Origin of the sequence: Empedobacter sp. GD03861, assembly GCF_029840885.1 — a bacterium.
Lineage (GTDB): Bacteria > Bacteroidota > Bacteroidia > Flavobacteriales > Weeksellaceae > Empedobacter > Empedobacter falsenii_B.
The window spans coordinates 1-57671 of the sequence record NZ_JAOCDJ010000003.1; the positions used below are offsets into that span (position 1 = coordinate 1).

Sequence of the window (57671 nt, forward strand, 5' to 3'; positions counted from 1 at the left end):
TATAGTTTAATTAATTTTTAAATTTTAAAAAAAGAAAAAAATGTTACTATTATTAGCACTGTTAATATGTGGATAACTAAAGTGAGATAAATTTTATTTAATAGCAATTAACAAGCTATTATTTGTAATTTTGTTTTGTAATGAAAGAGTTAGATATTCTATCAACAATTTATCATTTTGGTTGATAAACAACTTTTGTTAAAAAGAAGTTTTGTGAAAACTATTCATAACGGTGTGTAAATCTTTTATGCCAAAATGAAAACTTTTACTTGACTTGTATTGATTTATTTCTAATTGATTTTTTGAATCAGATTTCCAAATTTTTCTCTCGAAAAGTTATTAGTTTTATTCAATCATCTTTTAACAAGTTGTTACTTTTACTTAACATTTGATTTACAATTATTTAAACAAAAACAACAAAAACACCTGTTAATTAAATGAAAATTGCAATCGGAGCGGACCATGCTGGGTTCGATTATAAGGAGAAATTAGTACCCTTTTTAACAAGTCAAGGATTTGAGGTTGAGGATTTTGGTACGTTCTCAACAGCGAGTGTTGATTACCCTGATTTTGCACACCCAACGGCACAAGCTGTGGAAGATGGAAAAGCAGATTTCGGAATTTTGATTTGTGGTAGTGCGCAAGGCGTTACAATGACTGCAAATAAACACCAAGGAATTCGTGCTGCATTATGTTGGATGATGGATATTGCCAAGTTAGCTCGTCAACACAATAATGCAAATGTGTTAACTTTACCTGCACGCTTTATTGCGTATGAATATGCAGAAGAAATTGTGAATACATTTTTAGCAACAGAATTTGAAGGTGGTCGTCACCAAGGACGCGTAGATAAAATTGCTTGTTCATACAACGGATAATTTTATACATCTATTATAAGATATAAAATCGGTCAATTCGTTAGAGTTTACCGATTTTTATTTTAAAAATTAAATTTAAAACTATTATAAAGTTTAAATAGTTAAGTATAAACAATATTTTATATTTAAAATTAAATATTTTTAAACCAATTTAAGTCAATAGTATATTTATTGATTTTAGCTGTTCTACTTTTACATCAGTTAAAAAAACAAATCATTTAAAGATTAAAAAGATGAGCAGAGCATTATTACGTAGAGAACAAGCAATCTCTTTTGTAAAAGAAGAATTTTCGAAAGGATTACAAAAAGAATTAAACATTATTCCAGTTTCTGGACCATTGGTAGTTTTGGATGGAACAGGTATTAATGATGATTTGAATAGTATCGAAAGACCTGTAAAATTCCCTATAAAATCTTTGAATGATAAAAATGCGGTAGTTGTACATTCTTTGGCAAAATGGAAACGTATTCGCTTGAAAGAATTAGAAATTGAACCAGGCGAAGGAATTATAACAGATATGCGCGCTTTGCGTCCAGACGAAGATTATTCGCCAATTCACTCTATTTATGTGGATCAATGGGATTGGGAAAAAGTAATTGTGCCGCAAGATCGCCAATTGGATTATCTTTTTTCGACAGTAAAATCGATTTATGAAGTTATTAAAAAAACGGAGCAAAATGTAGAAGCAAAATATCCACAATTGAAAGCTGTTTTACCAGAACAAATTACATTTATTTCGTCTGAAGATTTATTACAGAAATATCCAACTCTTACGCCGAAAGAAAGAGAAAATGCAATTTGTAAAGAATTTGGAGCTGTTTTTATTTACGGAATTGGAGGAGAATTGAGTAATGGAGAATTACACGATGCACGTGCTGCTGATTATGACGATTGGAGTACAGAAAACAGTGCTGGTTTTAGAGGTCTTAATGGTGATATTTTAGTTTGGAACCCTGTTTTAGAATCTGCTTTCGAGTTATCCTCGATGGGAATTCGTGTAGATAAAGAAGCTTTGACCAAACAATTAGAAATTAGAGATTTTTCGGATCGTAAAAATTTATTATTTCACTCGATGTTGTTAGATGACAAGTTAACAGAATCTATTGGAGGTGGAATTGGACAATCTCGTATGTGTATGTTTATGTTGAAATCTCGACATATTGGTGAAGTACAAGCAAGTATTTGGGACGGAAAAGTAAAAGAAAAATTAAAAGAAGAAAGCATCGAATTATTATAAATAAAAAAGCAGTTTCAAAATTTTGAAACTGCTTTTTTTGTATTTTATATCGAAATTAACAATGTTTATAACTGTTGATAAAGGCTGTTAATTTGTTTTAATTCAGATATTTAATATGTTTTATAATTGTTGATTAAGAAATACGTTCGTTTTTCTTCGAAATAAAACTATCATAGAATTTTTTGAAACCATGATGATTAATCAAATAGAAATATTTAGGAAATAATCGATTCAATTCGTATTGAATTTGTCTTGGAAATTTAGACTTTCTTAAACTGCGATCAATCTGAATTTGCGTTTCTACTGGAGCTGGTTTAACAAGCGATGGAAGAAGATTATATATTCTTAAATCAAATTCCCAAGCATGCTGTAAATCACAATCAATAGGACGTTGAATTGTAGGAAGTGGAGTTTTAATTTTATTCAAAAATTTTTCTGCGGCCTTTCTTGTCCAAATGGCAGCAATTGTTGTGATTGGAATACTCGTTCCGCAAGCTGCAATTATATATTTTTGGTCAACATCAGCTATTTTGATATGTTTTCGTTTTCCATTAAACAACTTCAAAACATCCCAATGATCTTTTCTTTCTAAATCATCATATTGAATCATTGCTTTTTCTACAGCAGATTTGAAATCATTAACCAAAATAGCATCATCTTCTATAATCAAAGCAAAATAATTTTCAGAAGTCAAAAAAGTTTCTAGCGTTTTCACATGACTCAAATAACAACCAATTTCTCCAGGAACTAAATCGCGGTCATATTTATTTTTTACTTTATAGGTTGACGAATCCAAAGTTTTGGCATCTACAGCAGAAATTCTTTCGTAAGTAATCTCACATTTTTCGAATTCTTTTTGCATCAATTCAAGCCGATCCGTAGCTCGATCAAGGTTAATCAAGTAGGTTTGGTATAATGGTTTAGTTTTCATTCAATTAATTATCAATGCAAAAATAGTTTTTTTGGCTCAATTTTCGCAATAAATCAAAACGTTACAAGTAATCTTATCCTTTCCGTAACATAGAATTGGCTGTAAATTGTTATTTTAGAAAAAGGATATATTACCTTTGCAGTGGTTATGTTGTTTATTAACATCTTATCAATAGTTATTAAAAATAATTTGATAATCAAATAATTAAGATGTTTATTTATTAACTATTTTAAAATAAATCTCGAAAAAACAAGAAGAGATTTGACAGAAAACAAATTATGCCAAGAAGAAATTTTAAAAATACAAAGGCGAAAAAAGACAAAAACATAACAAAGTTTACGAAGTCTATCATCGAAGTTTTATTTCAAAATCCGAATAAACCTTTAAATTATAAACAAATTGCAGCAGCTTTAAACCTAACAAATCGAATTGATACAGAATTATTGATTAAGAATTTGAATGTTTTATTAGCTGACAAAAAGATTTCTGAAGTAGAAAGAGGAAAATACAAAATCAATGCAACCAATGATTATATGGTTGGGATTGCGGATTTGACTTCTTCGGGAAGTGCTTATATTATGATTGATGGTCTTGAACAAGATGTCTTTGTACAAAAAGGAAAAACGAGAAATGCCTTAATGGGCGATACGGTTCGCGTATATGTTTATCCAAAAAAACATGCCAATCAATCGAGAGCAGAAGGAGAAATTGTAGAAATTGTCGAGCGTAATAAAACTGAATTTACTGGGATTTTCGAGTTAGGAAAAAACGGAAATTTTGGTTTTGTAACGATGCAAAATGGTAATCACGATTTCTTTATTCCGAAAGAGAAAATTAAAAATGCTCAACCAGGAGAAAAAGTTGTGGTTCGATTAACAAATTGGCCGGAAGGATCTAATTCACCATTTGGAGAAATCACACAAGTTTTGGGTAGTCCAGACGATACGGATGTAGAAATTCATGCGATTTTGTTAGAATACGATTTGCCAGCTCAATTTCCAGATGACGTAGAAGAAGAAGCAAATCAGTTGGATACTTCGATAGATGAAGCCGAAGCAGCTCGCCGTAGAGATATGCGAAATGTAACGACGTTTACAATCGACCCGAAAGATGCAAAAGATTTTGATGATGCTTTATCAATCAGAAAATTAGAGAACGGAAACTGGGAAATCGGTGTTCATATTGCAGATGTTACGCATTATGTTCGTCCAGGTTCGTTGATTGAGCAAGAAGCTTACAAGCGTGCAACTTCCGTTTATTTGGTGGATAGAGTAGTGCCGATGTTGCCAGAAGTATTGTCGAATGTTGCGTGTTCTTTGCGTCCAAACGAAGATAAATATACGTTTTCGGGTGTATTCGAAATGGATGATAATGCAAAGATTGTAAAAACATGGTTTGGTCGTACAGTAACGCATTCGGACAGACGTTTTACATACGAGGAAGCACAAGAAATTATCGAAGGAAAAGATGGAGATTTTAAAGATGAAATCTTGACTTTAGATCGATTAGCAAAAACAATGCGTGGAAAACGTATGAAATATGGAGCGGTTAATTTTGATAAAGTTGAAGTAAAATTCGATTTAGATCAAGCGCATAATCCGCAAGGAATTTTCTTCAAAATTTCGAAAGATTCGAATAAATTGATTGAAGAATTCATGTTATTATGTAACAAAAAAGTTTCAGAATTCATCAGTTTAGATAAACACGGAAAAGAGAATGCGAACACTTATATTTATCGTGTTCACGATGATCCGAATCCAGATAAATTATTAGACTTAAAGAATTTTATTCGCCAATTTGGGTATGAATTAGAGATTGGAGATCGTAAAACAACTATCAATTCTATGAATAAGTTGTTAGCAGAAGTGAAAGGAAAACCAGAAGAAAATATGGTTGAAACTTTGGCAATGCGAACAATGGCGAAAGCAAAATATACAACAGAGAATATAGGACATTACGGTTTAGCGTTCGATTATTACACGCATTTTACATCGCCGATTCGTCGTTATCCAGATATGATTGCGCACCGTTTGTTGCAAGATTATTTAGATGGTAAAAAATCTCCTGCAGCGGCTGTTTACGAAGATAAAGCAAAACATTGTTCATCTCGCGAAAAAATTGCTGCAGAAGCAGAGCGAGAGTCAATAAAATATATGCAAGTAAAATACATGGAGCAATTTGTTGGCGAAACTTTTGATGCTTTTATTACAGGTGTACAAGATTATGGAATCTTCGTTGAAATTCCAGAAACGCGTTGCGAAGGTTTGATTCGTTCTCGTGCTATGAAAGGTGATCATTTTGTTTTTGACGAAAAAAATCATGCTTTAATAGGTAAACGCACACGTGTTAAATATCAGTTAGGAAGTCCGGTTAGAATCAAAGTTTTAAATGCTGATTTAATCAAGAAGCAATTAGATTTTGAATTAGTTGATGCTTAAGTTTCATATTTTAGACTTATCTTGCAGACCTTAATTATGTTATGGAAATAATATTTTCGGCCATACTAATAGGTTTTTTGTTAAGTACAATTCTTATTGGACCTGTATTTTTCTTACTTATTGAAACCAGTTTGCGTAGAAGTTGGAAAACCGCTGTAGTTCTAGATTTAGGAGTTATTGCAGCCGATATTTTGTGTATTGCAGCAGCCTATTATGGAAGTAAAGATTTTACAGATTATGTGACCAATCATCCAAAGTTTTACCGTATTTATATCATTGCAGGTTTCTTTGTATTGATTTACGGAATTTTCATGTATTTCTCTAAACCAAAGCTACATATAGAAGGCGAAGCAGGATTTGTAAGCAACAATTATTTGAGAACGTTTATCAATGGATTCATTATGAATTTGTTGAATATCGGTGTCATTGTTTTTTGGTTTGTAATTGTCTCTTCAATTATGATTCAATATCCAAATCCAAGCGATTTTATGCTTTACATGGGCGTTGTTTTGACCACCTATTTTGTAATAGATTTGGGAAAAATATTTTTGGCAGGAAAACTTCAAAAACGTTTTACCGATCAAAAAGTATTTATGGTACGAAAAGGAGTTGGAATTTGTCTTTTAATCTTTGGATTAATCATTATCCTAAAAGGTTTCGGATTCTTTAAAGAAATCGATCAAAAAATAGAGAATCAGCTCATTAATCAAGAACAAACAAGTTAGAAATATAAAAAGCTCATTCAATGAATGAGCTTTTTTTGTTTATAATATTTTTATTTGTATAATCCTCAATAGTAGAGAAATAAAAATAAATATTTTATCATTAATTCATAAAACCTGTTTTTTTTATTTCTTCTATTAATTTATTAGGATTAGAAACTCTGAAAATTATTTTTGAATCATATTTAGGGCTTTTATGAAGAATTTTAATTCCTTTTTCAAAAAAATCGTTAGATGCAATTATATCTATAATATCTTTTTTTAAAAGGATTATTTTAAAGAAAAACAAATAATTTATTATTAACCTGTCTTCATAAATATTTATTTGAGCAAGTAAACTTGAGATTCTAATAGAACCTATTATAAGTCCTCCTGATCTTGTGTAAAGATTGTTCATATATTTTTTTAGGTTAAATTATTGTGTTTGAAATAGTGCCGTTTTGAATAAGTAAAATCGAGTTTTAAAATGCTCTGTAAGTCGCATTTTGTTGTTAGAAGAGTATATCCAAATCTGCCAAATTTACTTCAAAAGAGATTTTCCAGAATCTTTATAATTCCATGTTTTTACTTTCATCAAATCAGCAATAGTAGAGGCAATTTGATTGAGATAAGTTTGGTTTTGTTTGAAATTTTTAGGATTAATTCTGTTTCCAATCAGCAAAATAAATCCTTCGTCCGATCCAGGAATTTCATCATAATGTTCTGTCCATTGTCTTCCATTTCCACGTCCGTGATCAGTTGTTACAATAATAGTTGTTTGATCTTTATAGAATGGATCGCTTTGTACATAATTCCATAATTCCTCAATCATTCTATCATTGCGGTTTATTGAAGTAATATATTGATCGTAATCTTCATCATGCCCGTAATCATCCGCTTCTCCATAACCTATAAAAAGTAATTTAGGTTTCTGATTTTTCATGGCTTCTAAGACAAATTCGTGCGTAAAAATATCAAATCTAGTTCCCCACCATTGTCTTGGTGTTTCTAACTGAAAACGTTCGATAAGCAATTCTCGTTCAGATTTGTTTTGATTAAAACTATCTTGATATCCAGCATTTACAAACAATTTAGAACGTTCTTGGTTGAAAATATTTGTATACATTCTCCAACTTCCAAAAGCCATTACTTTATTGTTTAAATTCTTTTGCTGATTTGCAATTTCAAAAACTGAAACATTAGGATTCGGAATATCTTTGTTATTTTTAATTCGCTCATCATCAGCTTTTCCTGTAATTATTTCGTTGTATCCAGGATAAGACCACAATCTTTTGTTGGTCAAATTAACAAAGTTTTGTTCGTCACGATTTCCTAAAATCACACCTTTTTCTTTAATCGTTTTCCATGTAAAAGGCATCAATAATTCGCGACGTTTGATTGAATCTTCAGTCCAATATTTTTCATTAGTTTGGACAATAAGTGAGTTGTATTTTTTATCATTTAAAATTGATTTTTCAACTCCACGGAAAACTTCTTTCCAACGAACACCATCCAACGTAACCAAAATAACTTTCGGTTCTTGTGCAAATAAAAAATTTGAGCATAAGGCAAGAATAAGAAATGTATACTTCATGTGATTTTAATTTCTTATAAAAATAGGAAAAGCATCGTTATGATGCTTTTAAAAGTATTATTTTTCGAGTTTATTGACGATTTGTTGATAAACATCCTCGGCACTCAAATTTTGAAAATAATCATAGTTTTTAAACTTTTTTGGATCTTTCCCAAAGATAGAAGTTGGACGAATTTTCATCGATTCGTCTTGTATCACATCATCCATAGATTGTCCATAACCTAAAAATCCAGCAAATGGATGAGTTGCACCCCAAATAGAAATTGTGCGTGTTCCCATCAACGAGGCTAAATGCATATTTGCGCTATCCATCGAAATCATTACTTCTAATTTGGCAATAGCTTGTAATTCTTCTTCAAAAGAGATTGTTCCAGCTAAAGATTTGATGTTTGGATTGAAATTTTCCCATGTTTTTAATTCATCAATTTCAGCTTTTCCACCGCCAAATAAATAAATTTTGTACCCATTTTTAGCTAATTTCGTCGCTACGATTTTCATCTTTTCGATTGGATACATTTTACTTGTGAAGGCTGCAAAAGGAGCAATTCCAATTGATTTTGGTTCCTTAATCGATTTTGGTTCGATTTTATGCTTTAAATTGACGTTAAAACCAAGTTGACGTAAAACATCAGCATAGCGTTCAGTTGTTAATTTTAATTGCTTAAAAACGCGATTTTCTTGATTGACTAAAGCTCTTTTCTCTGTACGACCTTTGTCTAAAGTGGCCGTTTTTGTTCCGTTAAGTTTGAATAAAGTTGTAATTACTTTTGATCGGATTACATTATGAAAATCAGCTACATAATCAAAATTATATTGTTTTAATTCTTTGTATAATTTGAACAAACTAAAAAAGCTTTTGTAGTCTTTGTTCAAATCAACCGAAATAAATTTGATTTGAGGAAATTGCTTGAAAATATTTCCCATAAAAGGGCGCGAAGCAACATAAACTTCGATGTTAGGATTTTGTTCAATAAACTCTTGTAAAACAGGAGCAATCATTGTAACATCCCCCAAAGCAGAAAAACGTAAAACTAATAGTTTTTTATGATTCGTTTTCTCCATTATTCCTATTGTTAATTTCTTTTGCAACCATTTTCATTTGCTTTTCAAATTCTTGCTTAGATGCTTCAAAATATTGATCAGAATTTTCGGCATGTTTTGCAATTTTACGCAACGATTTTCGGTCACTTTTTATGAAAATTTCCCCAATTTTAGACGCTTCTTCAGGTGAAAAACCATATTTTATAAGGATTTGTCTACCAACGTAAACAGATGAGAAAAAGTTTTCTCGATAAACTTCGTCTATACCATCTTTCAAATAATTATACGCATAACTACGATTTTTTGCACGAACAATAATTTCTAAATTCGGAAAGTTTTTACGAACAATATAAACTAATTTTTGATTAATTTCTGGCGGATCCAAAGCAGCTACAAAATATTTTGCATGTTCAGCACCAGCCGATTTTAGTAAGTTAACATTTGTTGCATCGCCATAAAAAACATTAAAACCTTGTTTGCGCATTTTCTCTACACGCTCACTATCGTTATCCAAAACAATCGATTTTATTCCAGTACTTTTCAATACACGGCTAATTGTATTTCCAAAATCTCCAAAACCTGCGATGATAATTTGTCCATCAGCTGAATTTGGATTTATTTTATCGTTTTCAATGATTGTTTTTACTTTTGTTTTTACACCAAAATATTTTAGAATTAATTTTTCATTTAAGACTAAAAGTAATGGTGTTATTACCATTGTTATCGCTGTTGTAGCTAACATCAAATCGTACCATTCTTTGTTTAGAATATCTAAATTTCGAGTCAATGATAAGATAACGAAAGCAAATTCTCCGACTTGTGATAAAAGCAAAATGAACAACCATTTTTGATCAAAATCAAATTTATGTTTGATTCCAATAAACCATAAAACCAATGATTTTATTAACATTATTCCAAATGTTAATCCAAGAATCATAAAAGGTTTATCTGCAATTAATTTGAAGTTAATCGTTGATCCAACAGCAATAAAAAAGATTCCTAATAATAATGATTTGAATGGCTCAATGTCACTTTCTAATTGATGTTTATATTCGTTATTCGCCAAAACAACACCAGCAATAAATGCTCCCAAGGCAGGAGAAATTCCAACTTTTTGCATTAAAATTGAAACTCCAATCACTAAAAGTAGGGCAGAAGCGGTGTAAATTTCTCGAACTTGTAATTGTCCAACATATTTGAAATAAGGTGTAATGATATATCTTCCAATCACATAAATAAACGTAATGGCACCAACAATAACCAAGGTTTTCATGAACGCTGGTCCACCAACTAACAAACTTTTAGAATCATCTCCAATGGACTGAATCAAAGAATCTCCAACTAAAAGTGGAATAATTGCTAAGATCGGAATTACCATAATATCTTGATACAACAAGACTGAAAAAGTCGATTTACCTATGCTTGTTTTGGTCAATCCTTTTTCGCTAAGTGTTTGCATAATAATGGCTGTTGAAGACATGGTTATTGCAAAAGCTATAGAAACAGCCAAAGAAAAATCCATTTTCAAGGCAAACATTCCGACTAAAGTTGCAATAATTATCGTCCCCAAAACTTGCATTCCACCAAGGTTGATGATTTTATTTTTCATCTTCCAGAATTCCTTTGGATCAAGTTCTAATCCGACCAAAAAAAGCATCATAACTACACCAAATTCTGTGGCGTGCATAATGTCTGTTCCGTCATTGCCAACAAATTTTAGCACATAAGGTCCAATTAAAACTCCGGCAATTAAATATCCCAAAACCGAACCCATTCTTAATTTTTTGGAAATAGGAACGCAGATTACAGCGGAAAATAGAAAAATAAATGCTTGGCCTAAAAAGTCGTTCATTATTTTATAAGGTTGATTAGATGATGTGTCTAACTATTATTTTGTTTTGATTGAAATGCAATCGCATAAAATTTGAATTGTTTTATCATCGCTAATAATCCGTTTGCACGAGTTGGTGATAAAAATTCTGATAAACCAATTTCGTTGATAAAATCTGTATCCGATTCTAAAATATCTTTTGGTGTTTGATGATTATACATTCTCACCAATAATGCGGCAATTCCTTTTGGTAAAATAGCATTAGAATCAGCTTTAAATTCGATTGTATTACCATCCAATTCTGCATCTAACCAAACAGAAGATTGACAACCTTTTATGATTTTATCATCTGTTTTTGCTTCTTCAGGCAAAGTATTTAAGCTTTTTCCTAACTCGATCAAATATTCGTAGCGTTGTTCCCAATCGTCAAAAAATGAGAATTCGTCTACTATTTCGTTTTGAATTTCTTTAATTTTCATACTACAAAGTTAGAAAGTTTTTGATAGTTTTTCCTCAAAAAAAGACGTTAAATAGCTTGATTCTTTTAGATTTCTTATTTTTGTGTTTTGATAAATTTCAATTCCCAAAAAATGAAGTACACTTTCATTGTTAATCCAAATTCTGGAAACGCAAAACACGATATTTCGCTCGATTTTTTACAATCAAAATTTGATTCTTCAGACGAAATCGTTTTGAAAGAAACAGCTTATCAATTTCATGCAAAAGAATTGGTGAAGGAGGCGATTGCAGAAAATTCGGATGTGATTGTTGCATGCGGTGGTGATGGGACAATCAATGAAGTGGCGAGTGCTTTGGTGAAAAAAAATATTCCGTTAGGAATAATTCCTGCTGGATCTGGAAATGGTTTGGCAACAAATCTTAATATTCCGAAAGATGCTAACAAAGCGATTGAAATTATCAAATCAAATGCAGTTCATACGATTGATGTTGGCAGAGTAGAGGACAAGTATTTTTTTAGCAATTTAGGTTTTGGGATTGATGCAGAAGTTATAAAAACATATGAAGAAAATCAAAAGCGTACGATTACTGGATATTTTGATGCATCTGTGAAAACGTTGTTGAATTATAAATCGAAATTGTTTCGACTTTATATAGATGATGTAATTATTGAGAAAAATTTTTATTATCTATTCTGCTCTAATTCTAACATTGCTGGTTATGGAATCTCTTTTACACCGAAAGCTGATTTGTCTGATGGTGAATTGGATTTATTGATGATAGAAGATTTGGATGTTTTCGAGCAATTTTATTTTTCTGTACTGGTTTTAGCCAAAAAGATTGATTTGTTGGACAAAGCAAAGTATCGAAAAGTGAAAAAGTTCAAGATTGAAAGTTTAGATCATAATCCAATTACGTATCAGCTTGATGGAGAGCTTCATAATACCGATTCACTTCAAGTAAAAGTTAAGGTCATACCAAATGCTTTAAAAATCATTTTTTAAACTTCAATTATTATTTAATTAGCAATATAAATTATACATTTTCAATAAATTAAAATATTATTAACGTAGTTATAAACGATTTGTTTGTAACCAATTTTATCTTCAATTTTATAATAATACTTGCATTCGTTGTAACTTTGATTAAAATTTTTGCAATGAATACGCCTTATAAAATTTTAGCAATTGATTCTAATCACGAATGTCTAAATAATGGACTTCGTGTAGCAGGGTTTATTGTTGATGAAGATTACACTTCACCCAAAGAAATCATCGAACAAAAGATCAATGAATATGATGGAATGATTGTAAGGAGTAGATTTCCAATTGATAAAGATTTTTTAGCAAAAGCAACGAATTTAAAGTTTATTGGTAGAGTAGGGGCAGGCTTGGAAAATATTGACGAAGAGTTTGCAGCCGAAAATAACATTGTTTTATTCAATTCTCCCGAAGGAAACCGAGATTCTGTTGGTGAACATGCGATTGGTATGTTGTTGATGTTGATGCATCATTTGCGCAGAGCTGATAACGAAGTTCGTAATGGAATTTGGAAACGTGAAGAAAATCGTGGTGATGAATTGAAGGGAAAAACGGTTGGAATTATTGGTTATGGAAATATGGGAAATGCTTTTGCGAGACGTTTGCAGGGTTTTGAAGTTAATGTGATTTGTTATGATATTTTGCCAAATAAAGGAAATGAATTTGCGAAGCAAGTTTCGTTAGAAGAAATTTTTGAACAAGCTGATGTTGTAAGTTTACATACGCCGCAAACACCAGAAACGATGCAAATGATTAATGCAGAATTTATTTCTAACTTTAAAAAAACATTTTATTTTGTGAATACAGCGCGTGGTAAATCTGTTGTGACAAAAGATTTGGTTGAAGCAATGAAAACAGGAAAAATTTTAGGAGTAGCTTTAGATGTTTTAGAATTTGAAAAATCGAGTTTTGAGAAATTAGTTGCATCTGATTTACCAGAAGAATTTCAGTATTTAATCCAAGCGGATAATGTTGTTTTGGCGCCACATATTGCAGGTTGGACGCATCAAAGTAAAGTGAAATTAGCAGAGTTTATTCGTGATAAAATAATTGATTGGAAGAATAATCAGTAATGATTAATTGATATAAACTAAAAAGGTTCCGAAACTTCGGAACCTTTTTTCATTTTGTAAGTTTTTTGTAAACTTTATACAAAATAACTGCTACTATAATAACAAGAACGATTTGGAGTAGAATCCAAAGTATAACATTAAATGTTGATTCGCCTGAAATTGATAGCATATATATGTCTCATGTGTTAACTGAATGCTAAAATATAAATTATTTTTAACATTTTGTTAATAATTTAAAAAAAGTTTTATTCATCTTCTAGGTGTGTTAATTGATAACTTATCACATGTCAATAGATAAGTTTTTTTTGCACCCTAAATTTGTATAAAAATAAATTACTATGAATTACCAAATATTTAAATCAGAATCAAGAGGTGGAGGAAATCATGGGTGGTTAGACTCTAAACATTCTTACAGTTTTGCAAATTATTACGATCCAGCTCGTATTCATTTTGGTGCTTTGCGCGTTGTAAATGATGATATAATTACTGGAGGAATGGGATTTGGAAAACATCCTCATGATAATATGGAAATTATTACAATTCCTACAAAAGGAGGAATTTCGCACGAAGATTCAATGGGAACAGGTTCTGTAATTGAGTCTGGAGATGTACAAGTAATGAGTGCAGGTACAGGAGTTTTTCATAGCGAAATGAATGCTTATGAAAATCAAGAAGGACACTTTTTTCAGATTTGGATTATTCCAAATAAAATGAATGTTGAGCCTCGTTATCAACAAATTTCTGTTCGTGATGTAGCAAAAGAGAATGAATTATACCAAGTTCTTTCTCCAAATGCAGATGATCAAGGAGTTTGGATTCATCAAGATGCGTGGATTTTCTTAGGAAATTATACAGAAGATAAACAAGAAACATACAAAGTACAAAAAGAAGGAAATGGTGTTTTCTTTATGGTTGTGGAAGGAGAAGTTGAATTTGACGGAAACAAATTAGGACGTAGAGATGTCATCGAAATCAAGGATACTAACGAGTTCTCGTTTAATGTAGCCAAAGATTCTCGCTTGATGTTAATCGAAGTTCCTATGGATATTTAGAAATTTTTTCAAGTTTTAGTTGTTTTATATATAGAGCAGATTTCAGAAATGGAATTTGCTTTTTTTTGTTAAAAAATACCATTATCAACACAAGTATTTAGTATATTTACTGTTTATAAAACTTTAACTCAAAACGTATTAATCTATACTATATGAAACGTTTATTCATCATTGCTTCTTTCGCTTTAATGATTATCAGTTGTAAAAATGATAACATTGAAATTGATTCTACATCTGTACAAACTTTTAGTGAAACAGTAGACAAAATTTCGAAGGCTTTGCCTGTTATGCAACAAGATAAATTTAAGGAAGCTCTGCAAATTATTTTCGAGTATAACACAAGTCAATCAATGGATAATGAAGCGCGTTGGGGAATTGTGCGTACGTTGTTGGATGGAAAAACGGTAGATGAAGTTTTTGATATTGCAGAAAAAGTTGCGTTACAAAATAAATTTACATGGAATAGAAATCAAGTTCCTTTGGTGAATGGAATTCCAAAACCAGGTGCAACCGAAACTGTAGAAACTCCTGCTGAACCAACTTCTAATGTGCAACGTTTTGATTTTAGTTTAAAACAAGATGATACAGGAATCTCAATTTCGCCATTCTTTTATAATGCGCAAGGTGAGGAAATTCAATTGGATCAAGCTGTAACGGCAACGATAGAAGTGTTTAATTCAGGTAATATTGTGTATACATTTCGTTCTACAATCGATCCAAATTCGATGGATGATTTGTACAGAAAGAATGCCATTAATATTAAATATTCATCTTTAGATCCATCAAAATTGAAGAATGATCGTTTGGACATTTTGGTTCGAATTCCGAATTCTGAACGTTATTTAACGAATCGTAAAGCAGTAAAAGTTCCGTTGAATTTAGTTGGTGCTGCTGAGGTTGTAGATTCTCTTTTGGTTGAAAGTACGCCTGCACATGTAAGTAAAGAAGCTGGAATGGTAAAATCTCTTTCGAATCGTTTTATGACAAATTTATCAAAGAAAAATTATTCTGGTGCTTTTGCGTTGACAAGAAGTGGCGAATGGAATACTTTCCAAAAATTTTCTTCTGATGAATCAATTAAGAATTTAGAGCAAGCAACAATTAATGATGCAAAAGTGTTAGATGCAGATGAAAAAGTTGCATTGGTTGAAGTGAATGCAAATTTAAAAGACCAATCATCTAAGACGTATCAAGTGACTTTAGAAAAGATCAATAATAAATGGTTTGTGGTTAATTTTAAATAATTCTCAAACTTATTAAACATAAAAAAAGCGTTCAGATTCTGAACGCTTTTCTTGTTTTATATTGAAATGAATTATTGTCCGTTAGCTTCTTTAGCAGCGTCCGCTTTCATTTTTTCGTTAGCTGTAATAGTAACTTCTACACGTCTATTTTTAGCACGACCTTCAGCAGTACTATTATCTGCAATTGGATCTTCTATACCTTTTCCAGTAGATGTTAGACGAGAAGATGCAATTCCTTTCGAAATTAAATAATCTTTTACAGATTGTGCTCTTTGTTCAGAAAGTGGTTTATTATAAGATTGAGAACCTACATTATCTGTATACCCAATAACTAAAAGATCTGTATCAGGATATTCTTTAAAAACTTCAATTAATTTATCTAAGTTTGCTTTTGCAGTACTTGTTAATGAAGATTTATTGTAATCAAAAGTAACTTTAGAGTTTTCATCTAAAATTAAATTAATTCCTTCTTCAGTTCTTACAACTTCTGCACCTGGTAAAACTTGCTCAATTTTTTGCGCTTGTTTATCCATGTTGTTACCAATAACACCACCAGCAGCTCCACCAACAGCAGCACCAATTAACGCACCTCCAGCACCTTTACCAATAAGCCCTCCTAAAACTCCACCGGCAACAGCACCAATACCAGCACCTTTTTGTGTATTATTTGCATTTTGTACAGCTGTACAAGAAGACATCATAAATGAACCTCCCAATACAATTGCAGCTATTTTAGTATTTATTTTTTTCATAATTTCTAAGTTTTTTTAATTGTTGATTAACGTACGAAGTTATAAATCACTTGAGCAATTTTTCCGTTTGCATTGATATCTTGTACCAATTTCATCGAATTTGCATCAACATAATCTACACGCATTTTATATCCTGCTGTATTTTGTTTCGCTTTGATTCCTGTAACATCTTTGAAGATGAAATAAGTTGTAGAACCATCTTGTTGTAAATCCCAAATAATGTTAGCCGTTCCTGAAGGACAATCTCCACCTGCATTATTGAAAGTGTAAGTTCCTTTTTTGTTGTTTTGAACCAAGTTCCAAGTAGAACCTTCATAACATTCTGGATTTGCTGTGTCAAAAACTTTCGCAACTGCATCAGTAATTTTTACATTACCTTGTACCTCGTTTGTTGTTAAACCTTGGTAGTCTACATTTGTCAAAGTCCATGCACCTCTTACTTCTTTACCTGTTTGTATTTCTTGTTTTGCAACGGTTGTAGATGCACAAGAAGTTAAAAATGCTGAAGCGCATATCCCAAATAATAAAATACTTTTTTTCATAGCTATTTATTTTATCTATTATTAATCTTAAAAAACGGCTTTTATAAATTAGATTTAATAAAGTTTTAGAAAAAAAACGATTCCTAATACGTCTGATTAGATAATCATTCTTTAAAAACGCTTATTTTAATTTTCAGCTTTAATAATATAGATTAAAGACGAATATTGACCTGTTTTTTTAGCTTGAGTATTAGACTTCAAACCAATTCTAAGCGCATTGATAAAACCTAACTTATTACCTTTATATTTTTCAGATAGTAGACTCACATAAAATGAATCTAATTTCATCGGGTGGATAGATTCAATTTTCATGCCAAAGTTGCTAAATAACTTTCGCATGCTGGTTTCTGTGAAATGCCATAAATGACGAGGTACATCATAAGCCGCCCAATATTCACCATAATATTTAGCATCATACGATTGGTGGTTCGGGACAGCTACTACTAAGATACCACTTTTTGTTAAATGTTTCTTTAGTTCTGTAATTATTTCTTTCAGATTAGGGATATGTTCTAGAACATGCCACAAGGTAATCACATCATACTTTTCTGTATTCTGTTCTAATTCTGTAGAAGTAACTTTTTCTATTCCAACTTTTGATTGAGCAATTCGTCTTGCCGAATCATTTGGTTCCATTCCCAAAACATCATAACCATTTTTTTGTAGATGCTCTAAAAAATCTCCAACACCACAACCATAATCTAGAATCTTTTTACCATTGCCAACTTTATTAATCAATTCTAATTTATTATTTAGATTGATTGATTTTGCCATTTGATAAAAACGTTCGAAAATAGATTTCTTTCCATCGGTATGGGAAATGTAATTTTTACTTTCGTAATACTTTCCTAAATTTTCGATAGGCTGGGGGAGAGTGTACAAAACTTCGGTTTCTGAATCTTCGTAAATCTCAAATTTTTCTCCTGTTAAAAAATAATCTTTTAAATCTAATTTCTTAATACCAGAAAATCCTTCTTTTGAAGGATTTTCTTGAGATGTTTCACGTGGAACATTTTCCATATTATCTTCCCATGTAAATTAATAATACACTTATATCTGCTGGCGATACACCACTAATTCTTGATGCTTGTGCTACCGTTGCAGGTTTTATTTTTGTTAATTTTTGACGAGCTTCTATCGACATCGATCCAAAAACATGATAATCTATATCAGCTGGAATTTTTAGATTTTCCAGACGATGCAATTTATCTGCATTCTGTTGTTCTTTCTTAATATAGCCTTTGTATTTGATCTGAATTTCTGTTTGCTCTAATTCTTCTTGATCGTATTCATTCGTTTCAATAAACTCTTTCACACGATTCAATTTTGTAAAATCAGAAAGCTTTAATTCAGGACGAGAAATAACCGAAATCATTTTGTTTGGTTGTTTCAAAGGTGTTCCTTCGCGCTCTTCAATTACATCATTTATCTCTTGTGGCTTGATAGAATTTTCTTCGAAATAATTAACAAGCTTTTCAGCTTTATCAAATTTTTCTTCCATCCTTCTCAAGCGATCTTCTGAAGCTAAACCAAGCTCAAAACTTTTTCTTGTCAAACGTTCATCAGCATTATCTTGTCTCAATAAGATTCGATATTCTGCACGAGACGTAAACATACGATACGGTTCTTCTGTACCTTTTGTAATTAAATCGTCGATTAAAACTCCTATATACGCTTCATTACGATTTAAGATAAATGGATCCTTTCCTTGAATTTTCAACACAGCATTTATACCCGCCATCAAGCCTTGAGAAGCAGCTTCTTCATAACCTGTAGTTCCGTTAATTTGACCAGCACAATATAAGTTATCAATTAGTTTAGTTTCTAACGTATGTTTTAATTGTGTTGGTGGAAAATAATCATATTCGATGGCATATCCAGGACGTAAAATTTTAGCATTTTCAAAACCTGGAACAGAACGTAAAGCTCTTGCTTGAATATCATCAGGCAAAGATGTTGAGAATCCATTTATATAAAATTCCATCGTATGCCAACCTTCTGGTTCTGCAAAAATCTGATGACGATCTTTGTCTGCAAAACGATTAATTTTATCTTCGATAGATGGACAATATCTTGGTCCAGTCGATTTAATTGTTCCGTTAAACATTGGAGAACGATCAAAACCTTCGCGCAATAAATCGTGAACTTCTTGATTCGTATAGGTAATCCAACAAGAACGTTGTTTTGTTAATTTTTGTGTATTTGTATATGAGAATTTTGAAGGATTTTCATCACCTGGTTGCTCAACCATTTTCGTATAATCGATAGAACGACCATCTACACGAGGAGGAGTTCCTGTTTTCATTCTTCCAGCTTCGAAACCTAAATCAACCAATTGTTCCGTAATTCCAAAAGCAGCAGATTCTCCCATGCGTCCACCTCCAAATTGTTTTTCTCCAATATGAATCAAACCATTCAAGAAAGTACCATTTGTAAGAACAACAGATTTAGAACGAATTTTCATTCCCATGGCTGTAATTACTCCACAAACTTTACCATTTTCTATGATTAAGTTTTTCACCATATCTTGGAAGAAGTCAACATTCTCTGTTCTCTCTAAAGATAAACGCCATTCTTCTGCAAAACGCATACGGTCTGATTGCGCTCGTGGTGACCACATCGCTGGACCTTTTGATTGATTCAGCATCTTGAATTGAATTGCAGTTTTGTCGGTAATAATACCAGAGTATCCACCTAAAGCGTCAATCTCGCGAACAATTTGTCCTTTTGCTATTCCACCCATAGCAGGATTACAAGACATTTGTCCGATTGTTTGTAAGTTCATTGTAACAAGAAGCGTTTTTGCTCCTAAATTGGCTGCTGCCGCTGTTGCTTCTGCACCTGCGTGACCACCACCAACTACAATTACATCATATTCTGATTGAAATATCATTTGATTGTAAACTTATTTTTCTTGTTAAAATAATAAATGTTCCACGTGGAACATTATTGATTTAGATAGCTACTAAATGTTTCTAAATATTGATTTTCTTTTGCAGTCATCAATTCTTTGTCGTCTGGTTCTTTGTCCATATAACCAGCAAAATGTAATATTCCGTGGATAACAACACGAGCTAATTCGTTCTCAAAAGAAACACCATTTTGCTCAGCATTATCTTTGATTCGTTCGATACTAATAAAAATATCACCCATCAATTCGTCTTCAATAGAATTATCGAAACCGATAACATCTGTGTAATAATCGTGGTCTAAATATTGTCGATTAATTTGAAGTAAGTATTCATCATCACAGAAAATATAGTTTAAATCTTCTATTGTTTTCCCTTCATTCTTCATACTCTCTACGATCCAATCTATCCAAGTTTGAGCATCTTTTAGCTCAAAATCTGTTTCGTAAAATAATTCTATCATTGTTCTAAAACCAGTAACCTAAACTTAAATTAAATAATCCTTTTTTTGTGTAAGGCGAATAACTCCAAATAAAATTTAAAGGTCCTAATGGACTATCGTAGCCATAGGTAATGCCGTACCCAAGATATTTGTAATCTGTTAAACTCAATTGCTCAAATCTATCTGTGATATTTGCTATATTCATAAATAGACTTGTGTAATGATTTTTCAAAATTCTAGCTTGAATATGGGATCCAAACATTAATTGATTATCACCAATCGCAGAACCAAAAGGAAGCCCATAAAACTTAGTGTAATTGAAAAAATCTTGTTCAACATAACCTCCGATATAAAACTTCTGAGGCATTGTTACATTATCGTTGAAAAAGGTTCCAAAGTTAGCAGTAAATCTGTAACTTAGGAAATTATTTAACGGAAAATTTGCCTCTAAACTTGATTCTAACAAATAGTTATTTTCAAACCCAGTTACATTAGAATCAAATAAATACTTGAAACTTCCATCAAATTTTAAACCACTACGCGCAAAATTTGCATTATTTCGATTATCTGCTTTGATATATCCATACGCTTTCCAATAATAACCTTCGGATTTTGCTGGAAATTCTTCATTAGAAGCAATAAAATTATTTGTGAAAACTTTTGTGTATTGATGCTCTAATCCAACGCCAATCGCAAATTTTTCTTTAATCGTGGATTGAATATAGAGTTGATTGATGTATTCTCTAAAGTTATAATTTACTTTTTTGTAGATATTATCCTGACCAAAGAAGTTTCTTAGATCAATTTCTTTGTCAAAATAATGCGAAAAAGAGTTGAAACCAATACTTGGAAGATATCCATTATCAATGAAAAAATTGATGTTATATCGCGCATAATCTCCAACCACAACATCAGCAGATAGCACCGAGTTTTTGACAAATAAATTCTTTGAAGTGAAGTTTAAAAGTAATCCTGTTTTGAATAAATCATCGTAATGTAATCCAAAACGGATTGATTGTTTGGTCTTATTTTCTTGAACTTTTAACGTTAATAAATTCTCTTCATCGTTAATTTCTGAGATTTTATACGTGATATTATTGAAGTTTCCTGAAGCATATAATTTCGAAATTCCAGCTTTTAAATCATCATATTTTATAATTTCAGGAGTACGAATCCCTAGCTTACCTTCGATATAATTCTTGTTGAAATTCTTCAATCCTTCTACTTCAATTTCTTTCACCAAAACATAATCATCAAGTTTAATTTCGTTTCGAGTTTTGTTTGAAGCATGCTGTTTTTTTGCAATTTCTTTGAGTTGATCATATACTTTTTCAGAAGCAATAAGTCCACGATTGTAAATAGAATCTACTTCGTCAAAACTTGTAACTGCATATTCTTTTAACTCTGGTTTAATCAATAAATCGACTAATTTCTTTTGTTCATCCGTTTTTTTAACGATACTCATCGTCATAATTTGACTCAAAATATCAATAGCAGAATTTAGATCATCACGTTTTTGTAAACCATCACCCAATTCTACACCGATAATAATATCAGCACCCATATCTTTCACTTCTTTCACGGGGAAATTGTTGACAACACCGCCATCAACATATATTTTACCATCAATTGTAACAGGATCTAACATTGTTGGATAAGCGCCCGAAGCCAAAATAACGCGAGGTAAAAATCCTGAACGAAAGACTTTTTCTTCTCCAGTTTCGAGATCAGTTCCAATACAAACAAAAGGCGTTGGAAGTTTATTGAAATCATCAATATCATGAACTGGACGCAATAAATAAGTCAATAAATCAAGCGGACCTTGACCTTTTGAAATGGCATTTGGAATCGTTAATTTGAACTTATCAAAAGGTAATTCTAAGATGTATTTTTCTTTGTATGCTTTCTCGAAAAAAGGAATCTCTGCACGATCTTTATTTTGCATAATCAATGAAGAAATGTCCAATTGATGCATGATTTTCTCGAGTTCGTCAGGTGTATATCCAGCGGCATATAATCCACCGATAATCGCACCCATACTTGTTCCTCCGATGTAATCAATTTTGATTCCAGCTTCTTCAATTTTCTTCAAAGCGCCAACATGTGCATAGCCTTTTGCGCCACCACCACTCAATACAACACCCACTTTTAGACGCGTTGAATCGTTCTTCGTTTCTTGTGCAAAAGAAATGGTTGAAATAATGAAAATGAAAGCAAAAAGACTGCGCATAAATTGATCTAAATTGAGGAATAAAGATAAAGATTTTAATGCTTAGTTGTTTTTTAATTTTTGACTTTTGATGGAATAATAAAGTATTAAAAGGATTAGTATTGAAATTAAAATGATGAAACTTCCCATACTTTCAGTTCCAAAAGTTGATGAAATAAATGCAAGAGCATATATCATTCCTAAAAAGAATATTGGAATTAATGAGACAAATAGGAATATGTACAAAAGGAATTTCATACGATTAAGTTACAAAAAAAGAGCTACTTTTCAGTAACTCTTTCAGTATATTATTCTTTGTAATAAACGCGTTTTATACGTTGGGAAACCGAAGTTAAGACTTCATAAGGAATTGTTCCTAACCATTCGGTGACGTCGGCTAAAGTAGGTGAGTTTCCAAAAATAGTTACTTCATCACCTTCTTTACATGGAATATCGGTTACATCAACCATCATCATATCCATACAAATAGTTCCGGTAATTGTAGCCAAATGTCCGTTAATCCCCACTTTTCCTTTTCCGTAACCAAGTGAACGACGAATTCCGTCTGCATAACCAACAGGTAAAGTTGCAATTTTGGTATGACGCTCGGCTGTAAAACGGCGACCGTAACTTACAGTTTCGCCTTTTTCTATTTCTGAAATTTGAGAAATAACTGTTTTGAAACGCACAACAGGTTTCAAATATTTCTCCATAAAATCGGTATATTCTGAGTAGCCATACATCCCGATTCCTAAGCGAACCATGTCATATTGATGCTCTCCATACGCTACAATTCCAGGAGAATTTAATGCATGTTTGATTGGTTTTATGTTTAACGCAGTTGTAATTGCTGCATAACTGTTATCAAAACGTTCTAATTGATATTTCGCATATTCTTCTTCCTCTGGCATATCGGCAGTTGCTAAATGCGTGAAAATTGAACGAACATAGACATGCGAATTATCTTTTAGAATGGCGATTAACTCTTCGAAATCATCTTCGTGAAAACCAAGACGATTCATTCCTGTTTCCATTTTTAGGTGAATTGGATAAGGCGAAGAAATCTGTTTTTCTTGTAGTTTTTGAATGAATAGTTTCAAGACGCGCAAGCTATAGATCTCTGGCTCTAATTGATAATCGATAACAGTAGAGTAACTACTTTGTTCCGGGTTCATGACGATAATTGGAATGGTAATTCCAGCTTCGCGCAATTCTTTTCCTTCATCTGCAATCGCAACGCCTAAGAAATCGACACCGTTATTTTGTAAGGTATTTGCTACCTCAAAACTTCCTGTTCCATAACTATTCGCTTTTACCATGCACATCAATTTTGTGGTAGGTTTTAGCAATGAGCGGTACACATTTATATTCTCGATAAGGTGTTGTAAATTAATTTCGAGAACAGAATCGTTGGAACGTGTTTCTAATTCACTCGAAATTTTTTCTAATTTGAACGGACGAGCGCCTTTTAATAAAATAGCTTCGTTGTCGACGTTTTGATGACGGAACTGCTCTAAGAATTCTTCAGTCGAATTGAATGAACGAACATAGGATTCAAATAAATGTTTGAACTGAGAAATTTTTTCTCCAATTAAAACTATCTCATCAAAATGATAAGGGTTGACTAAATCGGCTGCTTGTTGATATAAATCTTGATCAGATAAGTTACTTTGTAAAATATCCGTCAACACTAACGATTTTTTGTCGCGTGGTTGTTGATTTAACACATTTAAACCAATTTTTAATGAATTTAGATCAGAATTGAAGGTATCATTAATTAAAATTGAATGATTAATCGCTTCTTTAATTTCCAAACGCATTTCGATTGGTAGAAGTTGATTAAATTCGTTTTTAAGTTGTTTATAATCAATATTTAAACTAATTAAAGTCGTTAAGCAAATTAAACTATTTTTAATCGAAGCATCATCGATAAAAGGAATCGAATAGGTGAATTCTTGTTGATTATGTAAAATAGAAATTTGTGTATTAGTCTGATTACTTTGTATTTGCTTGATCTGTACAGTGGCAGAATTGGAGTAACCGTAAGTATATTTATCTGTTTTTGCTAAATGAGCGTTTTCAAGAATAGCTTGATGAACTTTTTCGTTTTCGATATTGAAAACTAATTTATCAACATGAGAAAATAGTTTCAGTTTTTCCTGAATCAATTCATCTTGATTTTTAAAATTCTCTAAATGCGCTTCTCCGATTTTTGTCAACACACCTATTGTTGGTTGAATAATTTCTTCGAGATTTTGCATTTCATTTGGCATCGAAATTCCAGCTTCGAAAATACCCAAATCGTTTTTCTCTTCCATTTGCAAAACAGAAAGTGCTGCTCCAAATTGAGAATTGTAACTTTTTGGACTACGAACAATCGAGAATTTTTTCCATAACAATTGATTCAACCACTCTTTGACAATCGTTTTTCCATTGGAACCGGTAATTCCGATCACAGGAAAATGAAATTGTTTGCGATGAATTTTTGCCCAATTTTGCAAAGCAAGTAGCGGATTTTCAACCTCGATAAAATTTGCATGAGGCAAATTTGTCAACGCTTTTTCTACGACAAAATTTCGAATTCCTCTTTGATAAGCATCTTGCAAAAACAAATGTCCGTCTTTTTGGTTTCCGTGAAATGCAAAGAAAATTCCGTGAGTTGGATTGACAATCATGCGCGAATCAAAGAAAATTTGATTGATGATTTCGTCTCCATTTCCAATCAAAGTACCGTTGATGATACTTGCAATTTGATTTAGATTATAAGTTTTCAACTTTATGTTTGTTATGTTCTTCCCAGAAAGCAACTCGGCTTAATGGTTCGTATTCTAGTACTTCGCCAAGCTCTACAAGGCGATCACTGTCAATTTTTCGGTGCGAATAATTGGCTAAATTTCCTGTACGAACGCAGATTGCATGCACTTTTGTTACATACTCGGCAGTCGCCATTAAATTGGGCATTGGACCAAAAGGACGACCTTTGAAATCCATATCCAAACCAGCAACAATAACGCGTTTGCCTTCGTTTGCCAATTGATTGGCTACGTCTACAATTCCTTCATCAAAAAATTGTGCTTCATCAATCCCTACCACATCGCAATCATCAGCCAATAATAAAATTGCTGAAGAATACTCAACTGGCGTTGATGTAATAGAATTTTGATTGTGCGAAACGACTTCGCGGTCTGCATAACGCGTATCTACCGTAGGTTTGAAGATTTCGACACGTTGTTTGGCAAATTCGGCACGTTTTAGACGGCGTATAAGTTCTTCGGTTTTACCAGAAAACATTGAGCCACAGATGACTTCTATCCATCCACTTTTTTTGTTATGATTAAAGGTATTTTCGAGGAACATAGTTCAAATAATTTAGATTAAAATGTGAGAACAAATTTACGGAATAAATTAGTTGAGTAAGCTAAAAAAATGGAACAAAAGATTTAATGAAAGAAATTCGAGAGATTTCACATAACCTGAGTATTTCTATCATTGTTCAAAAGGGACCGATGGCACTAATCACAGAATTGGTTGAAACCTTCGAGCAAAAAATATCTATTAAGACCGAGTTTGTGTTTTACCAGCAAGAAGCCTTTGTTTTTTTGAATGAAGAACAAAAAATGCATCTGTACAGAGTTTTTCAGGAAGATCTTCATAATATTGAAAAGCATGCTAATGCGTATAACGTTATCATCACTGTGACAAAACGTGAAAGAGGCTAACTATAAGTACTAGAATATGATAGAAATGGATTTGATGTAACTCAAAATAATCCGGGTATAGGTATCTTAAAAAATGAAGGAAAGAATGCAATTTATAAAAGTAAATTTAATCATAGATTCAGCTTTAGGGAATGGAACAACAACAATAATAATAGTGTTCGATGAAAAATAAGATAAGAATAGCATTAATTGATGATCATCCACTTTTTTAGATGGTTTAACAACATTACTTCAACAAGAAAAAGACTTTGAAATCATTTATATATCCACCAAAGCGGCTGGTTTTATTGTTCAGTTAAAAGATTTTGTGGTTGATATTTTGATGCCGGAGATGAACGGGTTGGAATTGATAAATGAAATCAAACAACAAGAATTCTTACTAAAAATAATTGTTCTAAGTTCTTATGCTAATAGTATAGACAGCTCTTTTGTAGACGCAGCACTATTGAAGGAAATATCCGAAAAAAATTATTTACAACGATTCGAACTGTTTATAGTGATACATATAAGTAAAAAGGTAACATGCAGAATTTAAACGTTATTCATTCTTTTTTACTGAGTAAAAGAGAGAAACAAATCATTAATTTGATCGGAGAAGGGTTGACGGTAAATGAAATTGAGAACAAAATAGTTTTGAGTAAACATACCATAGAAACACACAAGAAAAATATCTTTTATAAACTTGGAGTAACAAATAATGCCCAACTGATCAAAAATCAATGGTATTGGGTAATTATTATTGTATAATTTTGAATGTTTATAAAAATACTTAATCATAAAAAAATTGTAAGAAAAGTAATACTTTTACGTTTTATAATATTGAAGAATTATTGGCAGATAGATATCTGTTTATTGGTATGAAAAATAAATTATTAAAAAATCTTTATAAATTTTTAATCGTTATTGATTTTGGGCTATTAAGTTTTCTTTTTTTCTTTTTTTTGAAAATAAAATATAAATATATCAACAATGTTACATTAAAAGTTGAATATTGGAAATTAGAAGACTTATTTAGCACACATTATAAGGTTTTTATTTTAATCTTAATTGCATGGGGGTTTTTAGCAAATAAAACAGGATATTATCAAGAGCGTTCCTCTAAAAATTTTGGCAATTACAAAAGATATATTAATCAAATAACTATATTTTCAATAATTGTTTATGCAATATCAGGAATTAAAGAAAAACCACTTTTTTCTAATGAAATGACATTGGAGTTTTTGATTTACTTTTTAGTTTCCTCATTGTTTATTAGAGGTGTAATACTGACCTTTTATAATTATCTTCTAAAGAATGGATATGCGGTGTCTAATGTTTGTATTATTGGCGTCAATAATAATACAGAAGTTTTTATGGATACCTTAAATTCTAAATTAGGAAATAATTTTAAAGGACTAATTTCTAGAGAAAAAAAATTAAACGTATTGTATCCTTCTTTTGAAATAAGTTCTATTGATTTAAATGACTTTATAAAGAAAAACAATATAGACACTGTCTATTTATCTCAAATGTCTGATTTGGGAGACAGAATGATAGATCAATTTATTTTATATTGTCAAAAAAATCATCTTGATTTTTTTCTGATTCCTAACTCTAGATACGGAGATGTATCTAAATTAGAAGTAAAATATCTTGATACTTTACCTGTTTTAAAAGTGAGAATGTTTCCTCTAGATTTGGCATATAACCAGCTGGTTAAGAGTTTTTTAGATAAATCATTTTCATTACTTTTTTGTATTCTATTTCTAAGTTGGCTATTTCCTATTTTAAGTTTATTGATACTACTAGATTCTAGAGGAGCGGTTATTTTTAAGCAAAAAAGAAATGGGTTAAATGGAAAAGTATTCAATTGTTATAAGTTCAGAACAATGAGAACGACATCAACGAACTCTGTTATTGAAACAAAACGTAATGACGATAGAATTACTCGAATAGGAAAATTCTTGAGAAAAACAAGCTTAGATGAGATTCCCCAATTTATCAATGTTCTAAAAGGGGATATGTCAGTAGTAGGACCACGTCCTCATATGATTGTACAAGATACGTACTATAGAGAAGTTATTGAAAAATATTATTTGAGACATTATGTAAAACCAGGTATTACAGGATTAGCTCAGGTTAGAGGGTATAGAGGAGCGATTGACTGTAATGAAGACATGGAAAAAAGAATCTCTGCAGATGCATTCTATGTGAGAAATTGGTCTTTATTTCTAGATATTAAAATAATCATACAAACAGGTTTGTTAATGGTAAAAGGAGATGAAAATGCTATTTAGAATACTGGAATATACTAAACAGTAAAGTAAAATAGAGAAAAATAATTTACTTTTTTGTGAATACAATACGGCTTTTTAGCTTTATTCAAAGTTATCTTAAAAGCCAATTTTAGTACTAAAATATTGGGCTGTGCTTTAAATTTTTTTAAAATGCGTATAAAACTCGATTAATTGACTTAAATTTTTTTCTTGATTAAATAAATCCAAAGCTCTTTTATAAGAGGATTCTCCCATTGTTTCTTTGGCTTTTATTGTTTTCTTTATAGAATTATTAAAGTCATCTAATGTCGAACAAACATACCCATTAACACCTTGCTCTACGGTGATGAGGTTACTTTCAATATTATTTGTAATAATAGGCTTTTTTAAAGCCATTGCTTCTAGAATATTAAATGGAAGACCTTCCCATAAGGAAGTAGATAGGAATATATCAAAGGAATTAAGAATATCTATACATTCATCATATTTTTTCCATCCAGTAATAGAAATATTAGGAGAATTTAGTTCATGTTTTAAATCACCATCTCCAATCCAAAAGAACTCATAATTAGGGAATTCTTTTGCTATTAAATTAAATAATCTTGGATTCTTTTGAATAGAAATTCGTCCAGAATTACCTATTCTAATCTTAGAGCTTTTATTAGAATTAAAACTCTTATTATCAAAATAAGAAAGGTTAACACCATTTAAAATCAGACAAGCACGATTATTATCAATTTTAGAAGCAATTCTAAATTCATGATCCCCACAAGCAATTATTTGTACAGGGAAAAAAAATTGAGAGAATTTTTCTATTTGGTAGAAAAGTTTTTGTTTAAATTCAGATATATCCTCTCTTAAAAAAGAGTATCCATGAGGAGTATAAAAAACTTTGTTTTTTAAACGAAAAGCAGCTAGTCTCCCTAAAACTCCTGCTTTGGATGAATGTATATGAATTAAATCTGGAGCTATTTCTTTTATTTTTTTTCTTATATTAAAGATTGATTTTAAATCTTCTTTTGGAGAAATTTCACGTTTCATGGAAATTTGATGAAAAAAAATTTTAGACGAAAAATCACTTGAAATTTGATCAAATTTAGTTTCTTCTCTATCTCCACTATATATAATATGAATTTCAAAACGTTCATCATTTTCTAAATAATTACATATTTGTTTGATATATGTATATACTCCACTTACAAATGTTTCTGAAATATGTAATAATTTAATTTTTTCCATAGCGCAAATATAGTAATTTTGACAATAAACTTAATAAATGAAAACAGCTTTCGTTTTTGGAGGATCAGGCTATATAGCCTTTTTTTTAATTAATAAATTAATTGAAGAACATAAGTTTGATAAAATTATTTTATTTGATATAAAAAAACCTCTATATTTTAATTCAACTTTACATAATAGTGTTGAATATATATATTGTGATGTTAGAAATAAGATAGAGTATTTAATAGATTTCAACATAAATACAGAAGAATCATGGATTTATAATTTTGCAGCAATACACAGAGAACCAGGCCATGATAGGAAAGAATATTTTGATACTAATATTAATGGTGCTGAAAATATAAATGAGTTTGCAGAAAGATTGAATGTTAAGAATATATTTTTTACAAGTAGTATTGCACCTTATGGAAAATCTAAAAATGTTTGTACAGAAGAGTCGATGATTTATGCTGAAACTCCTTACGGAATTTCTAAAGGTTTAGCTGAAAAAATTCATCAAATTTGGTTAGCAAAATCTATTGATAGGAGATTAATTATAGTAAGACCGAGTGTTATTTATGGACCTCATGATCCAGGAAATATATATAGAACAATAAAGGCCCTTAAGAAAGGTGCATTTATGCTTCCAAATGGAGGTAATATTATTAAAGCATACGGTTATGTATTTGGTTTAATTGAAAGTATTTTGTTTACTATGAATCAAAATGAGAGATTAATTATTTATAATTATGCTGAAAATCCTATTCATAATTTAAAAGAGATGATAGAGATAATAAAAAAAGAATTAGGTTATAAGAAACCAACGTTTAGTATCCCTGTTAGTTTTTTAGTTATTGTTGCGGGAATACTACAAATTGGATTTAAGATGATTGGAAAAAAATCAGATATACATCCTGTAAGAGTAAAAAAAGCTGCATTTCCTACTAATATAAAACCAAATTATTTGATAGATAAAGGATTTAAATTCAATTACGGACTTAAAGAGTCTTTAAGACATTGGAAAAGTATAGCTCCTAAAGATTTTGATTAATCGAAATAAATGTTTTTCTTATTTTTTAAAGCTACGAAGTAATATAAAATAAACAAATAACAACCTAATTGTCTATGAAATACATTTTCCACTGAGAAAAATAAAATAAATGAGATCATTATAGCGAAAGAAGTAAAGTCTCGTTTAGTTTTCCATAAAGAAATTAAACATATACTGATAAAAAAGAAAAAAGCAATAAATCCTCCAAATAAAAAATAATCAAAAAATTGAGAATGTGTATTAAATCGTTCTTCAATATAATAATCTCTTTTTTCTTTTTTATCAATTATTTGTTCATAGTTTAATACGAGATAATCTTCTATTAATTGATAGTTACCATACCCAAATATGGTATTAAAATCGTCATTTCTAGATATATTATTTACACTCTCCCAAATAACAAATCGAGGTTCGTGATCTATCATTAACTCGAGATTATTATTATTTAATCTTTCTTGTATTTTAGGGCTATAAAATATAAAGCTACTTACAATAAATAATGGCAGAATACCAATTGTGAATTTTTTGTAAATATTTAAATCTAAATAAAATATAACATAAATAAAAGAAATAATAAAGAAACTAATGATTGACAATCGGGCTGCGATTAAAACAATAAATGCAAATAAAAATAAAAAAATAAGGCTGTATAGATATTTATATTTTTTTTGATCTGATTTATTAAAAAGATCATAAGATAAAATAATATTCAATAATACATAAAATCCTAAATATGGTCTGTGTATCTTAAGAATACTAGCTATTTCGGCATCATTTGCAAAAGGAAGAAAATGATTTTCAGTATAAAATATTATCGTTCTTATTAAGCAAATAAGAATAAAAATACAACTAGAAAAAACAGATATTTTTTTTAATTTTAGTAAAGGCAAATTTTTACTAGAGTACATCAATATTGTTCCAATTAATAATATTGGAAGAAATTTCCATAATGTTTTATTAGCATTATAAGATCCTTGAAAAAAACCATCTACGGACAAATATAATAGAAATGTGAGAATAAGTATCAAGAATTTATCTATATAAAAATCTTCTTTAAAATAAAAAAAACTAATAATACTTAATACAGAAAAAATACCAAATGTCATATTGCTAATAGCAATAGTAAAAGGTAATATTAGTATAAATAATAATAGAAAGAAATATCTAAATCTATTTATGTAATATTTCATTTATAAATAATTTTTTTTAATTTTTGGACTAACGAATATGGAGTATAATGTAAAATATAACTTCTAATTAGTCCGTATGTAGAAATGACACCTAATTTGTAATTCTTTTCAAGAATTTGTATTCTACTTTTAGTTTGTTTTTTTCTATTTGTTATACTAATTCCTTTTGTATTCAATTCAATTCTAACTAAGGATTCGTTGATATTAGCACCTTTAAAAGATTTCAAAATATTCGTAAATAAAGCGAAGTCTTCTGCCGCTTTATATTCCGTAGGGTATTTCCCAACTTGTTTAATAACTTGGGCTTTGAACATCACACTAGGATGTATAAACATACAATTTATTAGCATTCCTTTTCTAATATCTTTATCTGTCAATGGGACTTTGATTGTGTATAAAAATTCACCATTTTCATTTACTGCATCTACATTACTTCCTATTAATGAAATACTTTTATTTTTTTCAAAAAAAAGTTCTTGTGTTTGAAATCTGTTATTTTTACATATATCTCCACAATCTAGTCTAGAGAGATAAATATAATCTTTTCCAAGAGCGTAATCTATTGCATCATTTAAAACAAATTCGATTCCTCTATTTACATTACAGTATTTAAATAATATTTCTCCTTTGAATGCTTTATTGCTCAAAACTTCAAATTCATTAATTTTGTTAATAGAACTACCGTCATCAATTACAATTACATCCAAGTTTTCGTCTTTTCCAATTGAAGAAATTGATTTAATCAATCCATCAGGATTATTATAATGAGGAATTATTAATAGATTTTTATTCATTCTTTTGATAAACTTTATGTTGCAAAAACATTAATATCACAAAATTTAACCACACTCCATAAAGTCTAAAAGTATCTATTTGTAACCAATTTATGTAAAGTCCGATTAGAGATATAGTAATTGAAATAGCTAAGACTTTTGTGTGAAAATCTTTTGATTGTAAAAACTTATAACACAAAAATAAGCTATAAAGTAATATTGACATCCAAGATAAAAAACCTACAATTCCTAATTCTGCTAATAATCTAGTGTAAATATTATATCCTGGAGGAAATGAAGGATCTTTTTTGTTATTGTAAAACTCTTTAAATTCCCAATTATTAATTGTAGACCATCTAGGGTAGTGAAATCTTGAATGATATACCTGTTGTCCAAAACCAACACCAAAAATTGGGTTTTCTTTGAACACTTGTATAGAAGCATACTGCATTCCAAATCTTGTTTTGTTAGAAACGTCTGTCTTTAAGTTTCCTACAAAATTTAAACTTTCAACTTTTTGGTTGATAGAATAAATTAATTTTTCTGCATTAAATGCTAATGAAGAAAAGATTATAATAAAAAAGCCGAAAAATAAAATATTAAGTTGTTTACGGTAAAAATTATTTTTGTAAAGATAAAAGATAAATAGTGTAAAGATAAAAAATATAACAAGAAGCCCTGTTCTTGAACCAGAAAAAAAGGTAAAACCTAAAACAGCGATTGAAGGGTATAATTTTTTGATAATATTATTTTCTGTTAATATATAACTAAACATCCAACCTGATATTGTAATTAGATATATTGCAAAAAATGGAGGTTCGTAAGCAAAAACTGAAATCCTTCCACCTTGATGATAATATGGTTTTATGAAAGGGATTATATTACCAAGTAGATCAGTAACATATCTAGCAGGATAGATACCAAAATAGGAATATAAAATTTCAAAAAAACCATAAAATGAAGCGAATAATAAAGAGAACAAAAATATTCTTCGTATAGTAAAAAAAATTTTTGTTATTGTCCAGTTTTGTATGACACGCCAAAAAAAAGGAATAAAAACAAAGAAAGGAATTGATAAAGAAATTATTTGTCTTATAAATCTAGAAACTCCAGTAGTTCGTTTAAAATAATTATTAGAAACAGAGTTGAAGTTTATAACTGTACAAATTATACATATTGAATAAAATATTAGAATTAAGAAATATAATTTATCATTAATAGGAAAGTTTATTTTTCCTGTTTTTATAATTTCTATCACAAGTAAAAAAAAACCTAAAAAGAAAAAAATAGCTCCGGATTCTTTTATATACTCTCCCATAAAAGGCATTACTTCTATATGGTTGAAAGAAAAAAAGAAAAGTCCTAAGAAAAATAAGTAATTAAATACATTTTTATAATTATTTTTCATCTAAAATCAATTCAATATTTTTATTTGTTCCATTTAAATTTCTTAAAAATTCTGAAACTGATTGTGTATAAAATTTGTAAATAGAAAAACATATTATTCTTAATTTAATATAATTTTGTTTCAAAATTATATTAATTAAGATTCGATTATATTTACCTGCTTTTAATAACGGATCATGTTTATATGTTTTCATAGCATTAATCAAAATAGGATTGGAAACGATAGATTTTACATAGGAATAATTTGTATTGAAATTTGCATTATCCTTGGAGCATATAAATGTTAAGTATATTGCCCTATTGATTAATCGAACACTTTTAAAACGTTCTTCTTCCTCCTTATTAATTTCTAAATTATAAGTAGATTTATAGTCAAAATTATATTTTTCTATCGCTTTTGTGAATAAATCTCTTTCAATAAATCTTCTCGATTCACTTGTAGAAACTTCACGATAATAGTAACCATAATAATCAATAAACATTATTCTTTTCGAATTATTAAAAGCTTGTAAATTAAACATACAATCTTCTTCTATTTCTCTATTTGACGGAAATTGAATGTTATATTGAGTGATTAACTCTCTTTTGTATAGTTTGTTCCATACAGCAAAAAGAGATTCTTCAGTTAATAAATTTTTTATAAAATTTTTGTGTGAAAATTCTTGATTATAAATTTTATTTGTTTCAAAAATAGGAGCTTTAATAATTTTTTTTCCATCTCGACCTTCAATAGTTCTTGATACAACAATATCAAGTTGACATTTAGAGGCTTTAGAATATAATTTTTCAATAAAATTATCTTTATAATAATCATCATTATCTAGAAAGCCAATATATTCTCCTTTTGCTATTTGTAATCCTTTATTTCTAGCAACACTAATTCCTTGATTTTCTTGTTCTATAATTTTAATTCTTTCATCTTTTTTTTGATAATCATTTAAGATTTCTTGAACATTATCAGGTGAGCCGTCATTTACAAAAATAAATTCGGTTGATTTAAAACTCTGATTAATTAATGATGTCACACATTCATGAATTAAATTTCCTGGTTTATAAACAGGTATAATAATACTAACTTTAACTTTTTCCATATACAATTTTTTGAGCATAAAAAAACATGAGAATTGCTAAAACTCCTTGTCCTATAACAACAGCGATTGCTGTTCCTATTATGCTATATTTATAGGATAAAATACAACTTAAAATGAGACAGAATAATGAACTAAATAAAAATATATTGAAAAATATTTTATCTTTTTTTAAGTTTAATAGAATTTGTTTACCATACATACTGTCTATGAATGAAAAAATTGGTATCAATAATAAAATTTGAAAGACTGTAGTAGCTCCAGTCATATCATTGCTAAAAATTAAAATAATTATTTTCTCACCAAAATATCCTATAATTATAGAAGAAGAAATTAATATACAAAGTCCAAATAAAGTTATTTTATTAATTTGTTTCAATCCCTTTTTTGGATTTTTATTAACCTCTATTGAAAGATGTGGATACAAAGCATTTGATAAAGGTATTTGTATATTTCTTATTGAGCGCGTTAATTTATCAGCAGAAGTAAAGTATGCAACGTTTGTTAAAGATGAAAAAAAGCCTAATATTATAACATTTGTATTTGTAAACAATGTAGCTTGTAATTCAGATAAAAAAAAATATTTACCCTCATTTAATTCTCTAAATATTTTTATTGGGGATAATAATCTGAATTGATATGAATTGTTCAATAGTAGTAAAGAAAATGTTATCAAGGCAATTAAAATTTGGCTAATACTCAAAATCAAAGGTGCTAACCAAAAATCATTTTCATTTTTAATTAGAAAATAAATAATAATCAAAGAAGATATTTTAACAATTATGTTTGTGAGCATATAGCTTTTCATGTTCTGAATACCTTGATAATACCAAGAAGGTGAAAATGTATAACCAATTATGACTCCAAAGTATAAAAAATAAATTATCCAATTTTCTTTGAAACTAGGAATAAAAAAAACAATGAGAGAAAATATAATAAAACTGAAAACGAGTAAATATATTTTAGCAGATATAACTCTATTTATTATCACATTTACTTTAGCATTACTATGTATATTAAGTGATATTTGTCTTGTAGCAGAATTGTTAAACCCATAATCAATTAATATTTGAAAATAGACGACAAATGCAATAATATAATTTAATAATCCAAATTTTTCAACACCAACTACATCAATCAAAATCCTAAAAATTATCAAAGGAACAAACATTTCTACTATTTGGATGATAAAAAGGAATAAAAAATTATATACTAATTTTTCATATTGTTTATATTTTTGAATAAATTTTAGCACTTTGAAAAGCTGTAATCAATTGTTTTTTTAATTAAAAAGTAGTATTTAACACTCTTTGTAACTCAAGAATGAAATCATGTGTTGTAGTTAAATAAGGATCGTAGTTTTCTCCTTTAGTATTTAAAGTTAATGAATGGTTTTTTTCATTATAAGTGATAAATTCATTTGTTTTAAAGTACTTTGTTAACTCATCGCCAAACACATAGAATTCTCTATTTTCATCAGAAATTTTAATGAAATTTATTTTAATTTCTTTTTGTAATTTATCTCCACTTATATCAATACGTAAATCATTAGGAATTGCGTTTTCAGGAAATTTAAACTCTATAGTTTGATGTCCTTTTATATCTGAAGATCCTCCATATATAGTTTTTTCATCTGTAAACCATCCAATACTTTTATCTTTCCAAAACAGAACTAATTCATCATTTTTGCTAAAATCTGCATTAATAGTTAGTACTAATCCTTTTTTAGAAATTAATGATTGATCATTAGAAGAGTCTTTTTCTGTTGATGTACTAGAAGTTTGTACTTCTTTTGTTCTCGGTTTTTTATCATTTCCACAACTTTGGAAAATAATAAAGGAGCAGAATAATAATAAAGTTAAATTTTTCATGAATAAAGTTATTTTTGTTTAGTAAATATTAATCTAATGAATATAAATATACCTATAAATAAAATTGGTAAAATTATCATCAATAAACTTCCTTTTGTTTTAGCTTGAACATTTAGAGATTCACTGATTTTCTTTATGACATTTGTAGATAACAATTCGTTTAATTTAATATATTCGTTTTCTTTTATAAGTTCTCTTTTTGTTATTAATAAATCATTAAGTTGATTATTATCATTGACATAAACCAAATTTTTGCTTGCTTCTGATTTTGTTGAGTTTTCAACTTTCGAAAAAACAGCATCTATTTGTTTTATAGTACCATCATTTATTCCTAAACGTTGTTTTTCATTATCTATTCTTATTAAACGAACTTGATTATAATATTCATTTTTATTAAGAAATTTTAATAATTTATCAATATTTGATGTTTGTATGGATGATTTTTTTGACGTTAGAATAATTTGATGTGTTTTATAATTTTTACTTGTTTTATCATCATCGGCTACTTTATTAATATCACCATCTTCAGCAAATAGCTTAAGTAGATCAAAATTACTTTCATTTTCGCCAGCAAATTGATAGATGTTAATAATAGGTTTGACTTCTATTTTATTGATATTAGGAGTAATACCAATTTTATTAAGAAAGGTAGTGTCTTTATCTGAAATTTTAGAATTGATTAATTCAATTTCATTATATAAATAATCTACACTTCCATAATTTGGACTTACAATTACCTTACTTTCATAAGTTTTTAATATTGGATTTATATAATAAGCAACAATGAAACCTAATGCTGCTAATAAGATAATAAATAGAAGATTTTTTTGTAAAAAAGTTCTGAATTTTTGTAGAAAGTTTTTAAAAAAAGCTCCAATTTCAATTTCTGAAGATTGTGAATTCATGTGTTTACGGATGTAAATTTCAAAATTTTATAAATATTCAACGAAAGTATTTAATTTTTATTTCATTTATACTATACTATATCTAAAAAAAACCTCTTATAAATTTATAAGAGGTTTTTCGAAATAATTCGAAAATATATTTTATACAATATAAGATAAATTATCTTTCGTATCTTTTTTCATTTTCGGTTCCAAAGCTAGCGATTTTATATAACCACCATCCAAGTAATGCGCATCCGATGAATGTAAATAACCATCCAAAGATAACACCAACTGGAGATAATAAGTTTTCAAAAGTCCATTTGAAAATATCACCAATCGCAAAAAATAAATCAGTTATAACTCCCATATTCTAGTTTATTGCTTAATTTGCATCAAAGTTAATAAAATGTTGGTTAATCTACTTGACAAAAGGAATTTTTTTATACAGATTTTTATCATTGTGCTGTTTACGTTACTTGGAGTTACTAATTTTAACAGTATTGATCTGAGTAATTTAGAAAAATTAGGCATAGTCCTGACGATTTTGACGATTGCTTTTGTGGGGTATATCGACAATACGAATGATTTAATTTCGACTTCATCCTATCCAACTTTTGTCTATATTTTATGGATCATGCCTTTTATTGCAGGTTTATCCGATTATCGAATTGCAGGAAGTTTGTTGCTTGTGACTTATGTAACAGTGCAATTACTCTATTTTGAGTCCGAAAAAAACGATACGTACAATGCATTTGATATAGGCGTTTTTATGAGTTTTGCAATTTTATTAAGTCCACCACTTATTTTCTTAGGAATTGTAGTTTTTACTTATTTCTTGACTTTAAGAGTGGTAGAACCAAAAATTCCTATCCTTGGTTTTCTAGGATTTATTCTTCCTATATTAATCGTTGCTCAAGTTAGTTTTCTGCTCGATTATTACTTTATGTTCGATTTTTATAAAGAACAATTAATGTTTACAATGGTACATTTCGAATGGAAACAATTGTTTTTAGTTCCAATTGCAATTATTCTAATTTATTCAATTATCAATCATTTCAAGAATGTGAATAAATTGACAGCACAAAAGAAACGTATCTTTTTGTTGATGCATTTTATGTTTGGAACAATGTTGATTACGTATATTCTTTACGGAGGAAATAACGATGCTTATCTTGCTTTTTTAGGTTTTAGCATTATGTTGATGTTAACAAGATATTTTAGCGAAAGCAAACCCAAAATAGAATGGCTAAAAGAGGCATTTCTTTGGGTTTTTATGATTTGCTTGCTAATCTATAATTTTTATGATAGAATCCCTCGATTCTTCTCCTTGATCACGGAGGTAAGTTTTTAATTCGAATTCTTTTCCATTAAAAATACCATAAGTAAAGTAGTTAATCCAATCACCAAGATTGATATGACGCGCTTTGCCTATCGCAATTTCCATTGGTAAATGTCGATGTCCGTAAATTAGATAATCGTAGTATTTTCGATGCAATTGCTTGCGACTATACATGATTAACCATTCGTTGTCAACGCCCAAAAAATTAACATCTTCGTCACCCGAAATCATTTTGTTTTTTCGTGAAGCTGTAATTCCTAACCACATTGCCAAATCGGGATGAAGTAGATAAAAAAGAAATTGACAAATTTTGTTCGTAAAGACTTTTTTCATGCATTTGTAGCCTTTATCACCAGGTCCTTTTCCATCGCCATGAACGATAAAAAATTCTTTTCCATTGATGATAAAATCTTGTTTATCTCGAAAAACAATTGCATTGATTTGTTCTTCCAAATAATCTTTCATCCATAAATCATGATTGCCAACAAAGAAATAAATTGGAATTCCACGATCAGAAATTTCGGCTAATTTTCCTAAAACACGCACAAATCCTTTTGGAACAACGTGTTTATATTCAAACCAAAAATCGAACAAATCGCCAATCAAAAATAAAACACCACAATCATCTTTTATTTCGTCAAGCCATTTTACAAACAATTTTTCGCGCACCAAACTATCTTTTTCATTCGGAGCACCAAAATGATGATCCGAAGAAAAATAGGCTTTTTTACCAGGTTCTAACTGAATGTTTATTGGTTGTCCTCCGCTAACCATTCTGCATAAGAATTTTCAGTTTCGTGTAATTTCAAAGCAACCAAATCGATATTCGTTGGTAAAAGAGGTTTGATTTTATCCACAATCCATAAAATCATGTTTTCAGCAGACGGTTGATAATCTGTAAAAACAACATTGTGTCCTTCTGCTAATAATTTTTCACCTAATATTTTGTGAGGTGAATTTTCGTTCAATAAAATAGCGTGATCAAAAAGATCAACAATTTCTTTGTTCACAATTTTTTTCAAATCCCCAAAATCCATCACCATTCCAAGTTTCACATCGGTTGTGTCTTCAGAAGGTGTTCCTTTCACAGTTACAAATAATTTGTACGAATGCCCATGTATATTTTTACACTTTCCGTCATAACCATGCAATGCATGTGCAGTTTCGAACGTAAAAGCTTTTGTAAGTCGAATGATTTTCATTAAATTTAGTACTAAACTTTAATTTGCAAAGGTAATGGAAATCAAAACAATCGTAAATTCTTTGGTTGATTTATTTTTTCCGATGCGTTGTTTGGATTGCCAAGACGTCATTCAAGCTTCGCAATTTCTGTGTGTTTCGTGTTCAACAAAACTCGTTTTCACACATTTTAATTTCGATCAAAATAATCGAGCTTATGATAAATTGAGAAATTTTTGCGAAGTTGAAAACGCTTTTTCTTTGTTAGAATTTAAACATCATAACACCACGCAAGCTATTTTACATGAAATGAAATATAGAAATCGCCCAGAAATTGGAATTGATTTAGCGCAGATGATTAAGTTTGATTTGAGTCATTATGACGGAATTATTCCGATTCCATTGCATTCAAAACGATTGAAAACAAGAGGCTACAATCAAGTAGAAAATTTTGCACGAACGTTGGCAGAAATCAACCAGATAAATTATTTTTCGGATGGATTAATCCGAACTAAATACAATTCATCTCAAGTAAATGAAGACAAAAAACACCGATTGGAAAATTTGAAAGATGCGTTTGAAATCAATCCAAATCTTAAGCCTGGACATTATATTTTGATTGATGATGTGTTAACAACTGGCGCAACGATTGCATCAGCAATAAAAAAGTTTAATCTTTCAGAAAATTTTAAGATAAGTGTAATTACCATTGCTTGTGCTTAATAACAAGCTTTTTCTTAACTTGCACCCATGAATAAGACGACACGTTTTTCGCTTTTGATGTTAACCATTTTGACGGTTATTTCTTGTGCAAGACAAGGTTCACCAACAGGAGGACCTAAAGATGAAACTCCGCCAGTTTTCCTAAAAGCTGATCCAGATACATTGGCTACGAATGTAGATGTCAATTTGCAAGAGGCTACAATCAACTTTGATGAGTATATTCTTCTGAAAGAATACAGTAAAAATGTGGTTGTTTCGCCATCGTTTCAGATTCCTCCAATTGTGACGCCGCAAGCTTTAGCGAAGAAATATATTTCGATTAAATTTCAAGAACCATTGTTACCAAATACAACATATAGTTTCAATTTTGGTGATGCGATTCAAGATTTTAACGAAAATAATAAGTTATCAAACTTTCAATATGTTTTTTCGACAGGTAGTTTTATCGATTCGTTGAAGGTAACAGGTCGTGTAAATTCGTCTTATGATTTCAAATTACCAGAAAAGATATTGGTCGGGCTATATAAAGTAGATAGTACATACAAAGACAGTATCATTCTGCAAAAGAAACCATATTACATTGCGAGAGCCAATGATAAAGGAGAATATCAATTAAATTATTTGGCTTCGGGTAAGTATAAATTAATTGCTTTTGAGGATAAGGTAGAAAATGTGATGTACGATTATGGAAAAGAGCGTTTGGCTTTTCATAACGAACCAATTGAGCTGAATGCGAATCAACAAATCAACTTGAATTTATTCAATCAAAAACCAGCTTATCGTAAACCTGAAGCGAGTTTTAAACAAGAAGGTTTAATTGTTTTTAAAACGACAGGAGCAACGGATGATGTTACGATAACGCCGGTTGGGAAAGAATTCAAAACGGCTTATATTCAGAAGTTTCCAAGACAAGATTCGATTAATTTTTGGTTCAATCCAAAAGTGGATACAATTGTAGGAAGAAGTGCAAAATTGAACTTCAAGGTTCAACATAAAGATCAAATTGATGAAGTAAGTGCATTATATTCAAAATCGAATACAGAACGAAAATTAGAATTTAAAGCATTAAATGATCAAAAATTAGCACCAAATAAACCATTTAAAATTCAGGCAAATGCACCAATAAAATCATTGGATTTATCTAAAATTTATGTGTTTAAAGATACAGTTTCAATTCCATTCAAAGTTTCGATTGATACAGTTAATGCACAGAATTTGAATTTTGCTTTTGATAAAAATTTAGACGAAAAATTTGAAGTTAATATCTATCCAAATGCGTTGATAGATGTATTAGGAGAGAAGAATGATACGCTTGCTTATCCAATAAAAATGGGAACGCGTGGCGATTTTGGACATTTAAAATTAACGCTTCAAAATACTCCAAGCAAACCATTTATCTTACAATTTCTAAAAACTGATAAAGACTTTACAGTGATTGAAGAATTATATAATCCAGCAAATAAAAACTATTTCGAATTCAACTTTATTGAACCAGGAGAATATTTGTTCCGTTTATTGGTTGATGAAAATGAAAATGGAAAATGGGATACAGGCGATTATTTATCAGGTAAACAGCCCGAACCAATTTATTTGTATCCAGAGCCAATCAAAATTAGAGCGATGTGGGATGCGACTGAAACATGGGTTTTAGGTGAGGCAAATCAACCCGTTTCTTTACCAAATGATGACAAAGATTCGGACAAAAATAGAATACGTCGAGGAGAATTGAAAGAAGGCGAAGAGCGCCAAAATCCACGAACAACAAATAAGAAATCAGAGGAATAGTTCTCTGATTTTTTTTTGATTCTAACTCTCTGGAGCCAAATATATAAAAGGTGAAAGAGGAATGTTTCTCAAAATAGAATAAACCAAAAGGAAGATTAAGAAATTTCTAGCAAAACTTTCGGGAAGATGTAATTTGCCTGACATTGGTTTGCCTAAAAAAATATTTTCAATAATAGCATAATACAATTGTACACAAATGTAAAGTGCAAAAGGCAAAATAAGATTGTATCGTAACGATTGTAAAAAATGTCCGTGAACAAGTAAGGAAAAAGCACGTTGACCGCCACAGCCAGGACACCATAAACCTGTTATTTCATGAAACATACATTTGATAGAAAACGGACTTTGGTTGCTGTAATAACTATAAAAATAGACAATTACCAAAATGGGTAAAAGTGTTGCTAGTCCATAAACCAAAATCCGTTTTATCATATGATTAATTTCCGTTAGAGCTTTCTAAAATACTTTTATATTGCTCCATATAAGCATCCATACCTCCTGTAATTAATATCACAACATTTATAATAACACCAATTACACCTAAGCCAATTGCAACGTAAGCTAATATTTTAGAATTTTTAGCTGCTTGTTCAGCTCCTGTAGAATCACCAATATTGTGTTTTGTATTCACTTGATTTGCAAAAACAATCGCGATAATACCCACAATAGTACCGATACAACAAGGAGAACAAAGACCTAAAATAGTTCCGATGATTGCTAAAACAAGGTTGTTTTCTGGTTTTGGTTTAATTTCTTCAAAAGAAGATTGTTGTGGTTGATTAAAATCTTGATTAGATTGGCTAGAATAATCCATAATAATGTTTTTTTAGTTTCGAATAAAAATAGAAAAAATGTTTAAATAAATTTAATAAAATATTTAATATTCTATTGAAATAACATTCGATATAAATCTTCTACTTTTGATATTCTGACGATTCTAATTCCAAAATCTGTATCTTTTATTTTATTGTATTTTGAAACAAAAATTGCATCAAAACCTAGTTTTTCAGCTTCTGTAATGCGTTGTTCAACACGATTCACTGCTCTTATTTCTCCACTTAAACCAACTTCTCCTGCAAAACAACAATTGTCTGGAACAGCAGAATCTTCGCTTGATGAAAGAATTGCTGCAATAACAGCTAAATCAATCGCAGGATCATCTACTCGAATTCCGCCTGTAATATTTAAGAAAACATCTTTCATATTCAATCGGAAACCAGCGCGTTTTTCTAAAACAGCCAGCAACATATTCAATCGCTTGGCATCAAAACCAGTCGCAGTACGTTGTGGAGTTCCATAAACTGCCGTAGAAACCAAAGCTTGAATTTCAATCAACATCGGGCGAACACCTTCTAAAGTTGCTGCAATTGCATTTCCGCTTAGTAATTCATCTTTTTTGGTAATTAATACTTCTGACGGATTTGTGACTTCACGCAAACCCGCTCCTTGCATTTCATAAATTCCGATTTCTGCAGTTGAGCCAAAACGGTTTTTGTTTGCACGTAAAATTCGATAAATATGGTTGCGATCGCCTTCAAATTGCAACACAACATCTACCATATGTTCCAAAATTTTTGGTCCAGCAATCACACCTTCTTTCGTAATATGTCCAATTAAAATAATCGGTGTGTTGGTTTCTTTTGCGTACTGAATTAGCTCAAAAGTTGTTTCTCGAATTTGCGAAATACTTCCTGGAGAAGACTCTACATAAGTGGTTTGAAGCGTTTGTACAGAATCGACAACAATCAATTGAGGTTGAATTTCTTTGGCGTGAGCAAATATTTTTTGCGTATTAGTTTCGGGTAAAATAAAACATTGATCCGATTCAATTCCGATTCGTTCAGCACGAAGTTTTACTTGCGAAACAGATTCTTCTCCAGATACATATAAGATTTTAATCGTATCTAACTTTAAGGCAACTTGCAACATCAATGTCGATTTTCCAACACCAGGTTCTCCACCAACCAAAATCACTGATCCAGGAACAATTCCGCCTCCTAAAACCCTATCTAATTCTTGGTTTTTCGTTGAAATTCTTATTTCTCCTAATGGATTTATTTCGCGAATATTCAGGGCAAACGTTTTCTCTTTTTTGTCCGATTTATCTTTCCACGATTTTTTTTCGTCGCCTTTGTCTACAATTTCTTCAACAATGGTATTCCATTCGCCACAACTTTTGCATTGTCCCATCCATTGCGCGGTTTGCGTGCCACAGTTTTGGCAGAAATATGTAGTTTTTGTTTTAGCCATAGCTTCAAATTTAGACAAAAATAATGTTTTATCGCGACAAGATATGGAGTTATAAGTGTGAAAAATTTTAATACAATAATCAAAAAACGTTAACAATAATTTACTTTTTTAACAAATTATCAACTTTAGATAAAGTTGAGTTAAATATTGATTTTCAATTATTTTCTCGATTATTTTTAATCATATTTTAAAATGCCAATGAAAAGAACTTTATTTCTTAGCTTTTTTTATATTTTTTGTATTTCTGTCAATGCACAATCGACTTTAATTTCGGGGAAAATTATGGTAGATAATGCGGATGAAATCGTTAATCTTGATGATTTTGTAATCGAAAATTTAACGTCAAATGCACGAACAAAATCAAATGAAAAAGGTCTTTTTTCGATTCGAGTTCAGCCAAACGATGTTTTACTTTTTAAACAAATTGGAATTGAAGAACGTCAGCTTAAGATTTCTGAATCAATGATTAGAAAAGGTTTTATAGACGTTCATCTAAATGTTGAAGTGATAGAATTATCCGAAACGAAAATAAAACCGCTTAAAAAGAATTGGAAAGAAAATATTAGCAAAGAAGAAACGCAAAGCGAAAAAATCAATAAAAGTTTAGGTATTAATGAAGAATTTAAAAATGATATGGTGAAAGCCTATTTTGCTTCGGAATATCTTCGAAAATTAAGAGTTCCCATTCGTTATGAAAATGTGATGGGTTTGATAGAGCAATATTCGGACAAAGAAGTGCAGACGTATAAACATTTTCTGAAAAAGAAAAACCTTGATAAATACGATAAAATCATTCAGCTCAAAGATTATTTCACCGAATATTATTTTGCACATGATTTGAAAATTCCGAAAGGAAATATTCTTGATTTTATTCATTATTGCTTTGTTGAGTTTAAGTTAGAACCACTTTTTAAAGCAAATAATTATGATAAAATCACTTTAATTTTCGAAGAACAAGCACCAAATTATCTTTCTACTATCAACCAAAAAACAATCGAACATGAGTAAAATTTTATTCTTTTTATTCATCATTTCATCAACTTATCTTCAAGCACAAAGCACTTTAATCACAGGAAAAATTATTGTGGATGATGCAGAAGAGGTTATTGATTTGGAAGGAACTTCGATTGAAAATTTAACGACAAAAGCCAAAACAAAAACGAATAATGTTGGCTTATTTTCGATCAATGTGAACTTGAATGATGAATTGATAATCAAACATACGGGAATTGAAGAAAGAAGATTGAAAGTTTCGGAAACTATGATTACAAAAGGTTTTGTGACGATTCATGTAAATATTGAAGTGATTGAATTGAAAGAAGCGAATATCTCGAAATTAGATAAAAATTCGCTCAAAAATTTGGGAAAAGAAAAATCATTTCAAGAAAAATTGAATGATGAAGCGGGTTTTACTTCTCTAGAATTTAAAGCGGAACTTAATCTTAAACATGATGAGGAAAGAGTGAATAGAACAATAAAACAAGTTGGTGGAGTTAATTTACTTGGGTTGTTAAATGTGTTTAAAAGTCCGAAAAAGCGAATGAAAAATCCAGTTCCGATAAAAGTTGTGAAAGAAGATCAATTGTCGGCGTTGCATAAATTTTTTACGACATATTATTTTGTGAATGATTTGAAAATTCCAGAAGGAAAAATAAACGAGTTTTTAGATTATTGTTATTCAAATTTTGATTTTCCGAAATTGTTGCGAGATAATAATTTTGATGAAATTCTTTTTATAATTGAAGAACAAGCGCCGGTTTATTTGTCAAAAATCAAAAAGAATGAATAAAATTTTACACGTTATAATTTTCGGTTTGATGAGCACTTTTTCTTTTGCGCAAACAACTTTGATTACTGGAAAAGTGGTAATTGATGATGGCGTTGTTGGACAAGATGCTGTGGATCATATTTTGATTATGAACGAAATGACTAATGCTAGAGTTTTGACAAACGAAAATGGAATGTTTTCGATCAAAGCTTCTGTTGGAGATGAATTGGTGATTGCACATGATTTTTATATCGAACGAAAAATCAAAATTACATCGGATATTTTAGCAAAAGGAATGCTGACGATTCATTTGAATATTGAAACGATTGAACTAGCTGAAGCGCGAATTAATACATTAGATAAAAATTTTAAGAATAACATCAAGTTAGAACACGGAAAAGTAGATGAATTGTATGATAATTTGAATTTGGGTTTTGATCCAAATTTGCGTTTCCGAAAGATAAATCCTAACATGACTTCTACAATTAATAATAATGGATTGTTGGATCCGTCGAATTGGATAGCAACTATTTCTGGACAAAAGAAGAAAGATAAAAAACAAAATGAATATTTCAAAAAGGTAGATAAAATCATAGATTTAGAGAATTATTTCACCATAAATTATTTCATCGAAACATTGAATATTCCCGAAAATAAAGTCACCGATTATGTGCGATATTGTTATGCGAATTTTGAATTAGAAAAACTTGTAAAAGAAAATAAATACGATAAAATCACAGAAATTTTAGAGGAACAAGCGCCTAAATATTTGGAAATGATAAAGAAATAAAATGTATATTTAATAAAACTTATTAGCTATGGAAGTACTTTTTGTATTGTTTGTTAATATTATTTTCTTTCTAATTATGAAAATAAGTTATAGAATAAATCCTTGGGAAATCAATAAAATGGTAAAGCTTTGGAATCGTAGTTTTGGAGGTATGAGATTATTGTGTAGAATCTCGTCGAATTCGTGCGATTTTGTAAATAGCAATCAATCCAAAACTAATCATCGATACAACTTGAGCTATATAAAGAATTAACCCAAAATAATCGCCAATTGCTCGTCCTTCGTGCTGATCTCCGCCTTTTGCTAAATAAACGGCCGAAAATGCAATCGACATAATATACGGATAAGCCAAACCTCCCGAAACAGGCAAAATCATTCCCAAAGATCCTGCAATCAATAGAAATAAACCTTCTGGTATACTAAAATTTTTGGTGTCTGGAAAAGCAAAGAAAACAAGGAAAGTCATTAGGAAATAACAAATCCAAAGTGCGAAAGAATAAAAAATGAATAAGCCTCTTTTTTCTAATTTCGAGATTGATTTTATACCTTCCCAAAGTCCAAATAGAAAGGTTTTGATTTTTTCAAAAAACTTTAATTGACTAATTTTTTTCCAGAAAATAGCGATTAATCCAATTCCTAAAACAAGAACTCCAATTGTGATGTAGTATTTTAAGAAAGAAGGTTCAGCTGTTGGTTGATGTACTTTTTCTTTGTTTCCTAATTCTACAAATTTGATGAATGTTTCGTAATTGAAAATAAGTGTTAAACCGAAAAATAATCCCAAAAATAAAACGTCAATTACACGTTCTAAAATTACCGTTCCGAAAGATTTCTCAAACGGCACTTTTTCCATTTTATAGAAACTTGTTGCACGAGCAACTTCACCACTTCGAGGAATGGTCAAGTTCATAAAATATGCAAATGCAATAGCCCAAAAACCAGATGAGGTTTGTGTATTGTAGCCCATTGGCTTTAGAAGAAGATTCCAACGAGCGGCGCGTATCCAATACGTGAGAATACTGATTGCCATAGATGCAAAAATCCAAAAATAATTGGTTTGTTTTAAAACTTTTGCAACTCGTTCGAAATCAATTTGCTTCACTGTTACCACGACAAAAAATACGGCTAACAATGAAGCAGTGATTAAGAAGAGCGATTGTTTGATCTTACTCTTCATATAAATTGTTGAAAATTAATTTCTTAATCTAAACGATTGTTCTCGTTAGGGAAAACAATTGTTGGTTCGTATGTTTTGGCTTCCTCAAACTCCATCATCGCATACGTAATGATGATAACTGTGTCACCAACTTGTACTTTACGCGCTGCAGGTCCATTCAGACAGATTTCGCCACTTCCACGTTTACCTTTTATAATATAAGTTTCAAATCGTTCGCCATTCTCTTGTACCACGATTTGTACTTTCTGACCCACAACCATATTGGCAGCATCTATCAAATCTTCGTCGATTGTAATACTTCCGATGTAGTTTAATTTTGCGTCTGTTACCTTAACTCTATGTATCTTAGAGTGAAAAACTTCTACCATCATAATCTTGCAAAGTTACACTGAACTTATAAATTTCAAAACCTGTTTCAATATTTTTCTATTGATTTGAGAAATTTATTATATTTAATTAAAACTGAATATTATCGATTAAACGTACATCACCTGCATAGGCAACGACAAATCCACGAATATTATAGGCCTCAGAAAAATGTTCGATAGACAACAAGGTTTCTTCATCTGTTATTTCAAAATATTCTAATTCGAAGGGTGAATTTTTGAATTCATTTTCGACGAAAGCTTTTACTTCAGCAACATCTTTTCCTTCATTTTTTAGCGTTACAGCTTGCGATAAAATTGAATAAATTTGAGGGGCATCCGAAGTTTGTTGCGTTGATAAACGTGCATTTCTTGAACTAAATGCTAAACCAGAATCTGCTCTATGAATTGGCATTGGAACAATTTCGACATCTAAATTTTCTTGTTTTACCATTTCTTGAATGATACGAATTTGCTGAAAATCTTTTTCTCCAAAATATGCTCTTGTTGGCTGAACTGCTTTGAATAATTTGCAAACAATTGTAGCCACTCCATCAAAATGTCCAGGGCGAGAAGCACCTTCCATCACTTGGTCTATTGTGCCAAAATCGTAGTGTTTTGCACCTTCATTTGCTTCATATAAATCCTCAATAGTAGGTATATAGACAAAATCGCAGCCATTTTTTATTAACAATTCTTTATCATTTTCCTCAGTTCGAGGATATTTTGCTAAATCTTCTGCATTATTAAATTGTGTCGGATTGACAAAAATGCTGACGATTGTGTAGTCGTTTTGAGCTTTAGAAGCTTTGACCAAAGACATGTGACCTTCGTGTAAAGCGCCCATTGTAGGGATAAAGCCAATGGTTTTGTTTTGGTTTTTTAACTCGACGATTGCGGGAGTTAATTTTTCCTTTTCGTTAAATATAACCATAACACTGATTTGTTAAAAAAAAACTAATATCTCGCAAAGCTACTATAAGCAAATAATATATCAACATTTTTTTGTAAATTTGTGCCTTATTATTCATTAGGAAAAGAGAGTAGAAATTATGGAAGGAAAGCGCATATTGTATGTAACAACAGAAATGGTACCTTACGTTCCTGAAAATCCGATGTCTTCACAAGCATTAGATTTGCCAAAAATCATGCAAAGTAGTGGCGCAGATGTAAGAATCTTTATGCCAAGATTTGGAGCAATTAACGAAAGAAGACACCAATTACACGAAGTAATACGACTTTCAGGTATGAACATGATTATTAATGATTTGGATCAACCCTTAATCATTAAAGTCGCTTCTGTTCCAGGAGAAAGATTACAAGTGTATTTTATTGATAACGAAGAATATTTCAAGCGTAAAGAAGTTTATGGAGAAGTTAATGGATTATTTTCTGATAACGACGAGCGTTCTATTTTCTTCGCAAAAGGAGTTTTAGAGACAGTAAAAAAATTAAACTGGAAACCAGATGTTGTTCACGTAATGGGTTGGATGTCTAGTTTAGTACCATTGTATCTAAAAAAATATTATTCTGACGATCCTTTCTTTCAAGATGCAAAAGTTGTTGTTTCTTTATTTGACAACGGATTTGAAGGAGAATTAGATAACGAATTAGTTAAAAAGTTAGCTTTTGATAAAGTAGAAGCTGATGTACAAACATATTTAGAAAAACCTACACATTTGGGTATGATTCAAGCTTCTTTACAATATGCAGATGCAGTTGCGAAAGGGGAAGATTTGATTCCAGAAGATGTGAAAAACTATATCAACCAACAAAATATTCCTCTATTAGACTATTGTTCTAAAGAGCAAGCTAAAGAAGTTTACAACAACTTCTATCTTGAGGAAGTAATGAACTCTAATTAAAATCTGTTTAGATTAATGAAAAAATTTTTGAATGTCCTTTCTGTGTCTGTTGCAATGATGATTGGAATGGGAGCAATTGTTTCGTGTGAGGATGAAACACTAGGATTAGATAACAATGTGATTAGAGGTGAGGCAGAAGGAAATGTAAAATCCTTAGATGTTATTGCTTTTAATGCAAATTTTGATACGCTTCGTACAGATAAATTTGTACTTCAAAATGGAGCTTTTGGTGTGTACAACGAACCAATTTTTGGTTCTACATCCTCTAAGTTTTATACACAAATTAGACCTTCGTCTATTGGTGATCAGGATTTTGGAACAGAACCTAAAGTAGATTCTGTGAATTTGGTAATTCCAGTTTATTACAACACGACTAAAGATCCAATTTCTAAAGATACGATCAATCTTTCTAAACCAGGAGAGAAACCAAAAGATACAGATACAATCCAAATTACAACAAAGTATGCAGTAGATTCTTTGTATGGGAATAAGGATTTGACAATGACGTTGAAAATTAAAGACATTAATACGGTTTTATACAAAGACACAAAATATTTTTCAACATTAAGTGGACTTGAGACGCCAATTTCTGTTAATTCGAGAGTAATTGGAAAAGCTACAATCGGAAAAACAGTAACAGGAACAGTTGTTAAACAAAAAACTGAAACTTCTAATATTTCTGAGGATGTTCCTGGTTACAAAGTTTCTTTAGATCCAGATTATTTTGACGAAAAAATTATTAAAAATGCTAAAACAGGATTACTTGATGATTACGCAACATTTATTCGTGAAAATATCAAAGGTTTAGAGTTTTCTGTTGAAGAATCAAATGGATTTATTGTCAATTTTAATCCAAATAAAATTGACTTGAATATGTATTATTCATACAAAAATCCAACTGCAAAAACAGATTCAGACACAAGTTACAAAGAACGTTTGAGTGCTACTTATGCTTTTGATATGACAAATCAGTGGAATTCTGATCCTGCAAATAATGCCAATATTATTGCTTCTCAAATCGTAAATAATACAATAGGGTCTACTTATTCTACAATCAAACCTGATGAAGTGAATGGTGATGCAAGATTGTATTTAAGCGGAATGAGTGGGAATTATGCAAAATTAAAATTCAATCAAACTCAATTAGATGAATTAAAATCTGAGATGACAAAAACTAATATTGTGATTATTGGCGCAAAATTAAAATTCTATATTGATGGTTCTACAGGTTTTCCAAAACCTCCTTATTTAGTGGCTTGGAATAATTACAAAAAAGATGATAAAGTTATAAATGAATTGTATGCAGACGTTTTAGAATTCTATAATGCATATCCTACATCAGTTCACTTTAATCCTATTGTAAAAGGAGATACTGATTATTATACAATTGATATCACGAAACATCTAAAAAGCATGTTAGAGAAAGGAAATGAGTTTAAAGATCAAACGATGTTTATTACAATGGGTAATTTTATAACATCTGTTAGTTATCCAACAACTATTAATAGTACAAATCCTTATCAAAATAATAGAGCTTATAATCCATACAGAATTGTTTTACATGGAAATAATTCGGAAGTAGCGGATAAAAAGCTGAAATTATTGGTATATTACTCTCAAAAATAGGGCGTATTATATTTAACGAATTTAACTAAAATACTATAAAATATTATGTGTGGAATTGTAGGATATATTGGACATCGCGAAGCGTACCCAATTATTATTAATGGACTAAAAAGACTAGAATATCGTGGATATGATAGTGCAGGTTTAGTTCTTTCTACTGGTACCGATTTTGAATTGGTAAAAACAAAAGGAAAAGTTTCAGATTTAGAAGATAAATCAGAAAATTTAGATAAAACACCTCATTTAGGAATTGGGCATACACGTTGGGCAACACATGGTGTGCCAAATGATGTAAACTCTCATCCACATATGTCTAATAATGGACGTTTGGTATTGGTTCATAACGGAATTATTGAAAATTATGAATCAATCAAACAATTATTAAAAGACAAAGGGTACGTTTTTCATAGTGATACAGATACAGAAGTTTTAGTAAACTTTATTCAATTGTTTCAAGAAGAACAAAATTTAAACTTAACTGACGCAGTTCGTTTAGCTTTGAATGAAGTGATTGGAGCATATGCGATAGCTGTTTTAGATAAAGAAGAAGCAAATACAATTGTTGTAGGACGTTTAGGTTCTCCATTAGCAATTGGTATTGGAGAGAACGAATTTTTCGTTGCTTCTGATGCTTCTCCGTTTATCGAGTTTACAAAAGATGCGGTTTATTTGGAAGATGGTGACATGGCCACAATTACTTTAGATAAAGAAGTTGATGTACGTACAATCCATAACAATGAAGCAGTTTCTTTAGATGTTCAAGAGTTACAATTAAATATTGAAGCGATTGAAAAAGGTGGTTATGAGCATTTCATGTTAAAAGAAATCAACGAACAACCTCGTTCTATTCGTGATACAATGCGTGGACGTTTATTAGTAGACGAAGGTATTATTAAAATGGCTGGTATTTGGGATTATCAAGAAAAATTCTTGAATGCAAAACGTATCATCATTGTTGCTTGTGGAACTTCTTATCACGCAGGTTTGGTTGCAGAATACATGATTGAAGATTTCGCTCGTATTCCTGTAGAAGTTGAATATGCATCAGAATTCCGTTACCGTAATCCAATCATCAATAAACACGATGTGGTTATTGCAATTTCTCAATCAGGAGAAACAGCAGACACGTTAGCAGCGCTTAAATTAGCTAAAGAAGCTGGAGCATTTATCTTTGGAATTAATAATGTTGTAGGTTCATCAATTGCTCGTATTACAGATGCTGGTGCTTATACGCATGCAGGTCCTGAGATTGGTGTTGCTTCAACAAAAGCGTTTACAGCTCAGTTAACAATTTTAGCATTGATTGCATTAAAATTAGGAAAACACAATGGTGAATTATCAACAGAGAAATTTACATTGTTAACACGAGAATTAGAGCGTATCCCAGATTTAGTTCAACAAATTTTAGACAACTGTGAAGGGGTTGTTGATCAAATCGCAGAAAAATACAAAGACAACAGAAATGCAATTTATTTAGGACGTGGATACAACTATCCATCGGCTTTAGAAGGAGCATTAAAATTGAAAGAAATTTCATATATCCATGCAGAAGGTTATCCAGCAGCAGAAATGAAGCACGGACCAATTGCCTTATTGGACGAATATATGCCAGTTATTGTTATTGCAACGAAAAAAGGTTATTACGAAAAAGTAGTTTCTAATATTCAAGAAATTAAATCACGTAGTGCTAAAGTAATTGCAATTGTGAATGATGGTGATGATCAAGTAACTGCTATGGCAGATGATTACGTAGTAATTCCAGAAACAGCAGAAGAATTCTCTCCAATCCTAACAGCTATTCCATTACAATTATTATCGTACTGGATTGCCGTTAAATTAGGTAAGAATGTAGATCAGCCTCGTAATTTGGCAAAATCTGTTACTGTAGAGTAAAAAATTATTACAGCGTTTATATAATTAAGGGATGATGTTTTAAAATCATCCCTTTTTCATTTTATAAGTTTAATTTAATTATTAATTTCACCAAAAATAACATCATGTTTACAGGAATAGTAGAGGGAGTAGGAAAGCTTATTAAAGCGGAAAAAGATCAATCTAATTTACATTTATGGATTGAGGCTGATTTTTGTGAGGAATTAAAAATTGATCAAAGTGTTGCTCACAATGGAGTGTGTTTAACGGTTGTTGATTTCAAAGATGGGCTTTATAAAGTTACTGCTATAGAGGAAACTTTGCGAAAAACAAATTTTAACACATTAAAAAACGGAGATTTAATTAATTTAGAACGATGTTTGCAGTTCAATGGTCGTATCGATGGTCATATTGTTCAAGGACATGTTGATCAAACTGGAAAAATTGTTTCGATAGAAAACCAAAATGGTAGCTTTTTTGTTACAGTAGAATATGATGAAGCATCGTCTGGAAATGTTACAGTAGAAAAAGGTTCGATTTGTCTTAACGGAATTAGTTTAACAGTTGTAGACAGTAAAGTTGGACAGTTTTCGGTTGCAATTATTCCATATACTTGGGAGTTTACAAACCTTAATCAAGTGAAAGTGGGCGATACAATGAATTTAGAATTTGATATCTTAGGAAAATACGTCAAAAGATTATTCCAACAATAAAAATGATTAGAAAAAAAAATAACCTATCGCTACCCGTTCGTATTATCATTTATATGGTAACGATTTTGTTATTTACAGCAGGTGCTATCTTGCTGATTACTGCCAATCATTTCAATGAACAAACTAAACAATATCACGAAGATATTCTCAAACGAAAAGTTAGAGCGGTAGAGTCTGCGATAGATTACGAAATGGATAATTATCCTGGAATTGCAACCAAAGATAATATTCACGAGATTTTAGAAGATGGTTTTCTTCGCATCGGTGATATCAATAAAACCGATATTGTAATTTATGATTTACGTGGTAATAAAATTTTAACCACTCAGCCGGTTTCAACGACTTATAATGTTTTGCCTCAAAAAATATTAGACAAACTACAAAAGTCAAATGATTTTATTGTAACGAATAAAGATACCGCTGATGATAACAATCTTTATTCGTCTTATAGTCATATCAAAAATTATTACAATGAAAACATTGCTATTCTCTGTCTACCTTATCAATCTAACCAAGATTTTTTACAACAAGACATGTTTACCTTAATTGGGAGTTATGGATTAGCTTTTGGAGTTATTCTTTTGTTTGGGACGTTAGCGGTTTATTTTGTTACTAAACGTACATTGAATAAACTTTGGTCGTTTGCAGATCGTATTCGTGAAACAGAAGTTATTGTAAACAATATGCCGATTCGTTACGATGGTAACGATGAAATAAAGGTTCTGGTAGATTCTTATAATGATATGTTGTACCGATTGCGGGAACAATCAGATTTGTTGGCTAAACAAGAACGTGAAGAAGCCTGGAGAGATTTTGCAAAACAAGTGGCGCATGAAATCAAAAATCCATTAACACCAATGCGATTAATGCTACAGAATTATATGCGAAAATTTGATATCAATGATCCGAATCTTGAAGAAAAGACGATGCGAACAACTAATATTTTATTGCAACAAATTGATACCATTTCTGCGATTGCCGAAGCTTTTTCAGATTTTGCTAAAATGCCTTCTCGTAACGATGAAAAAATCGATGTAGTTGATGTTATAAAAAACACGCTTTATGTTTTTCCAATGGAGTTCATCGAATTTAATTATTCTCCAAACATCATCATGATGCGTTTTGATAAACAATATTTGAATCGAATTATTACAAATATTACAAAAAATGCGTTTCAATCTATTCCACAATCTCGTACAGCAAAAGTGAGAGTAGATGTGGCGTTAGTTAAAGATTTTCTTCATATCACCATTCAAGATAATGGGAATGGAATTCCTATCGAATCACAAGATTCTATTTTTGTTCCAAAGTTTACAACAAAGAATAGTGGAATGGGAATTGGTTTACCAATGGTCAAAAAAATTATTGACGATTATGACGGATCAATTCGTTTCGAAACCGAAATTTCTGTCGGTACAACATTCTACATTTTGATTCCTTACAATGAATAGAAAACCTTTTCGATTCAAACAATTCGAAATTTTTCAAGATAAAACCGCAATGAAAGTAGGCACAGATGGTGTTTTACTTGGCGCTTGGGCTGATTTAAAAAGTGGAAATACTATTTTAGACATTGGTACAGGAACTGGATTAATTTCGTTGATGTTAGCGCAACGTTTTCCTCTTTCTATGATTGAGGCAATAGAAATTGATAACGATGCTTTTTTACAAGCAAAAGAAAATTTCGAGAATGCACCTTTTTCAGATCGATTAACCATTTTTAATTCATCGCTTCAAGATTATTCAACCAATAAAAAATATGATTTGATTGTCAGTAATCCACCTTTTTTTGTGGTGAATGATACTGTTGATTTTGATGCGCGTAAACAAGCACGCCAGCAAGAAACCTTGACTTTCGAAGAATTAATAAAAAAAACTGCCGAATTACTACAAAAAGACGGATTAGCGAGTTTTATAATTCCATACGATCAAATGGGTGATTTTTGTATGATAACGGCTCAAAACGCTTTAAAATTATCTAGAGTTGTTTATATCAAAGGGAATTCGACAACGGTTACAAAACGTGTGTTGTTAGAATTTAGTTTTCATGAAAAAGATATACAAGAAAAAGAATTAATTATCGAAGTCGATCGTCATCAATACACAGAAGATTATATCGATTTAACAAAAGACTTTTACTTGAAAATGTAATTTTCATCAAAGACGAAAAACTATGAGTAAACTACTGATTTTTTATCAAATAATCATCAATTTCTATGTGTCTATGTGGAAAATTATTCAAAGTATAAAAACATAAAAAAAACCGAGCAATTTGCTCGGTTTTGTATTTATTTCTGATTTTCAAAATGAGTTAAAAACTCATTCTCAACCTCAATCTTAACCTTAAATAGTTGGTCCACCAGCTAATAAATCAGCCGTTGCA

56 protein-coding genes (1 of these 56 running past the window's edge) are annotated in these 57671 nt (G+C 30.3%); 24 read left to right on the plus strand and 32 right to left on the minus strand.

Features of this window, described 5'->3' with window-relative positions; all coding sequences use genetic code 11:
• Positions 1-437: 437 nt before the first annotated feature.
• Positions 438-878 carry a ribose 5-phosphate isomerase B gene (gene rpiB, locus N5D03_RS02075; protein ID WP_038336192.1) on the plus strand — a complete coding sequence of 147 codons (441 nt, stop codon included), beginning with the start codon at positions 438-440 and terminating at the stop codon, positions 876-878.
• Positions 879-1111: 233 nt separating this feature from the next.
• Positions 1112-2116 (plus strand): aspartate--ammonia ligase, encoded by a 1005-nt coding sequence (asnA, locus tag N5D03_RS02080; protein WP_280050807.1) that lies wholly within the window; start codon positions 1112-1114, stop codon positions 2114-2116.
• Positions 2117-2249: 133 nt separating this feature from the next.
• Here the strand turns inward: asnA and N5D03_RS02085 are convergent, their stop codons facing one another.
• Positions 2250-3047: a glycosyltransferase family 25 protein gene (locus N5D03_RS02085; RefSeq protein ID WP_038336196.1), complete on the minus strand. Its 798-nt coding sequence runs from the start codon at positions 3045-3047 to the stop codon at positions 2250-2252.
• A gap of 278 nt (positions 3048-3325) precedes the next feature.
• Between N5D03_RS02085 and rnr the strand changes: the two genes are divergently transcribed.
• Positions 3326-5485 (plus strand): ribonuclease R, encoded by a 2160-nt coding sequence (rnr, locus tag N5D03_RS02090; RefSeq protein WP_280050808.1) that lies wholly within the window; start codon positions 3326-3328, stop codon positions 5483-5485.
• 41 nt (positions 5486-5526) lie between these two features.
• Positions 5527-6210, plus strand: a complete 684-nt coding sequence (locus N5D03_RS02095) for a LysE family transporter (RefSeq protein WP_180905536.1) — start codon at positions 5527-5529, stop codon at positions 6208-6210.
• 100 nt (positions 6211-6310) lie between these two features.
• Here the strand turns inward: N5D03_RS02095 and N5D03_RS02100 are convergent, their stop codons facing one another.
• The 5 genes from N5D03_RS02100 to N5D03_RS02120 all read right to left on the minus strand — a co-directional run bounded on the left by N5D03_RS02100 (position 6311) and on the right by N5D03_RS02120 (position 11131).
• Positions 6311-6604 carry a hypothetical protein gene (locus N5D03_RS02100; RefSeq protein WP_280050809.1) on the minus strand — a complete coding sequence of 98 codons (294 nt, stop codon included), beginning with the start codon at positions 6602-6604 and terminating at the stop codon, positions 6311-6313.
• Positions 6605-6727: 123 nt separating this feature from the next.
• Positions 6728-7780 carry an alkaline phosphatase family protein gene (locus N5D03_RS02105; protein WP_280050810.1) on the minus strand — a complete coding sequence of 351 codons (1053 nt, stop codon included), beginning with the start codon at positions 7778-7780 and terminating at the stop codon, positions 6728-6730.
• 57 nt (positions 7781-7837) lie between these two features.
• Entirely contained in the window at positions 7838-8842 is a 1005-nt protein-coding gene (locus tag N5D03_RS02110) for a glycosyltransferase family 9 protein (protein ID WP_280050811.1), read from the minus strand.
• Positions 8823-10673, minus strand: coding sequence for a monovalent cation:proton antiporter-2 (CPA2) family protein (locus N5D03_RS02115; RefSeq protein WP_280050812.1), 1851 nt, complete (start codon positions 10671-10673; stop codon positions 8823-8825). The genes N5D03_RS02110 and N5D03_RS02115 overlap by 20 nt, the downstream gene beginning before the upstream one ends.
• 29 nt (positions 10674-10702) lie before the next feature.
• Complete coding sequence (locus N5D03_RS02120) at positions 10703-11131, minus strand: SufE family protein (protein WP_125349112.1); 429 nt, start codon at positions 11129-11131, stop codon at positions 10703-10705.
• Between the two features lie 111 nt (positions 11132-11242).
• Here N5D03_RS02120 and N5D03_RS02125 point away from each other — a divergent pair, with 111 nt between their 5' ends.
• The 4 genes from N5D03_RS02125 (at position 11243) to N5D03_RS02140 (ending at position 15520) form a co-directional block, all read left to right on the plus strand.
• Positions 11243-12115, plus strand: coding sequence for a diacylglycerol kinase family lipid kinase (locus N5D03_RS02125; RefSeq protein WP_280050813.1), 873 nt, complete (start codon positions 11243-11245; stop codon positions 12113-12115).
• Between the two features lie 155 nt (positions 12116-12270).
• Entirely contained in the window at positions 12271-13224 is a 954-nt protein-coding gene (locus tag N5D03_RS02130) for a 2-hydroxyacid dehydrogenase (protein WP_280050814.1), read from the plus strand.
• A 338-nt stretch (positions 13225-13562) separates the two neighbouring features.
• Positions 13563-14276, plus strand: a complete 714-nt coding sequence (locus N5D03_RS02135; RefSeq protein ID WP_280050815.1) for a pirin family protein — start codon at positions 13563-13565, stop codon at positions 14274-14276.
• 152 nt (positions 14277-14428) lie between these two features.
• The gene (locus tag N5D03_RS02140) at positions 14429-15520 is read left to right on the plus strand and encodes a hypothetical protein (protein WP_280050816.1); all 1092 of its coding nucleotides are present in this window, start codon (positions 14429-14431) and stop codon (positions 15518-15520) included.
• A 71-nt stretch (positions 15521-15591) separates the two neighbouring features.
• Here N5D03_RS02140 and N5D03_RS02145 read toward each other — a convergent pair whose 3' ends face one another.
• The 8 genes from N5D03_RS02145 to N5D03_RS02180 form a co-directional block, all read right to left on the minus strand.
• Positions 15592-16272 (minus strand): OmpA family protein, encoded by a 681-nt coding sequence (locus tag N5D03_RS02145; protein ID WP_280049802.1) that lies wholly within the window; start codon positions 16270-16272, stop codon positions 15592-15594.
• Between the two features lie 26 nt (positions 16273-16298).
• The gene (locus tag N5D03_RS02150) at positions 16299-16814 is read right to left on the minus strand and encodes a lipocalin family protein (RefSeq protein ID WP_038336217.1); all 516 of its coding nucleotides are present in this window, start codon (positions 16812-16814) and stop codon (positions 16299-16301) included.
• Between the two features lie 126 nt (positions 16815-16940).
• The gene (locus tag N5D03_RS02155; RefSeq protein WP_052217864.1) at positions 16941-17834 is read right to left on the minus strand and encodes a class I SAM-dependent methyltransferase; all 894 of its coding nucleotides are present in this window, start codon (positions 17832-17834) and stop codon (positions 16941-16943) included.
• A 1-nt stretch (position 17835) separates the two neighbouring features.
• Positions 17836-19707, minus strand: a complete 1872-nt coding sequence (mnmG, locus tag N5D03_RS02160; protein ID WP_185144108.1) for a tRNA uridine-5-carboxymethylaminomethyl(34) synthesis enzyme MnmG — start codon at positions 19705-19707, stop codon at positions 17836-17838.
• 53 nt (positions 19708-19760) lie between these two features.
• Complete coding sequence (gene ybeY / locus N5D03_RS02165) at positions 19761-20186, minus strand: rRNA maturation RNase YbeY (protein WP_114998588.1); 426 nt, start codon at positions 20184-20186, stop codon at positions 19761-19763.
• Positions 20187-20190: 4 nt separating this feature from the next.
• Positions 20191-22395 (minus strand): patatin-like phospholipase family protein, encoded by a 2205-nt coding sequence (locus N5D03_RS02170; protein ID WP_280050817.1) that lies wholly within the window; start codon positions 22393-22395, stop codon positions 20191-20193.
• A 287-nt stretch (positions 22396-22682) separates the two neighbouring features.
• Complete coding sequence (locus N5D03_RS02175; protein WP_280050818.1) at positions 22683-25148, minus strand: bifunctional UDP-N-acetylmuramoyl-tripeptide:D-alanyl-D-alanine ligase/alanine racemase; 2466 nt, start codon at positions 25146-25148, stop codon at positions 22683-22685.
• The gene (locus N5D03_RS02180) at positions 25135-25731 is read right to left on the minus strand and encodes a thymidine kinase (RefSeq protein WP_280050819.1); all 597 of its coding nucleotides are present in this window, start codon (positions 25729-25731) and stop codon (positions 25135-25137) included. Before N5D03_RS02180 ends, N5D03_RS02175 begins: the two co-directional genes overlap by 14 nt.
• Before the next feature lie 86 nt (positions 25732-25817).
• Between N5D03_RS02180 and N5D03_RS02185 the strand changes: the two genes are divergently transcribed.
• From N5D03_RS02185 to N5D03_RS02195, 3 genes are all read left to right on the plus strand, one after another.
• Complete coding sequence (locus tag N5D03_RS02185) at positions 25818-26093, plus strand: hypothetical protein (protein WP_280050820.1); 276 nt, start codon at positions 25818-25820, stop codon at positions 26091-26093.
• A 522-nt stretch (positions 26094-26615) separates the two neighbouring features.
• Positions 26616-26840 carry a helix-turn-helix transcriptional regulator gene (locus tag N5D03_RS02190; RefSeq protein WP_150431517.1) on the plus strand — a complete coding sequence of 75 codons (225 nt, stop codon included), beginning with the start codon at positions 26616-26618 and terminating at the stop codon, positions 26838-26840.
• A gap of 83 nt (positions 26841-26923) precedes the next feature.
• Positions 26924-28369, plus strand: coding sequence for an exopolysaccharide biosynthesis polyprenyl glycosylphosphotransferase (locus N5D03_RS02195; RefSeq protein WP_280050821.1), 1446 nt, complete (start codon positions 26924-26926; stop codon positions 28367-28369).
• Between the two features lie 135 nt (positions 28370-28504).
• Here the strand turns inward: N5D03_RS02195 and N5D03_RS02200 are convergent, their stop codons facing one another.
• On the minus strand, positions 28505-29587 hold the full coding sequence (locus N5D03_RS02200; RefSeq protein ID WP_280050822.1) for a glycosyltransferase: 1083 nt from the start codon (positions 29585-29587) through the stop codon (positions 28505-28507).
• A gap of 37 nt (positions 29588-29624) precedes the next feature.
• Here N5D03_RS02200 and N5D03_RS02205 point away from each other — a divergent pair, with 37 nt between their 5' ends.
• Complete coding sequence (locus tag N5D03_RS02205; protein ID WP_280050427.1) at positions 29625-30620, plus strand: NAD(P)-dependent oxidoreductase; 996 nt, start codon at positions 29625-29627, stop codon at positions 30618-30620.
• On the opposite strand, the gene N5D03_RS02210 is transcribed toward N5D03_RS02205, so the two are convergent.
• From N5D03_RS02210 to N5D03_RS02245, 8 genes are all read right to left on the minus strand, one after another.
• Positions 30617-31810 (minus strand): O-antigen ligase family protein, encoded by a 1194-nt coding sequence (locus tag N5D03_RS02210; protein WP_280050823.1) that lies wholly within the window; start codon positions 31808-31810, stop codon positions 30617-30619. The two genes, N5D03_RS02205 and N5D03_RS02210, sit on opposite strands and share 4 nt — an antisense overlap.
• Positions 31807-32604 carry a glycosyltransferase gene (locus N5D03_RS02215; RefSeq protein ID WP_280050824.1) on the minus strand — a complete coding sequence of 266 codons (798 nt, stop codon included), beginning with the start codon at positions 32602-32604 and terminating at the stop codon, positions 31807-31809. Before N5D03_RS02215 ends, N5D03_RS02210 begins: the two co-directional genes overlap by 4 nt.
• Positions 32597-33991: an O-antigen ligase family protein gene (locus N5D03_RS02220; RefSeq protein WP_280050825.1), complete on the minus strand. Its 1395-nt coding sequence runs from the start codon at positions 33989-33991 to the stop codon at positions 32597-32599. The genes N5D03_RS02215 and N5D03_RS02220 overlap by 8 nt, the downstream gene beginning before the upstream one ends.
• Positions 33981-35081 carry a glycosyltransferase gene (locus N5D03_RS02225; RefSeq protein WP_280050826.1) on the minus strand — a complete coding sequence of 367 codons (1101 nt, stop codon included), beginning with the start codon at positions 35079-35081 and terminating at the stop codon, positions 33981-33983. The genes N5D03_RS02220 and N5D03_RS02225 overlap by 11 nt, the downstream gene beginning before the upstream one ends.
• On the minus strand, positions 35068-36333 hold the full coding sequence (locus N5D03_RS02230) for an oligosaccharide flippase family protein (RefSeq protein WP_280050827.1): 1266 nt from the start codon (positions 36331-36333) through the stop codon (positions 35068-35070). Before N5D03_RS02230 ends, N5D03_RS02225 begins: the two co-directional genes overlap by 14 nt.
• Before the next feature lie 31 nt (positions 36334-36364).
• Entirely contained in the window at positions 36365-36949 is a 585-nt protein-coding gene (locus N5D03_RS02235; protein ID WP_280050828.1) for a hypothetical protein, read from the minus strand.
• 8 nt (positions 36950-36957) lie between these two features.
• Positions 36958-37854, minus strand: coding sequence for a hypothetical protein (locus tag N5D03_RS02240; protein WP_280050829.1), 897 nt, complete (start codon positions 37852-37854; stop codon positions 36958-36960).
• Between the two features lie 160 nt (positions 37855-38014).
• On the minus strand, positions 38015-38203 hold the full coding sequence (locus N5D03_RS02245; protein ID WP_038336022.1) for a hypothetical protein: 189 nt from the start codon (positions 38201-38203) through the stop codon (positions 38015-38017).
• A 39-nt stretch (positions 38204-38242) separates the two neighbouring features.
• On the opposite strand from N5D03_RS02245, the gene N5D03_RS02250 reads away from it, so the two are divergent.
• On the plus strand, positions 38243-39187 hold the full coding sequence (locus N5D03_RS02250) for a DUF6427 family protein (RefSeq protein ID WP_280035028.1): 945 nt from the start codon (positions 38243-38245) through the stop codon (positions 39185-39187).
• Here the strand turns inward: N5D03_RS02250 and N5D03_RS02255 are convergent.
• Together N5D03_RS02255 and queD are read right to left on the minus strand one after the other, a co-directional pair.
• Positions 39122-39949: a UDP-2,3-diacylglucosamine diphosphatase gene (locus N5D03_RS02255; protein WP_280050830.1), complete on the minus strand. Its 828-nt coding sequence runs from the start codon at positions 39947-39949 to the stop codon at positions 39122-39124. The two genes, N5D03_RS02250 and N5D03_RS02255, sit on opposite strands and share 66 nt — an antisense overlap.
• Positions 39925-40377, minus strand: a complete 453-nt coding sequence (queD, locus tag N5D03_RS02260; protein WP_280050831.1) for a 6-carboxytetrahydropterin synthase QueD — start codon at positions 40375-40377, stop codon at positions 39925-39927. The genes N5D03_RS02255 and queD overlap by 25 nt, the downstream gene beginning before the upstream one ends.
• Before the next feature lie 34 nt (positions 40378-40411).
• Between queD and N5D03_RS02265 the strand changes: the two genes are divergently transcribed.
• Both N5D03_RS02265 and N5D03_RS02270 read left to right on the plus strand, forming a co-directional pair.
• Entirely contained in the window at positions 40412-41077 is a 666-nt protein-coding gene (locus N5D03_RS02265) for a hypothetical protein (RefSeq protein WP_280050832.1), read from the plus strand.
• A gap of 27 nt (positions 41078-41104) precedes the next feature.
• Positions 41105-42862, plus strand: a complete 1758-nt coding sequence (locus N5D03_RS02270; RefSeq protein ID WP_280050833.1) for an Ig-like domain-containing protein — start codon at positions 41105-41107, stop codon at positions 42860-42862.
• A 21-nt stretch (positions 42863-42883) separates the two neighbouring features.
• On the opposite strand, the gene N5D03_RS02275 is transcribed toward N5D03_RS02270, so the two are convergent.
• The 3 genes from N5D03_RS02275 to radA all read right to left on the minus strand — a co-directional run bounded on the left by N5D03_RS02275 (position 42884) and on the right by radA (position 45112).
• Entirely contained in the window at positions 42884-43294 is a 411-nt protein-coding gene (locus tag N5D03_RS02275; protein ID WP_280050834.1) for a DUF2752 domain-containing protein, read from the minus strand.
• 4 nt (positions 43295-43298) lie between these two features.
• Positions 43299-43676, minus strand: a complete 378-nt coding sequence (locus N5D03_RS02280; protein WP_125349135.1) for a CD225/dispanin family protein — start codon at positions 43674-43676, stop codon at positions 43299-43301.
• Positions 43677-43747: 71 nt separating this feature from the next.
• The gene (gene radA / locus N5D03_RS02285; RefSeq protein ID WP_125349136.1) at positions 43748-45112 is read right to left on the minus strand and encodes a DNA repair protein RadA; all 1365 of its coding nucleotides are present in this window, start codon (positions 45110-45112) and stop codon (positions 43748-43750) included.
• A gap of 198 nt (positions 45113-45310) precedes the next feature.
• Between radA and N5D03_RS02290 the strand changes: the two genes are divergently transcribed.
• From N5D03_RS02290 to N5D03_RS02300, 3 genes are read left to right on the plus strand one after another with little or no spacing between them, the layout of a single operon-like run.
• Positions 45311-46120, plus strand: coding sequence for a hypothetical protein (locus tag N5D03_RS02290; protein ID WP_280035038.1), 810 nt, complete (start codon positions 45311-45313; stop codon positions 46118-46120).
• A complete protein-coding gene (locus N5D03_RS02295; protein ID WP_125349138.1) occupies positions 46113-46901 on the plus strand; it encodes a hypothetical protein in 789 nt (262 codons plus the stop codon). The genes N5D03_RS02290 and N5D03_RS02295 overlap by 8 nt, the downstream gene beginning before the upstream one ends.
• The gene (locus N5D03_RS02300) at positions 46894-47670 is read left to right on the plus strand and encodes a hypothetical protein (RefSeq protein ID WP_038336013.1); all 777 of its coding nucleotides are present in this window, start codon (positions 46894-46896) and stop codon (positions 47668-47670) included. Before N5D03_RS02295 ends, N5D03_RS02300 begins: the two co-directional genes overlap by 8 nt.
• 157 nt (positions 47671-47827) lie before the next feature.
• Here N5D03_RS02300 and N5D03_RS02305 read toward each other — a convergent pair whose 3' ends face one another.
• The 3 genes from N5D03_RS02305 to panC form a co-directional block, all read right to left on the minus strand.
• Complete coding sequence (locus tag N5D03_RS02305; RefSeq protein ID WP_280050835.1) at positions 47828-48847, minus strand: lysylphosphatidylglycerol synthase transmembrane domain-containing protein; 1020 nt, start codon at positions 48845-48847, stop codon at positions 47828-47830.
• A 23-nt stretch (positions 48848-48870) separates the two neighbouring features.
• Positions 48871-49218 (minus strand): aspartate 1-decarboxylase, encoded by a 348-nt coding sequence (gene panD, locus N5D03_RS02310; protein ID WP_038336011.1) that lies wholly within the window; start codon positions 49216-49218, stop codon positions 48871-48873.
• 85 nt (positions 49219-49303) lie between these two features.
• Positions 49304-50146 carry a pantoate--beta-alanine ligase gene (gene panC, locus N5D03_RS02315; protein WP_125349141.1) on the minus strand — a complete coding sequence of 281 codons (843 nt, stop codon included), beginning with the start codon at positions 50144-50146 and terminating at the stop codon, positions 49304-49306.
• 118 nt (positions 50147-50264) lie between these two features.
• Here panC and N5D03_RS02320 point away from each other — a divergent pair, with 118 nt between their 5' ends.
• The 6 genes from N5D03_RS02320 to N5D03_RS02345 all read left to right on the plus strand — a co-directional run bounded on the left by N5D03_RS02320 (position 50265) and on the right by N5D03_RS02345 (position 57439).
• Positions 50265-51077, plus strand: coding sequence for a glycogen/starch synthase (locus tag N5D03_RS02320; protein WP_280050836.1), 813 nt, complete (start codon positions 50265-50267; stop codon positions 51075-51077).
• Positions 51078-51092: 15 nt separating this feature from the next.
• Positions 51093-52703, plus strand: coding sequence for a DUF4270 family protein (locus N5D03_RS02325; protein WP_280050837.1), 1611 nt, complete (start codon positions 51093-51095; stop codon positions 52701-52703).
• Positions 52704-52748: 45 nt separating this feature from the next.
• Entirely contained in the window at positions 52749-54596 is a 1848-nt protein-coding gene (gene glmS, locus N5D03_RS02330) for a glutamine--fructose-6-phosphate transaminase (isomerizing) (protein ID WP_280050838.1), read from the plus strand.
• A 104-nt stretch (positions 54597-54700) separates the two neighbouring features.
• Positions 54701-55288, plus strand: coding sequence for a riboflavin synthase (locus N5D03_RS02335; protein WP_280050839.1), 588 nt, complete (start codon positions 54701-54703; stop codon positions 55286-55288).
• Between the two features lie 2 nt (positions 55289-55290).
• The gene (locus N5D03_RS02340) at positions 55291-56739 is read left to right on the plus strand and encodes an ATP-binding protein (protein ID WP_280050840.1); all 1449 of its coding nucleotides are present in this window, start codon (positions 55291-55293) and stop codon (positions 56737-56739) included.
• Between the two features lie 49 nt (positions 56740-56788).
• Positions 56789-57439: a methyltransferase gene (locus tag N5D03_RS02345; protein ID WP_280050841.1), complete on the plus strand. Its 651-nt coding sequence runs from the start codon at positions 56789-56791 to the stop codon at positions 57437-57439.
• 192 nt (positions 57440-57631) lie between these two features.
• Here N5D03_RS02345 and pckA read toward each other — a convergent pair whose 3' ends face one another.
• On the minus strand, positions 57632-57671 hold the final stretch of the coding sequence (gene pckA / locus N5D03_RS02350; protein ID WP_280050842.1) for a phosphoenolpyruvate carboxykinase (ATP). It continues 1532 nt past the right edge of the window; the window shows 40 of its 1572 coding nt (coding positions 1533-1572); its start codon lies off the right edge, out of view; it ends in the stop codon at positions 57632-57634.

What these genes read in the sequence shown, in the direction of transcription:
- N5D03_RS02205 (WP_280050427.1), top strand. Translation starts at nt 29,625, where the DNA reads ATGAAAACAGCTTTCGTTTTTGGAGGATCAGGCTATATAGCCTTTTTT.
- N5D03_RS02270 (WP_280050833.1), top strand. Translation starts at nt 41,105, where the DNA reads ATGAATAAGACGACACGTTTTTCGCTTTTGATGTTAACCATTTTGACG.
- N5D03_RS02140 (WP_280050816.1), top strand. Translation starts at nt 14,429, where the DNA reads ATGAAACGTTTATTCATCATTGCTTCTTTCGCTTTAATGATTATCAGT.
- N5D03_RS02320 (WP_280050836.1), top strand. Translation starts at nt 50,265, where the DNA reads ATGGAAGGAAAGCGCATATTGTATGTAACAACAGAAATGGTACCTTAC.
- N5D03_RS02125 (WP_280050813.1), top strand. Translation starts at nt 11,243, where the DNA reads ATGAAGTACACTTTCATTGTTAATCCAAATTCTGGAAACGCAAAACAC.
- radA (WP_125349136.1), bottom strand. Translation starts at nt 45,112, where the DNA reads ATGGCTAAAACAAAAACTACATATTTCTGCCAAAACTGTGGCACGCAA.
- N5D03_RS02345 (WP_280050841.1), top strand. Translation starts at nt 56,789, where the DNA reads ATGAAAGTAGGCACAGATGGTGTTTTACTTGGCGCTTGGGCTGATTTA.
- mnmG (WP_185144108.1), bottom strand. Translation starts at nt 19,707, where the DNA reads ATGATATTTCAATCAGAATATGATGTAATTGTAGTTGGTGGTGGTCAC.
- glmS (WP_280050838.1), top strand. Translation starts at nt 52,749, where the DNA reads ATGTGTGGAATTGTAGGATATATTGGACATCGCGAAGCGTACCCAATT.
- N5D03_RS02200 (WP_280050822.1), bottom strand. Translation starts at nt 29,587, where the DNA reads ATGGAAAAAATTAAATTATTACATATTTCAGAAACATTTGTAAGTGGA.
- N5D03_RS02180 (WP_280050819.1), bottom strand. Translation starts at nt 25,731, where the DNA reads ATGTTCCTCGAAAATACCTTTAATCATAACAAAAAAAGTGGATGGATA.
- N5D03_RS02255 (WP_280050830.1), bottom strand. Translation starts at nt 39,949, where the DNA reads ATGGTTAGCGGAGGACAACCAATAAACATTCAGTTAGAACCTGGTAAA.
- N5D03_RS02120 (WP_125349112.1), bottom strand. Translation starts at nt 11,131, where the DNA reads ATGAAAATTAAAGAAATTCAAAACGAAATAGTAGACGAATTCTCATTT.
- N5D03_RS02085 (WP_038336196.1), bottom strand. Translation starts at nt 3,047, where the DNA reads ATGAAAACTAAACCATTATACCAAACCTACTTGATTAACCTTGATCGA.
- N5D03_RS02265 (WP_280050832.1), top strand. Translation starts at nt 40,412, where the DNA reads ATGGAAATCAAAACAATCGTAAATTCTTTGGTTGATTTATTTTTTCCG.
- ybeY (WP_114998588.1), bottom strand. Translation starts at nt 20,186, where the DNA reads ATGATAGAATTATTTTACGAAACAGATTTTGAGCTAAAAGATGCTCAA.
- N5D03_RS02145 (WP_280049802.1), bottom strand. Translation starts at nt 16,272, where the DNA reads ATGAAAAAAATAAATACTAAAATAGCTGCAATTGTATTGGGAGGTTCA.
- N5D03_RS02095 (WP_180905536.1), top strand. Translation starts at nt 5,527, where the DNA reads ATGGAAATAATATTTTCGGCCATACTAATAGGTTTTTTGTTAAGTACA.
- N5D03_RS02275 (WP_280050834.1), bottom strand. Translation starts at nt 43,294, where the DNA reads ATGATAAAACGGATTTTGGTTTATGGACTAGCAACACTTTTACCCATT.
- N5D03_RS02155 (WP_052217864.1), bottom strand. Translation starts at nt 17,834, where the DNA reads ATGGAAAATGTTCCACGTGAAACATCTCAAGAAAATCCTTCAAAAGAA.
- N5D03_RS02135 (WP_280050815.1), top strand. Translation starts at nt 13,563, where the DNA reads ATGAATTACCAAATATTTAAATCAGAATCAAGAGGTGGAGGAAATCAT.
- N5D03_RS02105 (WP_280050810.1), bottom strand. Translation starts at nt 7,780, where the DNA reads ATGAAGTATACATTTCTTATTCTTGCCTTATGCTCAAATTTTTTATTT.
- N5D03_RS02185 (WP_280050820.1), top strand. Translation starts at nt 25,818, where the DNA reads ATGAAAGAAATTCGAGAGATTTCACATAACCTGAGTATTTCTATCATT.
- rpiB (WP_038336192.1), top strand. Translation starts at nt 438, where the DNA reads ATGAAAATTGCAATCGGAGCGGACCATGCTGGGTTCGATTATAAGGAG.
- N5D03_RS02300 (WP_038336013.1), top strand. Translation starts at nt 46,894, where the DNA reads ATGAATAAAATTTTACACGTTATAATTTTCGGTTTGATGAGCACTTTT.
- N5D03_RS02215 (WP_280050824.1), bottom strand. Translation starts at nt 32,604, where the DNA reads ATGAATAAAAATCTATTAATAATTCCTCATTATAATAATCCTGATGGA.
- N5D03_RS02245 (WP_038336022.1), bottom strand. Translation starts at nt 38,203, where the DNA reads ATGGGAGTTATAACTGATTTATTTTTTGCGATTGGTGATATTTTCAAA.
- N5D03_RS02220 (WP_280050825.1), bottom strand. Translation starts at nt 33,991, where the DNA reads ATGAAAAATAATTATAAAAATGTATTTAATTACTTATTTTTCTTAGGA.
- N5D03_RS02115 (WP_280050812.1), bottom strand. Translation starts at nt 10,673, where the DNA reads ATGAACGACTTTTTAGGCCAAGCATTTATTTTTCTATTTTCCGCTGTA.
- N5D03_RS02295 (WP_125349138.1), top strand. Translation starts at nt 46,113, where the DNA reads ATGAGTAAAATTTTATTCTTTTTATTCATCATTTCATCAACTTATCTT.
- N5D03_RS02130 (WP_280050814.1), top strand. Translation starts at nt 12,271, where the DNA reads ATGAATACGCCTTATAAAATTTTAGCAATTGATTCTAATCACGAATGT.
- N5D03_RS02305 (WP_280050835.1), bottom strand. Translation starts at nt 48,847, where the DNA reads ATGAAGAGTAAGATCAAACAATCGCTCTTCTTAATCACTGCTTCATTG.
- panD (WP_038336011.1), bottom strand. Translation starts at nt 49,218, where the DNA reads ATGATGGTAGAAGTTTTTCACTCTAAGATACATAGAGTTAAGGTAACA.
- N5D03_RS02210 (WP_280050823.1), bottom strand. Translation starts at nt 31,810, where the DNA reads ATGAAATATTACATAAATAGATTTAGATATTTCTTTCTATTATTATTT.
- N5D03_RS02190 (WP_150431517.1), top strand. Translation starts at nt 26,616, where the DNA reads ATGCAGAATTTAAACGTTATTCATTCTTTTTTACTGAGTAAAAGAGAG.
- queD (WP_280050831.1), bottom strand. Translation starts at nt 40,377, where the DNA reads ATGAAAATCATTCGACTTACAAAAGCTTTTACGTTCGAAACTGCACAT.
- N5D03_RS02235 (WP_280050828.1), bottom strand. Translation starts at nt 36,949, where the DNA reads ATGAAAAATTTAACTTTATTATTATTCTGCTCCTTTATTATTTTCCAA.
- asnA (WP_280050807.1), top strand. Translation starts at nt 1,112, where the DNA reads ATGAGCAGAGCATTATTACGTAGAGAACAAGCAATCTCTTTTGTAAAA.
- panC (WP_125349141.1), bottom strand. Translation starts at nt 50,146, where the DNA reads ATGGTTATATTTAACGAAAAGGAAAAATTAACTCCCGCAATCGTCGAG.
- N5D03_RS02290 (WP_280035038.1), top strand. Translation starts at nt 45,311, where the DNA reads ATGAAAAGAACTTTATTTCTTAGCTTTTTTTATATTTTTTGTATTTCT.
- N5D03_RS02110 (WP_280050811.1), bottom strand. Translation starts at nt 8,842, where the DNA reads ATGGAGAAAACGAATCATAAAAAACTATTAGTTTTACGTTTTTCTGCT.
- N5D03_RS02340 (WP_280050840.1), top strand. Translation starts at nt 55,291, where the DNA reads ATGATTAGAAAAAAAAATAACCTATCGCTACCCGTTCGTATTATCATT.
- rnr (WP_280050808.1), top strand. Translation starts at nt 3,326, where the DNA reads ATGCCAAGAAGAAATTTTAAAAATACAAAGGCGAAAAAAGACAAAAAC.
- N5D03_RS02100 (WP_280050809.1), bottom strand. Translation starts at nt 6,604, where the DNA reads ATGAACAATCTTTACACAAGATCAGGAGGACTTATAATAGGTTCTATT.
- N5D03_RS02280 (WP_125349135.1), bottom strand. Translation starts at nt 43,676, where the DNA reads ATGGATTATTCTAGCCAATCTAATCAAGATTTTAATCAACCACAACAA.
- N5D03_RS02170 (WP_280050817.1), bottom strand. Translation starts at nt 22,395, where the DNA reads ATGCGCAGTCTTTTTGCTTTCATTTTCATTATTTCAACCATTTCTTTT.
- N5D03_RS02240 (WP_280050829.1), bottom strand. Translation starts at nt 37,854, where the DNA reads ATGAATTCACAATCTTCAGAAATTGAAATTGGAGCTTTTTTTAAAAAC.
- N5D03_RS02250 (WP_280035028.1), top strand. Translation starts at nt 38,243, where the DNA reads ATGTTGGTTAATCTACTTGACAAAAGGAATTTTTTTATACAGATTTTT.
- N5D03_RS02150 (WP_038336217.1), bottom strand. Translation starts at nt 16,814, where the DNA reads ATGAAAAAAAGTATTTTATTATTTGGGATATGCGCTTCAGCATTTTTA.
- N5D03_RS02335 (WP_280050839.1), top strand. Translation starts at nt 54,701, where the DNA reads ATGTTTACAGGAATAGTAGAGGGAGTAGGAAAGCTTATTAAAGCGGAA.
- N5D03_RS02325 (WP_280050837.1), top strand. Translation starts at nt 51,093, where the DNA reads ATGAAAAAATTTTTGAATGTCCTTTCTGTGTCTGTTGCAATGATGATT.
- N5D03_RS02225 (WP_280050826.1), bottom strand. Translation starts at nt 35,081, where the DNA reads ATGGAAAAAGTTAAAGTTAGTATTATTATACCTGTTTATAAACCAGGA.